Annotated in this window: 43 protein-coding genes (2 of these 43 cut by a window edge); 22 read left to right on the forward strand and 21 right to left on the reverse strand. The window is 54.0% G+C overall.

Going from position 1 to position 57,671, the window contains the following annotated elements; all coding sequences use genetic code 11:
* On the forward strand, nt 1–1,041 hold the 3' portion of the coding sequence (locus IEY39_RS05405; protein ID WP_229688780.1) for a family 8 glycosyl hydrolase. 183 nt of this gene lie to the left of the window's left edge; 1,041 of the gene's 1,224 nt are visible here — the last part of the coding sequence; the start codon falls outside the window, past its left edge; the stop codon is at nt 1,039–1,041.
* Here IEY39_RS05405 and IEY39_RS05410 read toward each other — a convergent pair.
* From IEY39_RS05410 to IEY39_RS05435, 6 genes are all read right to left on the reverse strand, one after another.
* Nucleotides 1,038–2,162: an efflux RND transporter periplasmic adaptor subunit gene (locus tag IEY39_RS05410; protein WP_188929272.1), complete on the reverse strand. Its 1,125-nt coding sequence runs from the start codon at nt 2,160–2,162 to the stop codon at nt 1,038–1,040. The genes IEY39_RS05405 and IEY39_RS05410 overlap by 4 nt on opposite strands.
* On the reverse strand, nt 2,143–5,424 hold the full coding sequence (locus IEY39_RS05415; protein WP_188929274.1) for an efflux RND transporter permease subunit: 3,282 nt from the start codon (nt 5,422–5,424) through the stop codon (nt 2,143–2,145). The genes IEY39_RS05410 and IEY39_RS05415 overlap by 20 nt, the downstream gene beginning before the upstream one ends.
* Nucleotides 5,425–5,440: 16 nt before the next feature.
* The gene (locus tag IEY39_RS05420) at nt 5,441–6,841 is read right to left on the reverse strand and encodes a TolC family protein (protein ID WP_188929276.1); all 1,401 of its coding nucleotides are present in this window, start codon (nt 6,839–6,841) and stop codon (nt 5,441–5,443) included.
* Nucleotides 6,842–6,929: 88 nt separating this feature from the next.
* Nucleotides 6,930–8,390 carry a sensor histidine kinase gene (locus tag IEY39_RS05425; protein ID WP_188929278.1) on the reverse strand — a complete coding sequence of 487 codons (1,461 nt, stop codon included), beginning with the start codon at nt 8,388–8,390 and terminating at the stop codon, nt 6,930–6,932.
* Nucleotides 8,387–9,073: a response regulator transcription factor gene (locus IEY39_RS05430; protein ID WP_188929280.1), complete on the reverse strand. Its 687-nt coding sequence runs from the start codon at nt 9,071–9,073 to the stop codon at nt 8,387–8,389. The genes IEY39_RS05425 and IEY39_RS05430 overlap by 4 nt, the downstream gene beginning before the upstream one ends.
* Before the next feature lie 87 nt (nt 9,074–9,160).
* Nucleotides 9,161–11,017 carry an ABC transporter ATP-binding protein gene (locus tag IEY39_RS05435; protein WP_188929282.1) on the reverse strand — a complete coding sequence of 619 codons (1,857 nt, stop codon included), beginning with the start codon at nt 11,015–11,017 and terminating at the stop codon, nt 9,161–9,163.
* 38 nt (nt 11,018–11,055) lie between these two features.
* On the opposite strand from IEY39_RS05435, the gene IEY39_RS05440 reads away from it, so the two are divergent.
* Together IEY39_RS05440 and IEY39_RS05445 are read left to right on the forward strand one after the other, a co-directional pair.
* Nucleotides 11,056–11,877, forward strand: coding sequence for a cupin domain-containing protein (locus IEY39_RS05440; protein WP_188929284.1), 822 nt, complete (start codon nt 11,056–11,058; stop codon nt 11,875–11,877).
* 22 nt (nt 11,878–11,899) lie between these two features.
* Entirely contained in the window at nt 11,900–12,769 is an 870-nt protein-coding gene (locus IEY39_RS05445; protein WP_188929286.1) for an AraC family transcriptional regulator, read from the forward strand.
* A gap of 108 nt (nt 12,770–12,877) precedes the next feature.
* Here the strand turns inward: IEY39_RS05445 and IEY39_RS05450 are convergent, their stop codons facing one another.
* The 4 genes from IEY39_RS05450 to IEY39_RS05465 form a co-directional block, all read right to left on the reverse strand.
* Nucleotides 12,878–13,687 carry a M48 family metallopeptidase gene (locus IEY39_RS05450; protein WP_188929288.1) on the reverse strand — a complete coding sequence of 270 codons (810 nt, stop codon included), beginning with the start codon at nt 13,685–13,687 and terminating at the stop codon, nt 12,878–12,880.
* A gap of 64 nt (nt 13,688–13,751) precedes the next feature.
* Nucleotides 13,752–14,039 carry a helix-turn-helix domain-containing protein gene (locus IEY39_RS05455; protein WP_188929289.1) on the reverse strand — a complete coding sequence of 96 codons (288 nt, stop codon included), beginning with the start codon at nt 14,037–14,039 and terminating at the stop codon, nt 13,752–13,754.
* A gap of 12 nt (nt 14,040–14,051) precedes the next feature.
* Nucleotides 14,052–14,579: a hypothetical protein gene (locus IEY39_RS05460; protein ID WP_188929290.1), complete on the reverse strand. Its 528-nt coding sequence runs from the start codon at nt 14,577–14,579 to the stop codon at nt 14,052–14,054.
* Nucleotides 14,580–14,646: 67 nt separating this feature from the next.
* Nucleotides 14,647–15,153, reverse strand: a complete 507-nt coding sequence (locus IEY39_RS05465) for a hypothetical protein (RefSeq protein ID WP_188929292.1) — start codon at nt 15,151–15,153, stop codon at nt 14,647–14,649.
* Between the two features lie 151 nt (nt 15,154–15,304).
* Between IEY39_RS05465 and IEY39_RS05470 the strand changes: the two genes are divergently transcribed.
* The gene (locus IEY39_RS05470) at nt 15,305–16,513 is read left to right on the forward strand and encodes a DUF2130 domain-containing protein (protein ID WP_188929294.1); all 1,209 of its coding nucleotides are present in this window, start codon (nt 15,305–15,307) and stop codon (nt 16,511–16,513) included.
* A gap of 61 nt (nt 16,514–16,574) precedes the next feature.
* On the opposite strand, the gene IEY39_RS05475 is transcribed toward IEY39_RS05470, so the two are convergent.
* Nucleotides 16,575–17,240: a 4'-phosphopantetheinyl transferase family protein gene (locus IEY39_RS05475; protein WP_188929296.1), complete on the reverse strand. Its 666-nt coding sequence runs from the start codon at nt 17,238–17,240 to the stop codon at nt 16,575–16,577.
* A 67-nt stretch (nt 17,241–17,307) separates the two neighbouring features.
* On the opposite strand from IEY39_RS05475, the gene dcd reads away from it, so the two are divergent.
* Nucleotides 17,308–17,844 (forward strand): dCTP deaminase, encoded by a 537-nt coding sequence (gene dcd / locus IEY39_RS05480; RefSeq protein ID WP_188929298.1) that lies wholly within the window; start codon nt 17,308–17,310, stop codon nt 17,842–17,844.
* On the opposite strand, the gene IEY39_RS05485 is transcribed toward dcd, so the two are convergent.
* Nucleotides 17,841–18,923, reverse strand: coding sequence for a DUF3810 domain-containing protein (locus IEY39_RS05485; protein ID WP_188929300.1), 1,083 nt, complete (start codon nt 18,921–18,923; stop codon nt 17,841–17,843). The two genes, dcd and IEY39_RS05485, sit on opposite strands and share 4 nt — an antisense overlap.
* A 64-nt stretch (nt 18,924–18,987) precedes the next feature.
* Between IEY39_RS05485 and IEY39_RS05490 the strand changes: the two genes are divergently transcribed.
* Both IEY39_RS05490 and rnhA read left to right on the forward strand, forming a co-directional pair.
* Nucleotides 18,988–20,625, forward strand: coding sequence for an acyl-CoA carboxylase subunit beta (locus IEY39_RS05490; RefSeq protein ID WP_188929301.1), 1,638 nt, complete (start codon nt 18,988–18,990; stop codon nt 20,623–20,625).
* 95 nt (nt 20,626–20,720) lie between these two features.
* Nucleotides 20,721–21,194 carry a ribonuclease HI gene (rnhA, locus tag IEY39_RS05495; protein WP_188929302.1) on the forward strand — a complete coding sequence of 158 codons (474 nt, stop codon included), beginning with the start codon at nt 20,721–20,723 and terminating at the stop codon, nt 21,192–21,194.
* Here the strand turns inward: rnhA and manA are convergent.
* On the reverse strand, nt 21,189–22,403 hold the full coding sequence (gene manA / locus IEY39_RS05500; RefSeq protein ID WP_188929303.1) for a mannose-6-phosphate isomerase, class I: 1,215 nt from the start codon (nt 22,401–22,403) through the stop codon (nt 21,189–21,191). The two genes, rnhA and manA, sit on opposite strands and share 6 nt — an antisense overlap.
* 29 nt (nt 22,404–22,432) lie before the next feature.
* On the opposite strand from manA, the gene IEY39_RS05505 reads away from it, so the two are divergent.
* A complete protein-coding gene (locus tag IEY39_RS05505; protein ID WP_188929304.1) occupies nt 22,433–22,789 on the forward strand; it encodes a YraN family protein in 357 nt (118 codons plus the stop codon).
* Here the strand turns inward: IEY39_RS05505 and IEY39_RS05510 are convergent.
* Nucleotides 22,780–23,232, reverse strand: coding sequence for a YkgJ family cysteine cluster protein (locus IEY39_RS05510; protein WP_188929306.1), 453 nt, complete (start codon nt 23,230–23,232; stop codon nt 22,780–22,782). The two genes, IEY39_RS05505 and IEY39_RS05510, sit on opposite strands and share 10 nt — an antisense overlap.
* Nucleotides 23,233–23,422: 190 nt before the next feature.
* On the opposite strand from IEY39_RS05510, the gene xerD reads away from it, so the two are divergent.
* The 6 genes from xerD to IEY39_RS05540 all read left to right on the forward strand — a co-directional run bounded on the left by xerD (nt 23,423) and on the right by IEY39_RS05540 (nt 31,901).
* A complete protein-coding gene (gene xerD / locus IEY39_RS05515) occupies nt 23,423–24,325 on the forward strand; it encodes a site-specific tyrosine recombinase XerD (protein ID WP_188929307.1) in 903 nt (300 codons plus the stop codon).
* Between the two features lie 66 nt (nt 24,326–24,391).
* A complete protein-coding gene (locus tag IEY39_RS05520) occupies nt 24,392–25,024 on the forward strand; it encodes an RNA polymerase sigma factor (protein ID WP_229688781.1) in 633 nt (210 codons plus the stop codon).
* A 10-nt stretch (nt 25,025–25,034) separates the two neighbouring features.
* Nucleotides 25,035–26,315, forward strand: a complete 1,281-nt coding sequence (locus IEY39_RS05525) for a carboxypeptidase-like regulatory domain-containing protein (RefSeq protein WP_188929308.1) — start codon at nt 25,035–25,037, stop codon at nt 26,313–26,315.
* A gap of 58 nt (nt 26,316–26,373) precedes the next feature.
* A complete protein-coding gene (locus IEY39_RS05530) occupies nt 26,374–27,213 on the forward strand; it encodes a DUF2911 domain-containing protein (RefSeq protein WP_188929309.1) in 840 nt (279 codons plus the stop codon).
* Between the two features lie 82 nt (nt 27,214–27,295).
* Nucleotides 27,296–30,334 carry a SusC/RagA family TonB-linked outer membrane protein gene (locus IEY39_RS05535; RefSeq protein WP_188929310.1) on the forward strand — a complete coding sequence of 1,013 codons (3,039 nt, stop codon included), beginning with the start codon at nt 27,296–27,298 and terminating at the stop codon, nt 30,332–30,334.
* Nucleotides 30,335–30,353: 19 nt separating this feature from the next.
* A complete protein-coding gene (locus tag IEY39_RS05540) occupies nt 30,354–31,901 on the forward strand; it encodes a RagB/SusD family nutrient uptake outer membrane protein (RefSeq protein WP_188929311.1) in 1,548 nt (515 codons plus the stop codon).
* Here IEY39_RS05540 and IEY39_RS05545 read toward each other — a convergent pair.
* From IEY39_RS05545 to IEY39_RS05560, 4 genes are all read right to left on the reverse strand, one after another.
* On the reverse strand, nt 31,898–33,613 hold the full coding sequence (locus IEY39_RS05545) for a sodium:solute symporter family protein (RefSeq protein ID WP_188929312.1): 1,716 nt from the start codon (nt 33,611–33,613) through the stop codon (nt 31,898–31,900). The genes IEY39_RS05540 and IEY39_RS05545 overlap by 4 nt on opposite strands.
* A gap of 115 nt (nt 33,614–33,728) precedes the next feature.
* Complete coding sequence (locus tag IEY39_RS05550; protein ID WP_188929314.1) at nt 33,729–33,881, reverse strand: hypothetical protein; 153 nt, start codon at nt 33,879–33,881, stop codon at nt 33,729–33,731.
* A gap of 5 nt (nt 33,882–33,886) precedes the next feature.
* A complete protein-coding gene (locus IEY39_RS05555) occupies nt 33,887–36,349 on the reverse strand; it encodes a PIG-L family deacetylase (RefSeq protein ID WP_188929315.1) in 2,463 nt (820 codons plus the stop codon).
* Nucleotides 36,350–36,358: 9 nt separating this feature from the next.
* Complete coding sequence (locus IEY39_RS05560) at nt 36,359–38,908, reverse strand: M14 metallopeptidase family protein (protein ID WP_188929317.1); 2,550 nt, start codon at nt 38,906–38,908, stop codon at nt 36,359–36,361.
* A 122-nt stretch (nt 38,909–39,030) separates the two neighbouring features.
* Between IEY39_RS05560 and ggt the strand changes: the two genes are divergently transcribed.
* From ggt to IEY39_RS05575, 3 genes are all read left to right on the forward strand, one after another.
* Nucleotides 39,031–40,749: a gamma-glutamyltransferase gene (gene ggt, locus IEY39_RS05565; protein WP_188929320.1), complete on the forward strand. Its 1,719-nt coding sequence runs from the start codon at nt 39,031–39,033 to the stop codon at nt 40,747–40,749.
* Between the two features lie 18 nt (nt 40,750–40,767).
* Nucleotides 40,768–41,307 (forward strand): DUF1572 family protein, encoded by a 540-nt coding sequence (locus IEY39_RS05570; RefSeq protein ID WP_188929322.1) that lies wholly within the window; start codon nt 40,768–40,770, stop codon nt 41,305–41,307.
* Between the two features lie 340 nt (nt 41,308–41,647).
* Nucleotides 41,648–46,279, forward strand: coding sequence for a translocation/assembly module TamB domain-containing protein (locus tag IEY39_RS05575; protein ID WP_188929323.1), 4,632 nt, complete (start codon nt 41,648–41,650; stop codon nt 46,277–46,279).
* Nucleotides 46,280–46,307: 28 nt separating this feature from the next.
* Here IEY39_RS05575 and IEY39_RS05580 read toward each other — a convergent pair whose 3' ends face one another.
* Nucleotides 46,308–47,507 (reverse strand): bifunctional 3,4-dihydroxy-2-butanone-4-phosphate synthase/GTP cyclohydrolase II, encoded by a 1,200-nt coding sequence (locus tag IEY39_RS05580; protein WP_188929326.1) that lies wholly within the window; start codon nt 47,505–47,507, stop codon nt 46,308–46,310.
* A 266-nt stretch (nt 47,508–47,773) separates the two neighbouring features.
* On the opposite strand from IEY39_RS05580, the gene IEY39_RS05585 reads away from it, so the two are divergent.
* Nucleotides 47,774–51,046, forward strand: coding sequence for a TonB-dependent receptor (locus IEY39_RS05585; RefSeq protein WP_188929328.1), 3,273 nt, complete (start codon nt 47,774–47,776; stop codon nt 51,044–51,046).
* Nucleotides 51,047–51,098: 52 nt separating this feature from the next.
* Here IEY39_RS05585 and IEY39_RS05590 read toward each other — a convergent pair whose 3' ends face one another.
* Nucleotides 51,099–51,911, reverse strand: a complete 813-nt coding sequence (locus IEY39_RS05590; protein WP_188929329.1) for an alpha/beta hydrolase — start codon at nt 51,909–51,911, stop codon at nt 51,099–51,101.
* A gap of 29 nt (nt 51,912–51,940) precedes the next feature.
* On the opposite strand from IEY39_RS05590, the gene IEY39_RS05595 reads away from it, so the two are divergent.
* From IEY39_RS05595 to IEY39_RS05610, 4 genes are all read left to right on the forward strand, one after another.
* A complete protein-coding gene (locus IEY39_RS05595; RefSeq protein ID WP_188929330.1) occupies nt 51,941–52,666 on the forward strand; it encodes an esterase family protein in 726 nt (241 codons plus the stop codon).
* A gap of 33 nt (nt 52,667–52,699) precedes the next feature.
* A complete protein-coding gene (locus IEY39_RS05600; protein WP_188929331.1) occupies nt 52,700–53,668 on the forward strand; it encodes an ATP-grasp domain-containing protein in 969 nt (322 codons plus the stop codon).
* 66 nt (nt 53,669–53,734) lie between these two features.
* Nucleotides 53,735–54,352, forward strand: coding sequence for a Uma2 family endonuclease (locus IEY39_RS05605; protein ID WP_188929332.1), 618 nt, complete (start codon nt 53,735–53,737; stop codon nt 54,350–54,352).
* 11 nt (nt 54,353–54,363) lie between these two features.
* Entirely contained in the window at nt 54,364–55,479 is a 1,116-nt protein-coding gene (locus IEY39_RS05610; RefSeq protein ID WP_188929334.1) for a carboxylate-amine ligase, read from the forward strand.
* Here the strand turns inward: IEY39_RS05610 and IEY39_RS05615 are convergent, their stop codons facing one another.
* A protein-coding gene (locus IEY39_RS05615; protein ID WP_188929336.1) for a M1 family metallopeptidase crosses the window boundary here: on the reverse strand, nt 55,480–57,671 show its 3' portion. 394 nt of this gene lie beyond the right edge of the window; 2,192 of the gene's 2,586 nt are visible here — the last part of the coding sequence; its start codon lies off the right edge, out of view; it ends in the stop codon at nt 55,480–55,482. It lies immediately after the preceding gene.

The raw sequence follows: 57,671 nt of genomic DNA on the forward strand, positions 1-57,671 counted from the left end.
AGCGGCTGCACCCCGGGCGAAAAATACGTCTGGTTCGAGGGAACAAAGAGCTCCAGCATCTGTGTATCGGAGGGACAGGGATATGGAATGATGATCACTGCGCTCATGGCCGGATCCGATTCCACCGCACAGGAGACCTTTGACGCGCTCTTCCGCTTTTACCGGTCGCATCCCGGCACCACCAGTCCCCACCTGATGGCATGGACCCAAAGCAGGGATTGCCAGAGCCTGGATGGCAGCACTGCCACCGACGGCGACATGGATATCGCCTACTCCCTCCTGCTGGCAGATGCCCAATGGGGGCAACACAGCGCTATCCCCTACCGGCAGGAAGCGCTGGAAATGATAGCCGCCATCCGCCGCGAAGAGATCAATCCCCGCACCTACACAGTGATGGAATCAAATCACGAAACGCCGCGCAGCGAGGATTTTTATGATATGCGGTCGAGCGATTTCATGCCCGAACATATCCGGGCCTTCCGCAGGGCAACGGGCGATGCCGTATGGGACACCGTACTGGACAATAACTACCGGGTCTTTCACTATCTCCAGAACACCTATAGCCCGGATGCAGGACTGATACCCGACTTCATAAAAAATATCTCTTTGGCCGAAACTATCACCGCCGTTCCGGCCCAGCCCCATTACCTGGAGTCGAAATACGACGGCCTGTACAACTTCAACGCCTGCCGGGTACCCTGGCGCATCGCCGCGGACTTCCTCGTCTCCGGTGACCAAAGGGCTGCCGACTTCCTGGCGCCTATCAATTCCTGGATCCGCAGCACCACCAAAGACAACCCGGATAATATCTCCGCTGGCTATGATCTCTCCGGGGCAGACCTCCCCCACCGGTATTTTGAAGCGCTGTGCTTTATCTGCCCTTTCGCCGTCTCTGCGATGGCCAGCCCCGAAAACCAGGTCTGGCTCAACAAATTGTGGGATTATATCGTAGATTTCAAATTAAAGGACTTCGACTACTATGACAACAGCATCAAGATGATCGATATGATCATCCTCTCCGGCAACTACTGGGCTCCTTAACGAATAGCCGTACCATCCCTCACCTCTTCACTTGCCACCTTCACTAGCTGATCCCCTTCCTGCAATTTGTTGCTATAGACTTCCGTCTTTCCTCCCTGCGACCTGCCAGTCTTCACATCGATCCACTCGGCCTTCCGGTCAGGGGTGACCCGGATAACAAAGACCCGCTCCGTCGAATTCACTACAGCAGAAGCCGGCACGATAAAAGTGCTGTCCCTGGCAGGAAGCGGCAGGTCCACCTCGGCCACCATCCCCGGCAGCAATTCCCGGTGCTTGGGATAAACATCCATTTCCGTGCGCTCCGCCCGGAGGTGATTGTCAAGCGCACCGGCCAGCCGTCGAACCGTGGCCGAGAATTTGTGGTCCGGCATAGACTTGACGGTAAATTTCACCTCATCCTTGTCCCGTAAATACCCCGTTAACGCTTCGGGTACGGAAACGACCAGCCGAAGATGATCCTGCTCCTGCAAGGTGAACATCGGCAGATCGGAGCCTTTCCCTGAAGGGCCTACATAGGCGCCTGGGTTGACATTACGATTGCTGATGACCCCGCTGAACGGCGCCCTCACCTCGAGATATTTCAGCGTCTCGGCAATTTCTTTATAGGAGGACTTTGCGGCATCCCACTGCGCCAGATCGGACTTCTGCCGGGCATCAGCCTGATCGACGTCATTCTGGGAAATGGTACCCGGTGTCTTGCTGGTCTCCACGATGCGGTCATAATTGGCCTTGCTCGCAATGTAGATAGCTTCCTGGGCCTTTACCCTTGACTCGGCGCTGGCCAGCTGACTCTGTAATTCGGGCGCTTCCATCACCGCCAGCAACTGCCCCTCCTTCACCTCCGAGCCGACATCAACATATAACTTTTTAACAAAGCTGTTCACCTTGGCATAGAGGTCTACCTGCTGGAAAGCGATCAGCTCCCCAGGCACAAAGAGGTCGGTGGACAACTGCCCCTTCTGCAGTTGAAAGGTGGCCGCAGGCGCAGCCGCGCTATCCTTTTTCGGCGTGTCATTCTTCTTTTCCTCTCCATCGGAAGAAGAGCAGCTGTTCAACGCCAGCACCAGACCGCAGGCTGCCAGCAACCCGGCTCCTATTCTTTTATTTCTCATTTGCTTCATACAATGATGATATATAATGTTTACTTTCTTTATCGGAAGGATCAAGGGATACGGATTGCGTAGTCGTCTTGCGCTGCACCCAGGCAAAGATCAAGGGTAGAAAGAACAAGGCCGCAAAAGTGGAGGCGATAAGACCACCGATGACAGCTCTACCCAAAGGAGCCGCCTGCTCCCCACCTTCACCAAGTCCCGAAGCCATGGGGATCATACCGACGACCATGGCCACGCTGGTCATCAGTATCGGTCGGAGCCGGGTTGCCGCCGCTTCCCGGGCCGCCCGCATCGCGTCCCCTGATGTCCGGCGCAATTCTTCGGCATTGGTCACCAGTAACACGGAGTTGGAGATCGACACGCCCACAGACATGATCATCCCCATATACGATTGCAGGTTCAGCGTCGAGCCGGTCAGCATGAGCAAGGCCAGCGAACCCAGCAACACCGCCGGTACGGTACACAGCGCGACAAGCGAAACTTTAAAAGACTGGAAATTGGCGGCCAGCATCAGGAAGATGACGACAACGGCAGTGATGAGGCCGGCCTGCAGGCTGTCCAGCGTTTCGGTCAACACCTGGGAAAGCCCACGGGTCTCGATGTTAAGGCCACGCGGCAGTTTCCCAAGACCGGCGATAGCTTTATCGACATCCTTCGTTGCCCGCCCAAGATCAACCTTGTTAAGGTTAGCCGTCACCGACAACACCGGGATAGCACCGAGGTCATCGTCCTCGCCATAGACGGAATCGATCTTCAGGGTGGCCACGTCACCAAGTAGCGGCCTCGGCGTGTTCGGGACAACCGGCGTTTCGGCAATGTCATGAACGCTGGTCATCTTGTTCTCCGGAATTTGAACCTGTACAAAATAGGAAAGATTGGATTTATGATCCAGCCATACATTCCGCTCCGTATACCGGGAAGAAGATGTCGCGGCGATCAGGCTGCGGGTGATGTCAGCAGTATTGGCGCCCAGCTGCGCAGCCCGGATACGATCTATATCGATATCTATGGCCGGATAGTGAATGGCCTGGCCGAGTTGAACGTCCCGCAAATAAGGTATCTTCTGCAATTGCTCTATCACTTTATAGGCATATTCCTCATTGAGCTTCTTACTCTTCCCACTCAGCTTGACCTCGATAGGCGTCGGCGAACCCTGGCTGAGTATCTTGTCGGTCAGTTCGATGGGCTCAAAAGAAACCTTCAGCTCGGGCAGATCCGCTGACAGCCGCTGGCGGAATTCGTCTTTCAGATCGTCCATCTTTACCTTATAATCTTCCTTGAGACTCACCTGCAAGACTCCTTCCTGCGGACCGGCCATGAACAGGTAGATCGGGTTAGTCGAAAATTGACCGCCGTGCATCCCTACCATCGCCGAGGTCACCCCGATATTGTTATGTCCAACCATCGTGTCGAGGATGTGCAGGGTCTTGATCATATATTCCTCCGAGCGTTCGATCCTCGTACCATCAGGGGCGCGAAGCCGCACCTGGAATTGACCGACATTGGTTTTTGGCAATACATCCCGGCCAATGCTATTGAGCAGCAGCCAGGCGCCCCCAAGACCCAGTACAATATAACCGATGGCTATCGGCGTACGATACGGCAGTAGCCGGTCGGTGAACCGGAGGAAACGCTTCCGAAAGCGGTCGAAACGCGTCTCCTGGCCATGCTTGCCGCTGCCATGCTCCATCATCTTCATCTTCTCTTCGGCTACATGCTTCTCATCGTCGGCAGACAACCCCGAAGCCCTGAACTCTTCTTCGTCGGAAGCAAAAGTCCCTCCCCCCGCCTTGCGATGCCCCTTCATGATCCAGTTGGCCATCACCGGCACAAAGGTCTGGGCCATCAGGTAGGACACGATCATCGAGAAAGCAATGGCCAGGGCCAGAGGCAGGAACAGCGCCCCGGGGATACCACCCATCGTAAAGGCCGGAGCAAACACCGCCAGGATACAAAAGAGGATCAGTAGTTTCGAAAAGGCGATCTCCTTACAGGCATCCCAAATGGCCAGCGACTTGGGTTTGCCCATCGCAAGGTGCTGGTGGATATTTTCTATCGTCACCGTGGACTCATCCACCAGTATCCCGATGGCCAGCGAAAGCCCGCTCAGCGTCATGATATTGATGGTCTGGTGAAACAGGTTGAGAAAGAGCACCCCGGATATGATACTGATCGGGATGGTGAGGATCACGATAGTGGCGCCACGCAGGTCACCGAGGAAAAGTACCACCATCAACCCCGTCAGAATGGCGCCGATAGCCCCTTCGGACAAGAGGTTCTTCACCGAATTGATCACATATACCGACTGGTCAAACTCATAAGAAAGCTTCACATCCTCCGGTAGCTGCGCCTGGAATCGGGGAAGGGCCTTCTTGAGGTCCTGCACCACCTCCCAGGTAGAGGCCGCAGCCGACTTCGTTATCGGCAGGTACACGCTTCGCTTGCCGTTGATCAGCGCATAACCGGCAGTGATATCCGCAGCATCTTCTACCGTCGCTACATCTTTCACGTATACATTCTGCACCCCATTGGTATAGATCGGGATATCGCCAAAGTCCTTCACCTTCTCGATGGTCGTGTTCGCAGGAGTAAAATAGTTGAGGTTGCCGATACGGACATTGCCGGCAGGCGTTGCCTGGTTATTGTTGTGCAACGCCTCTACCAATTGATCGGGGGTAATATTATGGCTGCGCAATAATTCCGGATCGGCCTTGATAACCACCGTACGGGCATTCCCGCCAAAGGGAGCAGGAGCCACCAGACCCGGCACGCTGCTGAACTGGCTCCGGACATAGATATTCGCCAGGTCCTGTAACTCATTGTTGTCGCGGATGGGACTGCTCAGCACCAGCTGTCCCACCGGCAGCGTCGAAGCGTCAAACCGCAGGATAAAAGGCGGCTGCGACCCGGGTGGGAAGCTCGCCTGCGCCCGGTTGGTATACCCCGTTACCTCCGCGGCCGCCTGCGCCATATTCGTCCCCTCATAAAAGGTTAGCTTTATCAGCGTCAACCCCTGGATGTTCCGGGTCTCGATACTCTTCACCCCGCTGACGAACAACAACAGGTTGACATAGTTCTTGCCGAAATAGGTCTCCATCTGGTCGGGCGTAAAACCACCATAAGGATGCGAAATATAGATCACCGGCAGGTTGAGGTCGGGAAAGATGTCGATCTTGATGGTCCTGACGGCGCCGATGCCAAAGAAAAGAAGTCCCGCCACCAATACTAAGATGGTGATCGGTTTCCTAAGCGCGGTTCTGATTAATCCCATGGTCTGAACGATTCAGTTAAAATTCATTAAAAAACAATCCAAAATCCCCACTGGACGCCGCCTTGAAGAGCAGCGCCTGCCATACGTTGTTATTGGCAATATCCCGCTCCGTTTCCGCCTGGTTAAGGATAAAGGCAGCCGTCGTCACATCGACGATGGTAGCCAGTCCGTTGCGGTATAAAGTCTCTTTCTGGAGATAGGCATCCGATGCGGCTTTCACCTGTATCGGCGCTTCCCGGTAATTGTCCAAAGCATTTTTGATGCGCGTAGCCGATAGCACCAGCTGCGCCTGCAGCTCCTGGTTGATCAACCCATATTCTTCCTGGAGTCCCTGCGAAATAAATTTTTGCGACGCCACCTGTTGATGAACCCGCAGCGGATTGGTTAAATTCCACACAAAACCTACTCCTAAAAGATAGTTGCCCCGGTCAAAGCTCACCCCCTTGAAATAATTGGCCGTATACGCATCCGGATACTGGCCATAGTTGGAGGAAAAGCCGCTGCCCCGGTCCTGCAGGACGCCAAAGAGTGAAAAGGTGGGATAGTTAAAGGTCTTCAGGTATTTCGCTTGTTCATTGCTGACATTGATACGTTGCTGGAAGAACTGCAATACGGGATGCCGACTAAGCGGCTGCGCCGGCGTGTCGGTAAGCGATGCCGGTATCTTCGAGAGAAAGAGGGTATCGAGCGTCCAGTCCACAGGCGGCGGCACCTGCATCAGCTGCGCTAATTGGTTGGCCTGCTCCTGTTCGAATTCAATGGCATTGGTAAGCGCGATCCGGGCATTGGAGACTTCGGCATTGGCAAGGGATGAATCCACACCGGGATTGAGCCCCGTCTTGGCCCGGGCGGCCGCCACCGTCTGAAACGCCACCGCACGTTCCAGATTTCGTTGCTGGCTGACGATGAGCTTTTGCGCAGCCAGCACATTGAGATAGGCGGCCGATACCTTGACTCCTTGCTGAAAACGCTCCTGGTCGAGATCACTCTGGCTCTCATTCAACGCGGTCTGCGCCACTTTTGTCCGCTCCTTGGCCCGGCCGAATTGAAAGAAATCCCAATTCACATTAGTAAGATAAAGTGCGCCAAACGCAGCATTCCAGTTTTGAGTGGCGAATACCGGACCCGAGGAGGCCGTTCCAGCCACCTTATAAGCACCCAGCGGGCCATACTGGCTGTTGACCGTCCCATAAACGTGCTGGGCCGAAATATTCAGGTCGGGCAGGTATTCCATCTTCGATTCTTTCACACTTACCTGTGAAGCCTTCACGTAATTGGTTTTCGCACGGATGGTTCCGTAGTTGTTGAGCGCCGTCTGAACGGCCTGCTTCAACGTCAGAACCTGGGCGCTTGCCGCCCCCGGCAGACTGCCCAGTAAGAGGATGCCGAGCAGGCCGGTCAAATGCTGTTTTGACATGAGTAATGAGCTGTTTTATTATAATTCGTCTAGTGGATGGAACCGGATCCCATCCGGTTTAAGCCAATCTATGGCAGCAAAGCGAACGCTAAAGTCTGACCTGTCGGTCGGGGCGGCCCCCGGCCGCATCCAAGTGTAAAGGGAGCGAAAGATTTTGAAGTAATTTTGAAGCCGCAGTCCGCGGTAAGAAACTGACAGCCAATAGGTGCAGGCCGTTCTTATATTCGTAGACGATATCGAAGCGACTTAATTCACAGATCTGGCGCACAATAGCAAGGCCGATGCCGATGGAGTCGCTACCGGCATTCCCTTTCTTAAACCGTTCGAATAATTCCGACGTGGCCACCTGCGGCTCGGCCCCGGTGTTGATGACCACAAGGCCCTCGCGTGTCAGCGTGACGCTTATCCACCCGCACCCCCCGCCCGCTGGCGCCACTGCGTCGCCCATCGCAACCGTCCCCCCACCCGCATCGCGCCCCCCCGCCCCCGCCGCCGGGACGGCCCCGCTACGCATCGCTATCGGCGTATTATGGCGGATGGCATTGCCGATCAGATTGGTGATCAGCAGATCGGCCAAGGCCAGGTGAAGCGGAATATGTACACCTTTTTCAATATGCGACTCCAGGGTCAGCGACTTCAGCTGGATCAGCTCGTCAAAAGAATCCAGCGTTTCCCGCACCAGGTTGCTGATACACACCGGCTCCTTGGCTTCATATTCCTTGTTCTCCAGCTTGGTCAGCAGGGTTAGCGAACTGTGGATACGCGACAGCCGCTCGAGAGCATTCTGCATCTCGGCAATAAGTATCGCCTGCTCATCCCGGATGTCCGACTCCATCAGCAGGTCCAGCTTTCCCCTTATGACCGCCGTTGGCGTCTGCAGCTCATGGGAGGCATTCTCCGTAAATTCCTTTAAGGATTGGTAGTCTTCACGGGCCTTGTCCGTCATCTTACGGAGGAACTCGTTTAATTCCATAAATTCCGCTGTCCGCGTCAGCGGCAGCCGTATCGCCTCCTGCTGTTTGAGGTCAAAAGATTGTATCACCCGCATCGTCCGCTTAAAGGGCGCCAGAATATATTTTGATATCAGTCCCCCGGAGACGATGACCACCACCAACAGCACCAACAGTATCCATTTGAATGAATCGACCACCCCGGGCAACAACTGGTAAAAGGAAGGAATGAAAGAGTAGGTCGTTACCCGGTAGTGCAACCCGTTGATGACATAAAAAGAAGTGACGACCAGCTTGAACTCGTTGGCCTGGAATTCCGGGTTCCACGCGAGACCACGGGTGTAATAGGTAGAGGTATTCTTTGGCACGGAGTCAGCAGGTATCACCGTCACCGTGGCCCTTTTACGTGTGGGATGGTCGGTATAATCGCCACCCTGGCGTATCTGGTCTGCGATAAGGTCGTTAAGCCGTTCATGCCTGACTACCTCTACCCGGCTGATCTTCCATTGTATCTCGTAATAGACGATGGCGCCCCCGATGAGCAGCACCACCAGCATAATGCCGAAATACCAAAGCGTGAATTTTGTTGTTAACCTCACTCTTGTTTATGTGAATTGAACTTATATCCCAACCCATACACCGTGCTGATATAATCCATCCCCCCGGCATTGCTGATCTTGCGACGCAGGTTCTTTACGTGCTGATATACAAAATCAAAATTAGCCAGGTTATCGGTATAATCCCCCCACAAATGCGCCGCAATGGCCTGACGGGAAAGCACCCGGTTCTTGTTAACGATGAAATATAGCAGCAGATCGAACTCCTTTGGCGTCGTATCCACAAGCGCATCATTGATGCGCGCCTCGAACGTATCGGTGTTGAGGCTGATCTCGTTAAACTCCACAATACTCGCCCCACCCAGATTTTTTCTCCGATATACCGCCCGTATCCGCGCATGCAATTCGGCCAGGTGGAAAGGCTTGGTAATATAATCATCAGCCCCCTTTTCCAACCCGATGATCTTGTCATCGACAGCATTCCTTGCCGAGATGATCAACACATTACTGTCTTTATATTCGTTGCGGATAACGTTCAATAACCCGATGCCGCTGCCATCCGGCAGTCCGATGTCGAGCAAAATACAATCATACTGGAAAAGCGCGAGCTTTTCCCGGGCTCCTTCTACCGTCTCACAGGACTCGCAGATATACCCCTCCCTCCCGAGAAAGTCGCGGATATTGCGGGCCAGCTCCTGGTTGTCTTCGATGATCAGCACCTTCATGGAAACGAATTTCGTACAAAAATTTGAAGCAACCTTGAAGCCACCGGTTCATCGGTACCCGCGGCGTCACAGCCATGCTGCGCCCGCTCATCGATACCCCTGCGCCTGCAAATGGAACAGCTCCGCATATCGTCCATCTTTCTCCAGCAGCTCTTCATGACTGCCCATCTCCACCATTTCCCCCTTGTCCAACACCAGTATCCGGTCAGCCATCCGCACCGTGCTAAACCGGTGAGAGATCAACACGGCCGTCCGCCCCTTGGTCAGCTCGGAAAATCGCTGAAACACTTCGTACTCCGCCCTTGCGTCGAGCGCGGCTGTAGGCTCATCCAGTATCAGCAGCTGGGCATCCCGCATGTACGCCCGCGCCAGCGCGATCTTCTGCCATTCTCCACCGGATAATTCCACACCCTGGCGAAACCGCCGCCCCAACTCCTGGTCATACCGGCCGGGCAATCGCTCCGCCAGCAGGTTGGCAAGGCTCTTCTCCGCCGATGTCTCGATCAGCTGCCGGTCTTCTTTGTGCAGGATATTACCGACAGCAATATTTTGCGCCATCGTCATCTGATAACGCAGGTAATCCTGGAAAATAACCCCTACCTGCCGCCGCACTTCATCGGGATCATACTCCCGCAGATCGACCCCATCGAGCAGTATACGACCCTCCGTAGGATCATACAGCCGCGTCAGCAATTTGATAAGAGTGGTCTTGCCTGCGCCGTTCTCGCCTACCAGCGCCAGCCGCTCACCGGGCCGGAGGGTAAAGCTTAGATGGCGGTTGGCCCACCGTTCGGAATGAAGATAACGGAAACCGACATCCTCAAAAGTAAAGCCCTCACGGATAGGCTTCGGAAAAGGTCGGGGATGAGCCACCCGGGTGATCCGCGGCTTGATCTCAAAAAACTCGAAAAGGTCCTGCAAATAGATAGCACCCTGCGAGACACTGGTAAACCGCGTGAGGATACCCTCCAGCAACGACCGCAGTTGCCGGAAAGACCCCGCTAAAAAGGTCAGATCGCCGATGGACAACTGGCCATGAACGGCCCGTAGAATGATCACCACATAAGCGCTGTAATACCCCAGACTGCCCAGCAGGGAGAACACCGTTCCCCAGGTGCTGCGCTGTATGGCCAGGCTTCGCGAGTCTATATAAAATTTATCCGACAAGGCCTGGAACCGGTCGATCAGAAAACGCGAAAGGCTAAACAGCTTCACTTCTTTGGCCGTCTCGTCACTGGCGCCGAGATAGCGAAGATAGTCCAGTTCCCGCCGTTCGGCCGTCTGCGCCCGCATAAGGGTATAGCTCCGGTCGTTGAAATAGGACTCGCCAAGAAACGCCGGCACCACCGCTACCAGCAGCAACAGGATCAGCCAGGGATTGAAGGTCATCAGCCCCACCGCAAGAAAACCCATGCTGATTAGATCCTGCACCTGCCCCAACACCTGGGAGAGTAAAACGGTACGACCGGTGGTCTGCTGCCTGGCCCTTTCCAGCTTATCATAGAAGGTCGTATCCTCGAATTGATCGAGATCGAGGCTGGCTGCATGTTCCATGATCTTAACGGAAGTAAAATTTGCGAACTTCTCCCCTAATAGGCTGTCCATCAGGTTAATAACCCTCATCAACCCGTCCGAAAATAGTGCTAATCCAAATTCAATGGCCACCAGTTCCCACAGCCAGGTCATCGCGCTCGTACTCCCGCCGGCCGTTGCGCCGCCGCCATTACGCAGTAGTAGCACCACCTGGTCGATGATCAGCTTTCCGACATATAGTGTTGAGACAGGAATGGCCGAACGGGCAATCCGCAATATTCCATTGGCAAGCATGATGCCCGGGCTGGTCTGCCACACCAGGCCAAAGAAGCGGGGCAGGTTACGGAGGGCATTTAGCCGCTGTTTCCACGTAAGGGGCGCGTCAGTAGAAGGAGTCCTTGCATTCTTCATAGGACAATTTAACAAAATCCCTTACATTTAGTTTCATCATGAAAAGAGGGTTTCTATTCATCGCTATCCTGTTCCTGACGCTTTGCGATCAGCAGGGGGTCGCGCAGATCACTGTAAGCGATACCGTCACCGCGCAGGTCGGCCCCCCCGACACCCTCACCGCCGGAGTCTCGGAATGGGACCATGCCAAGGCCCATCCGACAAAATATGGTGAGACCCGCGACCTGCTCACCGGCGCCACACGCGATCTGTCGCTACTCGATGTACAGGCAGAAAGTCTCAATGCAGGCGGGTCGTTCTCCCCACCCACGGGCGAGTCGGCCGACCACCTGCTCATCATCCGGGAAGGAAACATCACCGTCACCATCGGCGCTATCCGCAAGGTATTGGGACCGGGAGGCATCGGGCTCTTTGCCGCCGGCGACAAACCGATCTTCCTCAATACCGGTACCTCCACCGCCACCTGCTACCTGCTCTCCTTCCGGTCGAAAGGCCGGCTTGACCATGATAGGGCAAAACAAGGTGGCGGCCCCATTCTTCTGGACTGGTCTGAATTGCCGGTAAAAACAACCGAAAAAGGCGAAAGCCGCGCCATCTTTAGCCGGCCCGTAGCCTGGCTGGGGAAGATCGATATGCATGCAACGACGCTTAATTCTGGCCAGATCAGCCATCCCCAGCATGTCCACAGGGCCGAAGAGATCATCCTGCTGCGTAGCGGACATGTCCGGATGCATATTGGCGACGGCTATCAAAAAGCCGCGGGCGGCGACCTCGTCTTCCTGCCTTCCGGCGTGCCACACAACCTCGAGAACGGGGAAGAAGGCAGGTGTGAATATTTTGCCCTCCAGTGGCAACTGTAACATTTACCTTTGCAGGGAAGTCATGAAGCCGAAATTATTAAAGGTACCGCGGACCGCCACCCATTCCTTCAGCGTAAGGGAAGACCGGGACCCCTTCATCAACAACCGCTGGCATTATCATGCAGAAGTGGAGTTGATCGTTTTTCACCAGGGCAGCGGCACCCAGTTTGTCGGCGATCATATCAAACGCTTTCAACCCGGTGACATCATCCTGGTAGGCTCCAACCTGCCGCATTACTGGCGCTATGACGATATCCATTTCAAAGAAGCGGGTAGCCAGCCCGTGCATTCGACCGTCATCCATTTCTCCGAAAATTTCTGGGGTGATGCCTTTCTCGAACTGCCGGAGACAAAACCCATCCGCAGCCTCCTGGACAAAGCCCGGCGGGGAATTTTGGTAAGCGCACGCGACGAAGAGAAGATCCCCGCCCTCGTCCGCAAGATCAATTCTTCGGAAGGCGTCGGCCGCATCATCGCCCTCATCGAATGCCTCTCGGCTTTTGCAGGCTCCGACCGGCTGCAATTGCTTTCCTCCATCGGCTTCCGGCCAGATTATGCCGAGTCGGAGAACGACCGCATCAACGCTATCTACGATTATACCTTCCGCCATTTCACCGGCAAGATATATCTGGGAGAAGTAGCCGCCGTCGCCGGACTCGTACCCAACTCCTTCTGCCGCTATTTCAAATCCCGCACTGGTAAGACTTATACGCAATTCCTGACGGAGATCCGCATCGGCCACGCGTGCAAACTGCTTCTCGACAACCGTGTCAGCATCAAACAGCTCTGCTACGAGAGCGGTTTCAACAACTTCACCTGCTTCCACAAGAATTTCCGCCTCATCACCGGCAAGAGCCCGCAGTCATATCAGCGGGAGCATGGCATCGCTTGACCCCGCAGCCGGCTAAGGCCGCCCGGCCCGTGGCCACCCCACGGCCAGCAACGATCGCGGTGCTCCCGCGCCCCACCGCCCTTCGCCGAGCCCGATGCGAACGGCGTACTACTGCCCGGGGTGATAATACGTCAGCGCTTCCGGCATCAAGGCCTCCAGTTTCGCGATGCGGTCTGCATCCGCCGGGTGATCGCTTAAAAGGACAGGCGGCTTTTCCCCGCCCATCGACGCCATACGCTTCCAGAAGGGAATGGCCTCCCGCGGATCGTAACCCGCCATGGCTGCAAAGATGAGCCCGTAATGGTCGGCCTCGTATTCAAATTTGCGCGAATAGGGCAGCAACACACCTACCTGCGCCGTCGGAGCATACACCTGGTCGAAGATACCCACCGTGGTAGGATCGCTGCCCAACGCCACATCCCCGGCCACCTGGATGCCCTGGGCAAGCAGCTGTTCGCTCATCCTTTCCCGGCCATGACCGGCCACCGCATGAGTGATCTCATGACCCAGAACAATGGCCAGAGCAGTCTCGTTCTGCGTGAGCGGCAACAGTCCGGTATAGACGACCACTTTTCCACCAGGCATACACCAGGCATTCACCTCCTTGCTTACCACCAGGTTGAATTCCCAACTGTAACCTTTCAACGCATCGGGGGAGCCATGCGCACTATAATACCTCCCGATAGCATCGGCGATCCGCTGGCCTACCCTTTTCACCATAATGGTATTGGGGTCCGAAGGAGCAGCGACCGGGTTGGAGGTAAGAAATTTCTGGTATTCGGTCAGCGCCATGCCTTGCACCTGGCCTTCCGAAACCAGGGACAATTGCCTGCGACCGGTGATGGGATTGCGGGCACAGGAAAAACCCGCCGACAGAAGGGCGCCGGCCAGCACCATTGATAGGAGATGTTTGTTCATAAGTTTTCTGTTGTAGCGGCGAAGTTACAAGGCATTGAGCAAACTTGGACCAATGATTATTTGATTATGCACGCGTCCGCCTCGGAGGAACTTTGGGTGTGGAGATAATAGGCTCGCCCAATTCTGCTTCCAGTTTGGCCAAGGTTCGTAAGGTTAGATTGTGAGGGCGTTTCAACCATTTATTAATTTCGGAAGGCTTCTTTTTCAATTTATCAGCAAGCTCCTTTTGCGTGTATCCTTTTAATTGCAGTAATTCATTTATCCTAATAACAATATCTGTGTATTGGCGGACAAAAATCCTCACTTCATCCGGTGTTTCATCCTGTATTCGCTTGGCGATTTTACTTCTCATTCTCAATTTTTTTTACAAGAGAATATCTTGATCTCCATTTGTAGCCCTAATCCTTCGTTTTTTATCAATAGTAATCTCTCCGTTTCTTAATGCTTCCTCGATACGCTTAGCAAACTGACATGCTTCTCTCCATTTAAGACTCAAATCATCACTTTCCTGGTTGGTTTGCGCAGACTTTACACCTCCATTAAAAAGTACAACCAGATCCGATCGATTCTTGATCCGCAACGCATACAATCTTAAAGGGAAATTGGGAAATAGAAAGACGATCTGGCTAACAACCACTCTCCCTTTGTTTGGCAATCCTACAACTTCATTTTCAAATCGATTGAACAAGGCATCGATAGCTCCATGGTCCTCCCCGATACTGTCCAAAACAAAACTCAGCAGTTCCTGCGTGGGCTCTTTCAAATTCTCGATCGCATAATACTTTTCGAAGAATTTATCGGTCTCACTCATTACAGAACCATCCCACCGAACAGTATAAAAGGTGCATTTCCTTCCCTCATCATCCCACAATTCCAAAACAAAGGTATTCATTTATAAGTGAATTTACAAATGTTAAAAATTACGCAACTGTCTATCAATATTTTACATAAAAAGACGATTACATATCAGTTCGGAAGGTTGCTGGAAAACAGGCTGGATCGGGCTTTCCATCATCCCTAAAATGTTTTGAAGCCTCCCCAAAAAAGTACGGGCCGGTTTCATTCTTGAACTTTCCAATTTTGCCTTCGGAGACAAGGCTAACTAAAGAAGAACTTATACATTTTATAGCATAACGTCTATCCTTTATCTGGTGCGGATGGTAAATTCTTGCTTTCTCATAGATCATTACACTGGTGAGAAACCTATCTGATCTTTTTACTATCTCATATGTCAATTTCTTCCACTCAATGCTCAATTTATCTCCTATTATCGCCTCCTTTATCATTAGGAACTCCTCCGGTAAAATAATTGTCGAATGAAGATTTCTTTTGTTGTTTAATATTTGGCTCAACTCACGAATAGTGTTTTCTACAGAATGAGTTTCCTTCCTCAATTCCTTAAGATAATTTTCTATCGAGGACTTGACAGTCCTAAGTTCGTCAAGTGTATACTCTACCATTTTCATAACATAAAACTACGGTTAACTCCACAAAAGACAAATTTATAATACAATATTTTGATATTCAATTACTAAAAATTCAATAAAGACATTATCTGTCTTTTCAAAGACAGTAAATTTACTGGAAAACAACCTATATTTGTTACAACTAACCGATATGCCCACAGAAATTAAATGTCCAAATTGCGGTCATCTGTTTCCGATAGAAGAAGCCATGGCCGAAGAGTATAAGAAAGACCTGCGTGACAAGATGCAGAAATTCATGCAGGACAAGGAAAAGGAATTTCAGAAGAAACAGGAAGAATTCGTCCGCCGGGAAAAGGAATTCCGGACAACGATGGAAGAGAGCCTGCGTAAATCCATCGGCACCGACTTCGAGAACCAGCTGCGGCTGTTGGAAAATGCTAACCGGGAAAACGAAGAAAAACTAAAAGTTTCCCGGCAACGTGAGCTGGAATTTCTGAAAAAAGAACAGGCGTTGGCCAATAAGGAAGTCGAACTCGAACTGTCCCTTCAAAAGCATCTGCAAGAGGCAAGGAATGTGCTGTCAAAAGATATCCACGAGCAAGAACAGCAAAAGTTCGCAGTAAAAGAAACAGATTACGAGCTTCGTCTGAAAGAGCTTCAAAAACAGCTCGACGATCAGAAGAAATTAGCCGAAGAAATGAAACGCAAGGCCGAACAGGGGTCCATGCAATTGCAGGGAGAAGTACAGGAACTGGCTCTCGAAGAACTCCTGCGCACCACCTTTCCCTTCGATCAGATCGCCGAAGTGGGGAAAGGCGTCCGCGGAGCCGATTGCATCCAGACCGTCCGCAACAAATTCGGCCAGGAATGTGGCAAGATCATTTACGAGAGCAAACGTACCCAGTCCTTCTCCCAGGATTGGGTGGAAAAGCTGAAAGCCGACATGCGCAGCCAGGGAGCGATGGTCGCCGTTATCGTCACGCAGACCATGCCGAAAGACCTCGAACGTTTTGGCGAGATCAACGGCGTATGGGTCTGTTCGTTCGCCGAGGTAAAAGCGCTTGCTTATATCCTGCGCGACCGCATTATCCGTGTCTTCGATGCCGCAAAGTCCCAGGAGAATAAAGGCGACAAAATGCAGCTGCTGTATGATTATCTCACCGGCACGGAATTCAGCGAACAATGGAAGGCCATCCGCGAAGGATTCCTGGCCATGAAACACTCCATTCAGAAAGAAAGGGACACTATGGAAAGGCTCTGGAAAGCCCGGGAAAAACAGCTGGAAAAGGTGCTCCTCAATGCCGCCCACGTCCGGGGCTCCATCGAAGGTATCGCCGGCAAAGACGCCATCGATGTCCCGCTGCTGGAGGATTCGGATGACGATCTGCTGGAGGAATAACACGCTCGGACCCATCGCCCGACCCGCACCCACGACCCCAGCACCCGCCCGGCATCCGCCGCTAGGTCAACAACCACGCCAGTGTAAGCGATTGCTCTTCGAATATCCGCCCTTCCACGCTCAGATGGATGCTCTTGCTCTTTTGAAAGACGAACGGCAGTTTGATCCAGTCGCCATCGAGATGGATATTTCCTTCGAGCTTCATATGTTTGCGGAAATCCAGCTCCCCCCGGCCATACCATTTGAAGATGGCTTCTTTTGCATTCCAGATCAGCGTCAGGAATTCCTGGAAGACACGACCCCGCAACCCCCACTGCTCGAGGAAAAGGCCATAATCCTCGTTGAAAAAGTGCACTTCTTCCTCATTGAGGAATTTGGGTGCCAGCCGCTCGATGCGGGGGGTGATAAGTTCTATATCCACCCCTACCCTGCTATTGGTGCTGACGATTGCAGCGGCATAATTCCCGCAATGCGAAATGGAAAAATGAAACTTCTCGCTTGCCAGGAAAGGCTGCCGGGTATCGGCAACCCTGATCTCTTCCACCGGGAATTCAGGGAAAAGATAGCACAGGAGATAACGACCGGCAAGATGCTGCAATCGTTTAAAAGGGTGCGTGACATCCCTCTTTAGGGGCACTTTCTGCAGGAAAAAGGATTCTGGCTCTTCGATATGCCAAATCCCTAATTTTGTCTCTTGGTTGATATTATGTTGATAAAACAGGGGCATCTCTAAAATTATATTCACATATTCGCAAACCTAAACAGTTTCGCAAGCAAAATAACCAAATTTCAACATGATCCTATCCGATACTCGTATTCTGGAAGAAATCGAAAAGGGAACGATAAAGATCGAACCCTATGACAGGGCTTGCCTGGGAAGCAACTCCTACGATGTGCACCTGGGGAAGTGGCTGGCCACCTACCGGGAACATATCCTGGATGCCAAAAAACACAATGAGATCGAATATTTCGAGATACCGGAGGAAGGGTTTGTGTTATACCCACATATCTTTTATCTCGGAGTCACCGATGAATATACCGAAACCCACGCACATGTCCCCTTCCTGGAAGGGAAATCTTCCACTGGACGGCTGGGCATCGACATCCACGCTACGGCCGGCAAAGGCGATGTCGGCTTCTGCGGCAACTGGACCCTCGAGATCTCGGTCAAACAACCGGTAAAGGTCTATAAGGGTATGCCAGTAGGGCAACTCATCTATTTCCCTGTGGAAGGGGAGATCCTGGTGAAGTATAATCAGAAAAAGAACGCCAAATACAATGGCCAGCCCAATAAGCCCATCGAGAGCATGATGTGGAAGAATAGCTTTTAAATATTATCCCAGCCTACCTTCTCGGCATAAGCGATAAGCCAGGCCGTCACCTCTGTATAGGTGACGATACCCTTCGGCTGGCGGTTGGCGCGCAGATAACCGCCATATATCTGCCAGACGCGGCTCTCCAGCGGATTGGCATATTTCCGTAAAAATGCCCGCAGATCGCGGAAGTCCTGGCGCACCTGTGGATGCAATTGCTTTACAAGCCCCTTTACAAACACCGAATCCCTGTTATACAGCTCCCCTGTAGCATACATCCAGAAATCGAAATAAGTGGAATACCGGAAACCAGGGTCGGGGCAATCATGGCCAGACAAATACCCTGCAAAATTCGCTTCGTTCTCCCGGGCATAGCCCAACTGATGCCCCATCTCGTGGCAGGTGGTATAGGGCTGTGTAAACCCCAGCTGACAGGTGTTTACCTGGGCCTCCCCGGTAAATGGGTTATAATAGCCACTATAGCCAATATAAAGCCCGATATAGCTGAAGAGGGACGGCTTGATGGAGGAATAGGGATAGCTGAACCGGCTGTCCCTGGCGCTAAGACTGTCATAAGCGGCAACGGCGCCCGCGAACAGGTACCGGTGACGATCGAGCTTCGGTCTGTCTGTCCGGCCTATGCTATCGAGCTCGTTCAGTTTTAAAACAAGTCTCGTCGTCAGTTCTTTGAGTTCGTCCGTCGAATAGGGATGCACCTTCAGCTGCAGTTGATAGGCGAGGCCCTTGCGATCGTAGTTCAACCCCCAGAGGCCATTGAACAGCACATAGACCCACAGACAGACAAAAAGGGTCTTCCGGGCAAACGAAACAAACCAGGCCCAGCCGGCTTCCCGCCGGATAAATGTCCTGATCGTTCGCACCAGCGCAACAAATAACCAAACGATCACCGCCAGGTATAAAAGATCGCCAAAGCTAAAAGGCAGCCAGCCGAAAAGGATGCGTTGCAGCCTGGACAGGAGCAGATAGACCCCCGTGGAATAATATTTTTCCACAGCCGCAGGGAAGAACGACAACACTTTGATGACGGCTGCAAGCAGCAGCAGGACGATCCAGGTTATTTTGTGCCGGACGGACATATGGGCTAAAAATAGGCTAAATATTTACTTCATCCATGTTAAATTGCAAACCAAAGCAAGCCAAATGAAAGCGGAAACCCTGGATTTTAACAAGAACGAAGACGCGATGCATCAGGCCTTAAGCCAACTCAAGCAACGACTGGAAAAAATAGCGCTCGGCGGCGGCAAGAAGGCAATAGAGAAACAAAGAGAAAAAAATAAGCTCACCCCGCGGGAGCGTATCCGGCATCTGGTGGATGAAGGCTCTTCTTTCATCGAACTGGGCGCTTTTGCCGGCTACGAGCTTTACGAAGACCAGGGTGGCTGTCCCGCAGGCGGCACGGTAGCCGGCATCGGCTATATCAGCAACCGGCAATGTGTCATCATCGCCAACGACCAGACGGTAAAGGCCGGCGCCTGGTTCCCCATCACAGGAAAAAAGAACCTGCGCCTGCAGGAGATTGCGATGGAAAATCACTTGCCGGTGGTCTACCTCGTGGACAGCGCCGGCGTATTCCTTCCCATGCAGGATGAGATCTTCCCCGACAAAGAGCATTTTGGCCGCATCTTTCGCAACAATGCCCGGATGAGCGCCATGGGCATCACTCAGATAGCCGTCGTCCTGGGGCCATGCGTGGCCGGTGGCGCCTACCTGCCCATCATGAGCGACGAGACGTTGATGGTCGAAGGCAACGGCTCCATCTACCTGGCCGGCCCCTATCTGGTAAAAGCGGCCATCGGCGAAGACGTCGACGCCGAGACGCTGGGCGGCGCCGTTACCCATACGGAGATCTCGGGCATCGCCGACTATAAATTCAAGACGGAGCAGGAATGCCTCGACGAGGTGAAAAAGATCATGAGCCGCCTGGGGTCGCCCGCGGCCCCCATCTTCGATCGGGTAAAACCTGTCCCTCCCTCCCGGTCGGCCAAAGAACTCTATGGCATCCTCCCCGCCGACGCGACAAAGTCATACGATATGGTCGAGATCATCACCCGCATCGTCGACGAGGGCTCCTTCCTTCAGTTCAAAGAAGATTACGGCAAGACCATCCTCTGCGGTTATGCCCGCATCGAAGGCTGGGCGGTGGGCATCGTGGCCAACCAGCGTAAGATGGTAAAGACCAGGAAAGGCGAAATGCAGATGGGCGGTGTCATCTATAACGATAGTGCCGACAAGGCCGCCCGTTTTATCATGAACTGCAACCAGAAAAAAATACCCCTCGTGTTCTTGCAGGACGTCACCGGCTTTATGGTAGGCTCCCGCAGCGAACAGGCCGGCATCATCAAGGACGGCGCCAAAATGGTCAACGCCGTTGCCAACTCGGTCGTCCCCAAGATCACCATCATCATCGGCAATTCCTATGGTGCGGGCAACTACGCCATGTGTGGCAAGGCCTACGATCCCCGTTTTATTTATGCCTGGCCGACAGCCCGGATTGCCGTCATGGGCGGCGAACAGGCCGCAAAAACATTACTGCAGATACAGGTGAGTGCGCTGAAAGCAAAAGGCCAGGAGATCGACCCGGCGGAAGAAAAGCGGCTGCTGGACGAGATCAAGGGACGCTACGACCGCCAGACCTCCCCCTACTACGCTGCCGCACGGCTATGGGTGGACGCTATCATCGACCCTGCCGACACCCGCCGCGTCATCGCAGAAGGCCTGAATGCGGCCGCCCACAACACCCAGCTTCCCGAATTCAAAACAGGCGTCATCCAGGTCTGATGTCCCGGCCGCCAAACCTTCACCCGCAAGTCCGATCTCGCCCCACGCCTACCCGCGGTCTCCCAAGCTCGCCTGTATACCCTATATTTGTTCCCATGAATAACCAGCTGATCATGTATACGGATGGCTCATCACGGGGCAACCCTGGCCCCGGCGGCTATGGCACCATTCTCTTCTGGGGCGATCACCGGAAAGAGCTCTCCCACGGCTACCGTTATACTACCAACAACCGGATGGAACTGATGGCCGTCATCGCCGGCCTGGAAGCGCTGAAAAGAGAAGGACTCACCATCACCATCTATTCGGACAGCCAGTATGTCGTCAAAGCATGGGAGCAAGGCTGGCTCAAAAACTGGATCGCCACCGATTTCAAAGGCGGCAAAAAGAACAAGGACCTCTGGCTGCACTTCCACGAACTGGCAAAAAAGAATACCCTTCGCTTCGTATGGGTAAGAGGCCACGCCGACAACCCCCACAACAACCGCTGCGATGAATTAGCTACGGCTGCAGCTGACGGTAAGTCTCTCGATGTGGATAAAGTTTTCGAAGCCGAATCCGACCGGTCATAACGCCCCCGCCGGCACGGCCGCCCGATAGACAACCGCATCTTCCTGCGCATTGAGCTCGAACTTCGCCTGGTGAAAAGCAACAAACGCCTCCCCGGCCTTCCGGCTGTAAGGCTCCATGCCCGGCTCGACAACCCCCACCTTCCCTTCCAGCACGATAAAGATCTCCGCCGAATGCGTCCTGATCGTCAGCAATTCCCCCTTCAACAGGCTGATCTTGCTAAGCTCGAAATCCGGCGCCGGCGTCCGAAATACGGCAATCCGCCCTGCGCCATAGTCCTCCGGCACAATACGCGGACGAGTCGCCTCGAACCGGACATGCTTCAGCAGTTCGGGGACATCCACATGCTTTGGCGTCAGCCCGCCCCTCAGCACATTGTCCGAATTGGCCATCAGCTCGACATTCTGCCCCTCCAGGTAGGCATGCGGCACGCCCGCATCCTGGAAGATCGCTTCCCCGGGATGGAGATTCAGCAGATTGAAAAAATAAATGGAAAATATGCCCCGGTCTATCTTCCCCGGTTGATTATAGGTCAACGCGGCCCGCGCGGCCCAGAAATGCTCTTCATGTTTCTTCGATTGCCCTTCCTTATAAGGCGGGAGTATGCGATGAAGTACGGGCTCCAGCACCCGGTTCACCTCCGCCTGCGGCATCTCCATCACCTCCTTATACAATCCCTGGTAACCCTTTTGCTCGAACACCGGCGCCAGAAAACTCAATTCAGGCGTGCCTTCGAGCGTTTCTATCAGGTCATCTTCCGGCTTGAACCCATGCAAAAGCCAAAATTCACTCAGGGCCACCATCAGCTCCGGCTTATGATTATCATCTTTATAATTACGCTCCGGTGCATTCAGCGCAACGCCTTTTTCATTTTCAGCGGCGAATTCCAGCTCCGCATTCCGCTTTGTCGGATGCACCTGGATGGACAGCATATCCTTTACATCCAATATCTTCAACAGATAGGGCAATCTGCCAAAACGCCCTGCCGTATAGGCGCCAAGGGTGCCCTGCGGGTCCTTCCGGATATAGTCGTTCAACGCCATTCCCTCCAGCTCCGCAGGTGCATTATCGTGAGCCCCCATCCAGTACTCGGCAAAAGGCTGGCCCTCCGGATTGGGTATACGCAACAACTGCGGCAAATAAGCAGTGCCCCCCCACGCATAGTGCTGAATTTTCCCCTGTAACTTGAAAACTTTCTGATCCTGTTTCATGTTGTAAACATAAATAAAAAACCCGCACAATGCCGTCGAATACCGAAATTGGCTCGAGAGGGGAAATGCTGGCGGCCCAATGGCTGACCAAACAGGGTTTCGACATTTTAAAACGAAATTTCCGCCATGGCCGTTATGAAGTGGATATCATCGCCGGCCGCAACGCTATCCTTCATTTCATCGAAGTCAAATCTCGCCGTTCGATAACATACGGTCATCCCGAAGAAAGCATAAGCCGGAAAAAACTGGAACACATCCTGCAGGGCGCCGCAGGCTGGCTTTGCCAATGGCCGGGATACCGGCGGGTGCAATACGATGTTCTTGCTATCACTATCCGCAACGGCGCGCCGCCGGAATATGCATTTTTCGAAGACGTCTATTTATGACCATTGAGCTTCTCCATCACGGTCTCCACCAACCGGTAGGTCGCCGGACAATATTCAATATTCTGTTTATACATGTGCATATAGTCGGAATTCATCCGCTTTTTGACATGATGCGGGAAGCCCGCGCAGTCACGGGGCCTGACGGCATAGATGGAGCACATATTGGTCTTAAGATCGAGAAACTGGCAGGGCTGTTTTACATTCATCCAATCCCCGGTCTTGTCCTTATATAGCCATTTCTCCCGGAAAGCCTTAGGCGTCATCCCTAGATGCGCGGATATCCGGCGGATATCTTCCGGTGTATAGGTAGGGGACATTGTCTTACAGCAATTGGCACAATCCAGGCAGTCGGTGCGCTCCCAAACTTCCTTGTTCGCCTCGACCTCGAGGGCATGAAAACCCTTCGGCCTCTTCTTCTCCAACTTGCTCAGGAAATTCTTCATACGTCTCTTGTTATGAAGAACGATCTGTCGAAAACTACGCAAATTAACTGTCGCCATAGGACACAAATATAGGATTCTCCTAACAAAAACGGACCGGAGGTCCGTTGGCCGAAGGCCCGACATTAGCTCTTTGCGGGAGATGCGCTATTTTTCCGGCAGCGCATCTCCCGCAATTCTTTATCTTCGACACATGTGGGAGCCCTATAAAAAAGGCTATAAAGCCTGGCTGCAGCTCGAACGATCGCTGTCGGACAACTCCGTCGAAGCCTATCTCCGCGATATCGACCGGCTCACCCAGTACCTCCAGTCCACCGGCGCCCTGAAGACCCCGGATGCGGTGGAATTGAGCGACCTCCAGCAGTTTGTCCAATGGATAGCCGATCTGGGGCTCAATGCCGCCTCCCAGGCCCGCATTCTCTCCGGCATCCGCTCCTTTTATAAATATTGTTTCATCGAGCAGATCGTCCGCAAAGATCCTACCGCCCTGCTGGAATCGCCCAAACTAAAAAGAGCCCTCCCGGACGTCCTCAGCTTCGACGAGATAGAGTCCATCATCAGCCGCATCGATCTCAGCAAACCGGAAGGCGGTCGCAACAAAGCCATCCTGGAGACGATGTACAGCTGCGGACTTCGCGTCAGTGAAGTGGTCAATCTCCGCATCTCCTGCCTCTATCTCGATGCAGGCTACATCCGCGTCATCGGAAAAGGAGATAAAGAACGACTGGTTCCCATCGGGGAAGCGGCGGTAAAATATATCCGCATCTACCAACAAGAGATCCGCACCCACATCGCGGTAAAACCTGGCAACGAAGACATCCTCTTCCTCAACCGCCGGGGCAGCAAACTTACGCGTGTCATGATCTTCCTTTTCCTTCGTGACCTCGCCCACCAGGCCGGGATCACCAAGAACATCTCCCCCCATACTTTCCGTCATTCTTTCGCCACCCACCTCGTTGAAGGAGGTGCCGACCTGCGCGCAGTCCAGGAAATGCTGGGTCACGAAAGCATTACTACAACCGAGATCTATACCCACCTCGACCGCGAATACCTCCGGGAGACCCTCCATCGTTACCATCCCGCCTTCCGCCACTGATCGCACCCCCAACCCGCGCCAGGATCGCCCCTACGTTCCCGAAATTTTTCTTACTTTGTCCGGGCATTGGCCTCCTTCAAGGACATACCATCCCCTGCAGGCGCTTCTGACCCGGACGGCGACCTCGAACTGATCGCCGCTTACCGTCAATCTTCCGACCTGAAAATGGTAGCGCAACTTTATCATCGCTACCTGCAGTTGCTTTACGGCGTCTGCCTGAAATACCTCGGAGAACCCGAGACAGCAAAGGACGCAGTCATGGATATCTTCGAAGAGCTGGCCCAAAAACTGCTCAAACACGAGGTCGGGAATTTCAGGGGCTGGCTATACACTTTAGCTAAGAACCACTGCCTGATGAAGTTACGTTCCGCCGGCAAGGCAAAGTTCCAATCCTTCGACCCGGAACATATGCAAACGGCCGAAGATTTGCATCTGAAGGACAAGATGGAGCAGGAAGAACAGTTCGAACGCCTCTCGAAATGTATCGAGACCCTGGTTGCCGACCAGAAGACGGTGATCGAACTCTTCTATCTGCAAAACAAATGTTATAAGGAGATCGAAACAGCCACCGGAATGGAATGGAATAAAGTTCGTAGCCACATCCAGAACGGCCGCCGGAATCTAAAAAATTGTATGCAACGCCAGGAAACGGGGAAAGACCCTGCCGTGGCCAAGCCGCCGGAGGCGGCTCGTCCGTAAGGACAGACAAATGAATAATACAGACAACCATACCAACTCCTGGTCCGATGCGGACATCCGGAAATACGGGAAAGGGGAGCTCTCTGCCCGGGAAATGCACGAGCTGGAGAAAGCCGCCCTCGAAGATCCCTTCCTGTCGGATGCCCTGGAAGGCCTGGCCGCCACCCCGCACCCTGGCGAAGACCTAGACGAGCTGCGTGCCCGGCTGGCCACCCGCGTCGAAGAGAAAAAACAACGCTCCCGAATCGGCTGGTTCAGCCGTCCAGCCTTCCGCGTGGCGGCCGCCATCATTTTGCTGGCAGGACTTTGTTTCACCGCTTATAACCTCCTGCTCAACAGAAAAGAGCCCAGCCCCGCAGCCTCCACAGTAGCAAAAGCAACAGAAAAGCCGGCCACCGTCCCGCTCCCCCTGCAACCCGCACCCCAACAACAGCCGGCAGCAGTAGCCGACAGCACCAAAGCGCAGGACTTCGTCGCCGTTGAATCCCATCGACAGGTAAATCACACCAGGAAACCAGCACCCATCACCGTCACCCTCCGATCGACCCCCGCAGCAGACACCGAATTCCTTGCTAAGGAAGCCGCCGATGCCCAGGAAGCCCCCAAACCCGCCCCGACCATCGCCGCACAGCAGGGCTATTTAAAAAATATGGCTTACAAACAAGCCTACCCCCGTCTCCTCTTCTCCGGCCGCGTCGTCGACGCCAACGACAAGCCCCTGGCACACGCCTACCTGAATCTAAATGGCAACACCAACACCTTCACAACAACCGATAACCGGGGACAATTCAATTTTAAAGTAGTGGCGCGGGACACCACGCAACCGATGACGGTCAGCCTGGAGGGCTACCAGCCAACATCCTTCTCCCTCAGCACAAGTACCCTAACCAACAATGTTATCCGGCTGCAGGAAGCTAAAAGCTCGATGGACGAAGTGCTGGTCACCGGCTATGGCGCAAAACGAAGGGAAACCCTTACGGCAGCGCCTTCCGATAGTGATGAGCGGCTGGACTCCGCATGGCTGAAAGTTTTCCCCGTCATCGGCAGACTCGCCTATGAGCAATACCTCGCCACAGCCAAAAAAACGCTCTCCGTCGACTCGACCATCCGGGGGACAGAACGCATTTCTTTCCAGGTGGATCAAAAAGGACAGCTGACAGAATTTAAAATAGAACAATCACTCTCCCCCGCCCACGATGCCGGCCTCATCCAGCTGATCTCGGGCGGACCCGCCTGGCGATTGCTCCGGGGCAAAAAAGCCCGCGCCATAGTGAGCCTCTCATTCCCATGAGCGGTAAGGATCACCCTTACTTTTTGCCGTATCTTCACCCCCTCAAAACCACCACTTCATGAACAAGTTATTCGTTTGTCTTGTCCTGACGGCCTGCCTGTACCTTCCATCCCTGGCACAACAGTCCATCAAAACGCCGCCGCCTTCAGCGCCCCATTATGAGAAACAGGATTTCGGCCTCTCTTCCATCGAACTCTCCTATTCCCGGCCGGGAATGAAAGGTCGCAAGATCTTTGGCGATCTCGTACCCTATGGACAGATCTGGCGCACCGGCGCCAACCAGGCTACCACCCTCACCTTTGGCGACCCGGTGACCATCGGCGGAACAAAAATACCCGCCGGAAAATATGGCCTGCTCACCATCCCCGGCGCCGATGAATGGACCCTCATCATCACGCATCAGCTGGACGTTACCAGCCCGGCCGCCTACAAGCAAGACCAGGACATCGTCCGCGTACAAGCCAAACCCATCCAGCTGCCTTTCTCCATGGAAACCTTTACCATGCTCTTCGCCAACATCACACCCAGCACCTGCGACCTTCAGCTCCTCTGGGAGAACACGATGGTCACAGTGCCTATTACAACAGACATCGATAGCAGGGTCATGACACAGATAGATAATGTCATGAACAAGGACAGCCGTCCTTACTTCACTGCCGCCTTCTATTACCTCGAGAACGGAAAAGACCTTAACAAAGCCCTTGAATGGTTTGACAAAGCCCTCGCACAAGACCCGACCGCCTTTTTTGTTGCCTATCAGAAGGCACGCTGTCTCGCCAAAATGGGCCGTAAAGCCGAAGCCAAAACCACCGCACAGAAAGGCATCGAACTCGCAAAACAAGCCAACAACAGCGATTACGTGACCCTCAATCAGAAACTGATCGCCTCGTTGCAGTGACAAAATAGTTTACTATTATGCCAACCGGAGGAGGGAGGCGCATAAGCAAAATGATCTTACTTGCGTAAGTAAACGATTGCTTATGAAACTTTGCCTCCTCCTTTGCCTTCTTCTTCAGTTGGCTGCCATTACTGTCGTCCGGGCACAGTCCATCAGGATCAGTGGCTTCGTAAAAGACGAGAATGGCCTCCCCATGAAAGGCGCTACGATCAGCGTCAAAGGCGCCAATACCAGTGCCCTCACCGATAGTGCAGGAAATTATGTCATCACCGCGCCGGGTGAACAAAGCGTATTGATCTTCTCCTATTCCGGCTATGAGAAGATAGAGGCCAGGGTAGATCATCGAAGCCGCGTCGATATCCGCATGCAGATCAGCAGGACCAGCCTGGATGACGTCGTCGTGGTTGGATATGGTACACAAAAGAAAGCAGACCTGACGGGAGCAATTGCCACGGTCAGCGGGGCCGATCTCAATAAAAGAGTCGCAACAGACCCCACCCAATTGCTGCAGGGCAAGCTGCCGGGATTATCATTAACCCAGGCCTCCGGCGAGGCCGGCAATGAGAGCCCCACGCTGCTGGTGAGAGGTTATGGTTCCTATGGCTCCTCCAATAGTCCCCTGGTAATTGTCGACGGACTTCCAGGCAGCCTCACCGCCCTCGATCCGCAAAACATAGCATCGGTGACCCTGCTGAAAGATGCCGCTTCCGCTGCCATCTATGGTTCTCGTGCAGCCAATGGCGTCATACTGGTCACGACCAAACAAGGGGCAGGCGGGAAATTCCAGCTCTCCTACGACTATAACATCGGTATCACAAAAGCAACCGCCCTGCCCAATCTCGATTACAATTCACTCGACTACATGACCATGTATAACCAGGCGGCTACCAACTCCGGCTCCCCCACCCTTTTCACCGCACCACAGATAGCCGCTTACACCAACCCTACCGACAAACATTTATACCCCAGCTACAACTGGCTGAAGGCGGTGATGCAGACCGTCGATGTCCAGACCCATCACCTCGGACTGACGGGCGGCCACAACGGTACGACATATAACGTCGGACTTGGATTCGTCGACCAGCCGGACGTTATGATCGGTTTCGCTTACAAGAAATACAATCTTCAATTTAACCTCACCTCCAAAATAAACGATAAGATCACCTTTGGTTCTAGCCTCACCCTCAACTATAGCATCCGGTCTTACCCGGAAGATGGCAGCCAGGACCTGTTCCTATCCACCTTATCCCAATCGCCCCTGTATGGACCCGTACTTCCGGACGGCTCCGGCAGATATACCGCAGAAACCTATCCCAATATAACACCCAACAAGAACCCCGTCGCCGTAGCCCGGACCGCCAATTCCAGCGTCAACGATTTCTTCGAACAGGGTAACGTCTACCTTAATGTGAAATTGGCAAAAGGATTGGAATGGAAGACCAGCGGCGGCTTCAACTTCGATTTCCAGAAAACCTATGTCTACAAGCCCGTCGTCAACCTCTATTATTGGCAGGCAGCTCCCAATGATGTCCCTGTTCGAACGTTGGATGTAGGCGGCCAGGGGCTCTCCGTCAATGAGACTAATTACATTTATCCCGTGGGCTATACCCAACTAACGTATGACACCCGGTGGAAAGACCATCATTTCAAACTCCTGGGTGGCACACAAACGGAATATTACAAGAACCAGTCCCTGGGCGCCGCCCGGGTCGTATACCCGGACAACAGCCTGCAGGAAATAAATGCAGGAAGCACAGGCGCGCAATCCAATTCAGGCTCCGCCTACGAATGGTCACTCCTCTCTTATTATGGACGGTTCAACTATGACTTCGAGAACAAATACTTACTGGAAGCCAATGCCCGCTATGACGCCTCTTCCCGCTTCCCACCTGCCAACCGGTGGGCCTTCTTCCCCTCCGTTTCCCTAGGATGGGTAGCCTCGCGCGAGCACTTCCTGGAAAATATAGACTTTCTAAGCAATTTGAAACTCCGCGGGTCATGGGGTACGCTGGGCAACCAGAACATCGGCAACTACCCCTATCAGAATGTGTATGTAACCGGCTCTTCTTATCCCTACACCTCCACCGGCCTCACCTCCGGCGCCGTCCAGACGGCCCTGACAGATCAAACGATAAAATGGGAGACCACCCGCGTATTCGATTTTGGCGCCGATCTGTCCGTATTCAAGAACAGACTCAGCCTCACCTTCGATTGGTATAATAAACTCACCTATGGTATCCTTGCCCAACAGGTGCTGCCGGCTTACATCGGGCTGACCCCGCCGACAGTCAACAACGGCAAGATGCGAAACACCGGCATCGAGGTTTCCGCACAATACTCCGATCACGTAGGGGAATTCAGCTATTCCGTCGGAGGTACCCTCCAGGCCAACAAAAATGTATTGGTCAAATACGGTCCACCCAACATCGGCAGTACGACGATAGATCGGGAAGGCCAGCCCTACGGCAGCTTCTACCTGTATGAATATGCAGGCATCTTCCAATCCACCGACGAGATCGCCAAATCTCCCTACCAACCTTATAAACCCGTTCCCGGCACATTCAAATTCAAAGACCTGGATGGCAACGATTCCATTACCGCAAACGACCGCGCCGTCGTATCGGGTATTTTCCCGAAGTATGAATATTCCTTCAACGTAAACGCAGGCTGGAAAAATTTTGATCTCACCGTCTTCTTCTACGGCAGCCAGGGACAAAAACAGTATGTCACCGGTTGGGGGATACAACCCTTCGACCAGGGCTCGGTTCCTACAAAGGACTGGCTGAATGCCTGGACCCCACAGCACCCGAGCACAACCCTGCCCCTGCTCTATATCACCGGCACCGGCAACGTCAGCAGCAACATCAGTACCCCCTCTACGTATTACCTGAAGGATGCATCCTTCTTACGGATCAAGAACGTACAGCTAGGCTACAACCTGCCATCTCGAATGGCCCGCCGGGCAGCCATGAGCGCTTTACGGCTATACTTCGCCGCAGACAACCTGCTCACCTTTACCAAATTCCCCGGCCTGGACCCCGAGCGGGTCGTCACCAACGGACGTTATGTCGCCCATCCCCAAAACAAAGTATTCTCCTTTGGAGTAAGAGCCGTCTTCTAAAATTAAAACAGCTACCAATATGCGACTTCATATAAAATACCTGCCTGTAGTAGCCTGCCTGATAGCGCTATCGGCCTGCAGTAAGAACTACCTCGATAAAAACCCGCTCGATCAGATACCCGCCAGCTCCTTCTGGAAGACCCAGTCCGATGCCGACCTGGCCCTCGCAGGCATCTATAATTTCCTGGTCATCGGCAACGACGCCACCAGTGTTAGCTCGGCCGGAGCAGGCTGGGGCGGTGGCTCTATGTTCTGGGAGGCCATCGCCGACAACGGCTACACCCAATCCAGCGGTGGCTCCTTCGGCAGCATCTCCACCGGCGTCATCGAAGCTACGACGGGCGGCATGCAGTCCCAGGCCTATACCGTCTCCTACCAGGTGATCGCCGCCTGTAACAACCTTCTCGACAATATCGGCCGCATCCCCATGGACACAACCACCATGAACCAATATAAGGCAGAAGCAAAATTCTTTCGCGCTTATTATTATTTTCTGCTGACACAATTGTACGGCGATTGCGTGCTCACCCTTCATACGTTGAACAACAGCAATGCCAGCGCCACCTTGCCCAGGGTCGCCAAGGCCATCGTGGTCGACACCATCTTATCCGACCTCTCCTTCGCAGCGGCGCACCTCCCAAATACCACGTATAACGGACACGTCGTCAGAGCAACGGCATTGGGGTACGAGGCTAAAGTTTTGCTGGCCAACGACGCCTGGCAACAGTCCGCCACCATTGCACAAACGATCATCACCGAACACCGGTTCAGCCTGTTCACCGGTGGATACCGCAACCTCTTCTTCAGATCCGGCCAGACCGGCAATCCCGAGATCATGTTCTCGGCCAACTATCTTCCGCCAAACCTGTACAGCCCCTCCGATTGGTTGTACTCCTATCTCAACGTCATTCAGGTGCTGCAACCGCTGGTTAATGATTATGAATGCTCCGACGGTCTGCCCATAACGCAATCTCCCTTGTACAACTCCGCCAAACCCTATGTAAACAGGGACCCACGCCTGGCGGCCACCATCCTCGTACCCGGCGTATGGCGCGGCACGACGCCAAACACGGCTTTCAACCCCGCAACTGTGCCGGTGCCCAGCGGATTCCTGCCCAAAAAGGGCGTGGATTCCACGCGCTTTCCTACCACCTACGCCACTCAAAGCGACCAGAGCTGGGTATTCATGCGGTATGCAGAAGTCCTGCTGATGTATGCAGAGGCGCAAAACGAAGCCATCGGCCCCGACGCAACCGTCTATGCCGCCATAGACTCCGTACGGCAGCGGGTGGGGATGCCCGTACTACCCGCGGGCCTGTCGCAATCGGCAATGCGGACACGCATCCAGCATGAGAGAAGGATAGAGCTGGCGATGGAAGGACAACGGTATTTCGATCTGAAACGTTGGCGGCTGGACAGGGTCCTGATGCCCCTGGTAAAAGACCCTACAAACGCCTACAGGTCCTTTCCCCTGCGGGATACCCTCTGGCCCGTTCCCCAGTCGGAGGTGGATATCGCCAATGGCTATGGCAACAAAGGATTCTATCAAACCCCTGGCTGGAACTAAAAAAAGAATTCCAGCACTTCACTCAACAACACAACACCGATGGCGCCAACTACATTGAACCATAAAAAACTCAATGGAACAATACCTTTCCGGCTCAGAATGTTCAATACGATGACCCCGATCTCCACGATGACGGCACTGATAAACACCGCCGATCCCCTTACCCGGGGCCGGTAGAAAGCAACAAGGAAGATGCCCAGGATAACGCCATAAAAAAGAGACCCCAGTACATTCACCGCCTCGATAAGACTATTGCCCAGGTTGTAGGCGAGCTGCGCTCCCACCACGCAGAAGATACCCCAGAAAAGGGTATACAGCTGCGAAAGTCGGTACAGCCGGTACTCGGGGATCGGATTACGTGCAAATCGCTTGTGAAAGTCGACAATGGTACACGAAGCCAGGGAATTGAGCGTAGCGGCAATAGAGCCCCAGGCAGCAAGGAAAATAACGGCTATCAGGAGTCCGACCAATCCCTTGGGAAGATAGTCGGTGACGAATCGCAGGAAAATATAATTGGTGTCATTGGCATCCCCACTCACGGCAGGATCATTGAGCCACCGGCGTATCGTCGCTTTATAACCCGCCTTCTCCTGCTCGAGGGCCGCCAGCCGGCCCGCCCCTCCACTCCCCATCGCGACCCCGTCACCGCCGCCCCCCGACCCACCATCGCCGATCACGGCCAGTCGCTGGCTCTCCACCGCCTCATAGCGGCTGGTCACCATCGCCAGTGAATCCTTGTATTTCGAATGCGCCAGCAACTGCAGCTGTGATTTATTGAAAAACACCGGCTCGGGGTTGTATTGGTAAAAAGCAAAGACCATCACCCCCAGCAACAGGATCAGGAATTGCATCGGAACCTTCACAAACCCATTCATCAGTAGCCCCAGGCGACTCTCGCTCAGACTCCGCGCAGTAAGATAACGGCCCACCTGCGACTGGTCGGTGCCGAAATACGACAGCGCCAGGAAAAATCCGCCAATGATGCCACTCAGCAGGTTGTAGCGGTCGTTCCAGTCGAATCCACCGCCCTTTCGGCCAAAACCCGTGGTAATGATATTGAGCTTCCCCGCCTTGCCTCCGATGTGTAATATCTGGGAGAGGCCTATCCCCTCCGGCAGCCGGTGAACGACAAGATAGCCCGCAATGGTCATCCCCGCAAAGATGATGATCATCTGCAGCTGCTGCGTATAGGCCACGGCCTTTGCACCACCGCTCACGGTGTAGATGATGAGCAGGCCGCCCATAAAGATATTCGTCCAGAGGATGTCCCATCCCAGCAGGGAAGAAAGAATAATGGAAGGCGCGGAAATGCTGATACCGGTGCTGAGCCCGCGTTGCACCAGGAAAAGAAAGGACGTCAGCGTACGGGTCTTCAGATCGAACCGCTGTTCGAGAAATTCATAGGCGGTATAGACCTTCAACCGGTGAAACACCGGTACAAAAGTGATACAAAGAACCACCATCGCCAGCGGCAGCCCGAAATAATATTGGACAAACCGCATCCCATCCGTATATGCCTGACCGGGAGCAGACAGAAAAGTGACTGCACTGGCCTGGGTCCCCATGATACCCAGCAACACCATATACCAGGGCACCGTTCGGTTGGATAGAAAATATCCATCCAGGTCCTTGGTAGTACGGCTTTTGTACAATCCATAGGCAATGATCCCAAGCAATGTCAGGGCCAGTACTATCCAGTCGGGCCGGCTCATGAAAAGTGTTTGGTCAGCAAATAAAAAATGACGATACAAAACACCAGGAAGCCGATCACCAGCCAATACCACGTGGACCATTTTGAAAAAAGCGGCGCTCTTTCCTCTTCCATGATTATTTCTTATTACGATTTGCGATCAACATGGCTACCACGAGCCCGATAAAAAGCCCCACCAGCAGCCCAAACGTCGCCCGTTTGATAAACCGTCCAACCACAAGACCTATTACGATAGCTGTTACAATTGCGATATCCCTTCTTCGATGCATACGGATTAAAAACCCTTTTTCTGATTTAGTGCAATAATATTCGCCATCAGCCGGTAGGCCCCTGGTACACCGGCAGGCAGCTCCCGAAAGAAGACGAGACCTGTATAAACAAACGTCCCTTTGCCATAATGCGCGACGATCAGGCTGCCCTTCTGCTCCTGTTCGCCTGGATCGCTCATCGACAACACCTCCTGGTAGGCAGGATCGGTCTGTCCGGCAAAATAGATGCCCCGCTCTTGTATCCATCCCTCGAAATCGGTGGAGCTTATCTTATTGGGATAATTCAGCACGGCATGGTCAGGCAGCAGGAAATGCACGGGCGCATGCTCATCCGTCACCCGGATATTGGCGATAGCGAAGTTGTACGGACCTATCGCAGTCGTCATCCGGCCCAGGTTGCCACGGTTATATTGAACGATAAGGTTACCACCCTCATTGACATATTGCATCAACACCTCGTGCCTGGCGCTCAGCCAGTCATGAACGTCATAGGCCCGGACACCGGCGATGACGGCGTCGAACTGTTTTAAAAAGGCAGGGGTACAGTCCTTCTCGTTCAAAAGCACCACTTCATACCCCATCTCTTGCAGCGCTTCCGGAACCTTGTCACCGGCGCCTTCGATATACCCAATGCGATGACCCGCAATCCTGACATCCGCGAGCACGAATTTCTCCCTCACCATCTTAAAATAATCGATGCGGGGAATATGATCGTAGGCTATGGTCCTTAATTGCAGCGCGGTATCCTGCCGGCCGTTCCGCTCAAAAAGAAGGCTGGATATCACCGTTCCGGTTGCGTCGGAAGGCGACGGCTTCGCCGTCCAGGCAAGCCCCGCAGACGACCCTATCGTAAGACCCGGCGTCGGAGTCAGCACCATCTTCGGCAGACCCGCATGACCCGTACGATCCATCGCCTCTACCCGGAAGCCCTTCTGCTCCCCATCGGTGAAGAGCACCAGGTCGGGATTGAATCGCGCCGTGGCCGGCGGCAATACGGTCAGCGGCTCATATAACTCCCCTTTTACGGCGTCGGTATATTTATACTGCACCGGCCGCGTCAACACCATCTCCTGGCCACTAACCTCCAGCCGGAAGCTGACGGAATAAGCAGGCGCGCCCACCGGATCACCGATCAGCCGCTGGTCTTTTACGTTAAAAGAACCCGGCGACATGTCTTCCATCAGCCAATAAGGCTGCGTCAACGGCTTGTCGAGCGAGACATAGAGGTTCCGTGTGAATGAATAGTTTTTATCTCCATCCAGGTTCATCTGTAATACGGTATCGAAACGATCGAGCGTCACCTCCCGGAGAGCAATAGGCGCATCCAGCCGGTTGTTCAGCACAATCTGCACCGGTAGGGAATCACCCTGCACGGCATAAGGACTACGCGTCACCGCCTCCAGCCACAACCCGCTGCAGTCGGTGATGAGCGCCGCCACCTCCTTGAGCTTTTGCGTCTTCCAGTAGCCGTCTTTCAGGTCTCCTATCGCCTTATAGACCGCTGCAAGACCCGCCACCGACTTTTCCGGGTGCGCCAGGGAAAAATCCCGGATAAGCTGGTTCACCATCCGCTCTATCTTTTCCCCGCCTTCGACCCGGCGCCAGGTGGTCTCCACCCCCTCCATCGGATCGCTGTGCGCACCATCCCCGGCCACCAACTTGAAATATTCCATCGATTGCCCACGCGCCGGCGTCAGCGCAGCACCCTGACTTTTATGATTGGTACGGCTTATCGCCGCCAGCTCTCCATAGCTTTTGCCCAGGATAGGATTGAACCCACCGACATCGATCTTGAGCTGATCTTCACTGGTGGTATTCGCCCCGCCAAAATTGAACGTGTTCCAGAAAATTCGCCTCGCCTGCCAGGGTTTTACTCCATATTTGAGCTGCTCCGGAAACCGGCTGGGGTCCGCCGCCGCAACAAACGCCTCCTGTGCGATCACCGCCGATGCGGAGTGATGACCATGACCCGCCCGGCTATCGGGCGGAAACCGGGTGATGATCACATCCGGCTGGAATCTCCGGATCACCCATACGGCATCGCTGAGAACCTTCTCCTTGTCCCAGGTCTTCAGAGCTTCCTCCGTCGATTTGGTGAACCCAAAGTCAAAAGCACGCGAAAAGAATTGCTCCGCCCCATCCACGCGCCGGGCAGCGAGCATCTCCTGTGTCCTGATCAACCCCAGCTCAACCCCCTGCTCGTCACCGATGAGATTCTGCCCCCCGTCACCCCTTGTCATCGACAGGTAAGCCGTCCGGTACAGCCGGTCCTTGGCCATATAGGCGATCAACCGCGAGTTCTCGTCATCTGGATGGGCAGCCATATACAGCACCGTGCCCAGCACATTCAATTTATTCAACCTCAAATAGATCTCTGCAGAAGTCACCGTCTCCGGTGCCTGAGCAGATGCTGCCAAACCCAACCCACAAAAACCTGCCGCCAGCAAAAAAGCAGATACCCGTTTCATGTAAAAAATTTATTGTCCAACTAAAAACACCGCATTACAGAATAATAGTTTCCCATTTTCCCAGAAGCTGCGAAACAGCGGGTCGTCAGCCATATAAACGACCGATCCCCTTCCCATCTGCTCCGCACCAAAGACCAGCACATCCTTTAGCCTCTCCTTTGCCTTGTTTCCGGTGAACCCGCTCACATAACCATCCTTCCGGATAACACCGACATTCCAGCCACCACCCTTTAAAAATTCATATTCCTTATCATCTTCCTTCAGCGTATAATAATGGTCCGGGTATCCAAAGGCAAGCGGATGGCTATTGTCCAGCTCGACTTTATAGATAGACCCGGGTACGCTGCTGGCCACTTCTTCCCGTTGACGGTTACCATACTGGTGCAGATCCGCATAGTCGTCCCCCTTCTTGTCCTTATCCTCGTCTTTTTTATCTCCATCCTCGCCCTTCAACCTGATCCCCCATTCCATCTTCGCCAGCTGCTCTACCGCATTCTGCATCGCAATAAGCCGGCCGCCCTCCCGCACCCAGCTACGCAGTGCCTCGGCCACATTCTTCTCCTGCAGACTCTGGTAATTGCCGTTCGGCAATATGACAACATCAAAATCTTTCCAGGCGATCCTCCCCGCCGACGCGGCGTTGATCAGGGTAACGGGATAGCCTATCTCCTGTTCGAAAAGATGCCAAACCTCCCCGGCGTTGAGGCTGCTTACTTCATCCCCCGTCAACAGCGCCACCCGGGGCCGATGGATAAGATGGACGAGCCCGCTGCCAAAGTCGGCGCCCTTTTCCACAAATCCGGAAGCGATCGCCACCGGCATGACACCGGCATGATGGGCTGCTTCCATGAGAACAGGCCACAGTTGGTCACCGGCCGCCCTGTTGCCCGTCGCCGTAACAAGCAGGGTGCCCTTGTCGAAGGAGATCCCACCGGATTGGAAGGCCCTCTCCGCATACCTGACTTTTATCCCTTTCTGCAACAATTGGGTCAGGAAGCGAACACTCCCCATCCCCGTCCAGCGGATGGCATAAGCATAGCTGGTGTCAGCGTGGGCCTGGTCAGGCACCAACCGGTCATGATCAAAAGTCATCGTACTCGCACCCGCCCCATTCACATATCCATTCAACCCATAGGCCTGTACTCCATAAACATAGGGTACTGACCATGCCGTAATATCATAAGTGATCGAGTCGCTGATGCGCGACTTCGGCTCGAAGAGTACCCGCACGAGATTGGATTTCGGCTGATTGGCATTGACGACGATATCACCCGCCGCCGCCTTGAAAGTAGCCGGCCGGCCCGACTCATAATCGACGCCCGTGAACATCCCGCCGCCAGCCCGGACATATCGGATACCATTCCGCTCGAGGAAAGCCTTCAGCCGCTCGAGCCGGTCGCCAAAACTATCGTTGCGGAGATAATAAGCCTTGTATTCCCCACCGGGATGATTCACCGCGTCGATAAAATATTTATGGTATTCTTTTATCAGCCGTTCGGCATTGGCCGAAGCTATTTCGATGGTAGAGATGCCCGTCGTAAAATGATGCTCCAACCGCTGCGCCAGTGTCAGGGTATCGCCGTCAGCCGTCAGCACCGCTAGCCCGGCGCCGATGCCGCCCTGCTCAAAGGTCATCCCGATAGCGCCATTATAAATAGGATAGGTGTCCCCGTAACTGGGATAGAACAGGTCGAATTCCTCCTTTGTAAAATAGAGCCACCCGTTGCGATCAAAATAATGGGCATTGTTCTTCCCGATCATCGTCTGAAACTCCCGCTGCCACGGTGTAATTACATCGTGGTAAGGCTCCGCCGCCGGCGCGAAATAATAGGGATTGTTATACCCCTGTTCATGATAGTCCACATGCACCTGCGGAAGCCACGCGTTGTATTTCTTCAACCGCTGCTGTGTCTCCACCTGCGTCTGCCAGGCCCAGTCACGGTTGAGATCGAAGTTGTAATGATTCGTTCTGCCCCTGGGCCAGGGTTCCTGGTGTTCGCGCGACTGGGGGTCAGGATTGGCCTCAACGCCAACAACATCATTATACCAGTGGACATACCGGTCGCGGCCATCGGGATTGATACAAGGGTCGATGATGATCACCACATGCTGAAGCCATTCCTTTGCCCGCGCCGACGCTGGACTCACCAGTTGATAGAGGGTCTTCATGGCCGCTTCAGAGGAAGCCGGCTCATTGCCATGCACATTATAGCTGAGCCAAACGATCACAGGGCCATGTTCGTCGGGTGCAACATTGTCATGAAGCACACCCGCAAGTCGCAGATTGTTCTGCCGGATATCTTCCAACCGCCGCAGATTCTCCGGGCTGGCAATATACGCCAGCAGCAACGGACGCCCCTCATAAGTTGTTCCATACTGCTCTAGCTTCACTTCGTCCGGCACAGCACGCGCCACAGCCTGGAAATAGCCGGCTATTTTATCATGCGGCGTGAAGTGCGCACCGAGCGGATAACCCAGCACAATGTCCGGCGAAGGTGGGTTCTGGGCGCAACAACAGCAGGCAGATAGCAGCAGACCAAAGAAGAGGCTAGACTTCATAACCGACGAATGTAAGTAAACAATGAAAGATAAAAAAATGCTAACTTAGGGGGTTCAACACGAGACCGGCCGGAGGCCGGTCGCCCGAAGGGCAATTATTAACGAAAAACATTCTTCTCCACATGCGGCGACCGTTCATCCGCCTTTGGCTCCTTTGCACACTTATTTTTTCGTCAGAAGATCTCTTGCTGGCACAGGATCCGGCTACTCCTTATCACTACGCTATCCGGAAGACAGCCGCCGTCACGCATGGCGCCGTCGTCTCCGCCCACCCGCTGGCAAGCAATGCAGGCCTGAACATTCTCCGGCAGGGCGGCAACGCCTTCGACGCAGCCATCACAACCCAGCTGGCACTAGCCGTCGTATTTCCCGGCGCAGGCAACATCGGCGGCGGCGGATTCATGGTCGCCCATACATCCAAAGGGAAGAACATCACACTCGACTACCGCGAGAAAGCCCCCGCAGCGGCTACCCGTGACATGTATCTCGACGCGGCAGGCAATGCCCGCACCGATCTCAGTCAGAATGGTCATCTCGCCTCGGGCGTCCCGGGCTCCGTCGCCGGCATCTTCGCTGAATACAAGTATGCCCGCCTGCCTTTCGCCCGGCTGATCCAGCCGGCCATCGATCTGGCCGGGAACGGCTTCGTCATCACCGAAGCAGAAGCCCGCGGCCTCAACGGCGCACAGACAGCATTTAAAAAATACAATACGGTGACATCCGCTTTCATAAAGGAAGGCGGCTGGAAGGCCGGCGATACGCTCGTACAAAAAGATCTGGCAAAGACGCTTCGCCTCATTCGCGACCAGGGCGCCAAAGGTTTCTACGAAGGCGAAACCGCCCGGCTCATCCTCGCTGAAATGCAGCGTGGTCAAGGCATCATCAGCAACGCAGATCTCAAAGAGTACACTGCGAAAGAAAGAGTACCTTCCGTATTCCCCTATAAGCAATATACCATCGTCACCATGCCCCTGCCCAGCAGCGGCGGCGTCGTCCTGCAGCAAATGCTGAAGATGGTGGAAGACCAGCCGCTCGCAAGCTATGGCTTCGAGTCGGTGAAAGCCGTACACCTGATGACGGAAGTCGAACGGCTGGCCTATGCCGATCGCGCCCAATACCTCGGCGACCGTGACTACTACGCGGTTCCCGTCGATACGCTTACCAGCAAAGCCTACCTACGGCGCCGCATGGCGTCTTTCCAGCAGGATAAGGCCGGTAACAGCAAAGACATCAGCGCCGGCATTCTGGAAGCAAAATCCGAAGAGACGACCCACTTCGACGTCATGGACAACGAAGGCAATGCCGTCTCCATCACCACTACCCTCAATGGGTGGTATGGCAGCAAAGTCGTGGTTGGCGGAGCCGGGTTCTTACTCAATAACGAAATGGATGACTTCAGCGTCAAACCGGGCGTCCCCAATATGTATGGCGCCGTCGGCACGGAAGCCAACGCCATCGCTCCCGGCAAGCGCATGCTAAGCTCCATGACCCCCACCCTCGTCCTGGATAAAGGGAAGGTCTGCCTCGTCGTGGGAACCCCCGGCGGCACTACCATAACAACGTCCGTTTTCCAAACGCTCGTAGACATACTCGACTTCGGCCTCAGCCCCGAAGACGCCGTCAACAAGCCGAAATTCCACCACCAATGGCTGCCCGATCAGCTCTTCGTGGAAGCCGGCTTCCCCGCCGGTGTCCGCGAACAATTACAAGCCATGGGTTATACCATCACCCAACGCGGCAGCATCGGCCGCACAGAGGTGATTGAAATACAACCCAGACCCGACCACAAAATAATAGCCGTAGGTGATAATCGCGGCGACGACACCGCGGCAGGTTACTAACAACTAAAATACATTACTATGAATACGCTCGGCGCTACCTATCTCGATTCAGCGATCAAACGCTTCCTCACCTATAAGGTCTTAGGCGACATGACCTTCGCCCAGTTGGAAGAAAAAGACTTCTTCTACACTCCCGGCGAATCCAGCAACAGCATCGGGGTCATCATCCAGCACATGCATGGCAATATGATCAGCCGCTGGACAAATTTCCTGACAGAAGACGGCGAAAAGCCGGGCCGCAACCGGGATGAAGAATTCAGCCCGCCCAGCTGCACAAAGACGGAGTTGCTGGCCATGTGGGAGGAAGGCTGGCGCTGCCTCATCGATACCCTCCGGTCGCTTACAGCAGGCGACCTGCTCAAAACGATCACCATCCGCCACGAACCCCTGCTGGTGGTAGACGCCATCAACCGCCAATTGGCGCACTATCCCCATCATGTCGGCCAGATCGTTTACATCGGCAAGATGATCCTGGACAACAGCTGGACAAGCCTGTCGATCGCCAAAGGCTCATCCCAGGACTTTAACAAAGCAATGACAGAGAAGTACAAAAAGTAAGGGATCCAGGGGTCCGCCCGGCAAGCTCCGCTTGCCGGACATAATGAAAAACGAGGCCGTCTAGTTTTCGCTTGAGATGGCCTCGTTTTTGGTATCTAATTTGCACTTACCCCTGTAAGTCGTAATTTTACCACCCAGAAAAGGATAGCCCCTGAGAAAGATTTGGAAAATACTCCGTAATACATTACTGGTTTTACTACTATTACTGCTCTCAGTATGGGGTCTTATCCACCTGCCATCCGTTCAGACCTGGCTGGTTGCGCGCGTAACAAAACGGCTCTCCCACGACCTGCACACCCGCATCAGCGTTAAACACGTCAACTTCTCCCTTTTTAACAAAATGTTGCTGGACAGCACGATGGTCGAAGACAACAAGGGCGACACCCTGCTTTTCGCAGGCACCGTAAAAGTCAACATCACCGACTGGTGGTTCTTCAAAGACAAAGCCCAGCTGCAATACATCGGCCTGGAAGACGCCACCATCAAGCTTCAACGCACCACCGACTCGGTCTGGAACTACCAGTTCATCGTCAACTATTTCACCGATACCGACACCACCCTCAAAAAAGTGAAGGATACGGCCAAAGGACTACAGCTCGATCTCAAAGAGATCGAACTGGCCCGTATCCACTTTCTCAAACACGACGCCTGGCGCGGCGAGGACATGGACGTCCATCTGAAAGCCCTTAGCCTCGACGCCGACACCATCAACCTCACCGACAAAAGAGCGCGCATCCGAAGCCTCGAATTCACACAGCCCGACTTTGTTCTCGCCAATTACACCGCCAAACGGCCGCAGCAGCCCATCGATACCACCGTCCCGGTCAACGACCCGCTGCACCTGCGGCTCAACCCTGGCGGATGGGATGTCATCGCCGGCCGCGTCTCGATAAAGGATGGGTCCTTCCGCCATGAAAAGACAGAAGATACCGTCATCAACAAACACTTTGACGGCGACCATCTCTATTTCTATGAAGTAAACACGCGCTTTTCCAACCTGCGCCTCAACCGCGACACCCTCACCGCACAACTACAGCTAAGCACAAAAGAGCGCTGCGGACTGGACGTAAAAAAGCTCAATGCCCACATCAAATGGTTCCCCGAAGCCATGGAATTCGGCCGGCTCGACCTGGTGACGAACAAGAGCCACCTGCGCAACTTCTTCGCCATGCGCTTCAAGACCCTCGACGACATGGATGACTTCGTCACCAAGATCAGGATGGAAGCCCATTTCACCGACTCCGACATAGACACTGACGACATCGGCTGGTTTGCCCCCGAACTAAAGACCTGGAACAAACGAATCCGGCTTTCGGGTGATATCCAGGGGACGGTATCCGATCTCCGCGGCCGGAAAGTGGTTCTGGAAGCCGGTAAGAATACCCTTCTCAATGGAGATATCCATTTGAAGGGATTACCCAACGCCGAAAAGACCTATATCGAATTCAAGTCGAACGACTTCCGCACCACCTACGAGGATATGGCTGCCCTCGTGCCCTCCCTGCGTCATGTCGAACAGCCGCGTATCGACCACATCGCCTGGCTCCGCTTCCGGGGCGACTTCACCGGCACGTTCAGGGACTTCGTCACAAAAGGCACCGTCGAGACAAGCCTGGGCACCCTCGAAACCAACCTGGACATGAAACTACCGGCCGTGGGGCCTTCCATTTACCAAGGCACCATCACCACGGATAGCTTCCAATTAGGGTCCTTCCTCGACAATGACAACCTGGGTCGCATCGCCTTCCAGGGAAAGATCAACGGCACCGGCCTCAAGACCGGCACCCTCAGCGCCAGCCTCGATGGAATGGTCAACAGCCTCGAATTCAACGGGTATACCTACCAGCATATCCAGGTCAACGGCGCCGTCGCCAAAAAGAAGTTCAACGGCGAACTCATAGCCAGCGACCCTAATCTGGACGCTCACCTGAATGGACTCGTCGACTTCAGCCAGCAACTGCCCGTATTCAACTTTGAAGCCGAGGTTGCAAAAGCCAATCTCACCAAACTGCATTTTGTCAACCAGGAAGTGGAATTCGACGGGAAGTTCAAATGCAATTTCACCGGGAATGACATCGACAACTTCCTCGGCCACGCCAGCATTTACGACGCCTCCCTGTTCAAGAACGGCAACCGTGTCTCCTTCGACTCGCTGACGCTCGAATCCAGCATCGAAGCCAACAATAAAAAGATCGTCGTGGTCAGCAACGAATTCGACGGAGCCATCGCCGGTGAATTCTCTATCAAAGACCTCCCCGCTTCCTTCCAGACCTTTCTCAACAAATATTACCCGAGTTATATCAAACCCGCAAAGACGGAACCGGCCAACCAAAACTTCACCTTCGTCATCTCCACAAAAAAAGTGGATGAATACATAGACCTGTTTGATAAAGACCTGAAAGGCTTCAACAATTCCGTCATCGCCGGTCGTATCGATACCCGGGACAAACACCTGCTCGATCTCAATGCCGACATCCCCGCCTTCGACTACAAGAGCATCGCCTTTAACAACCTGAACCTGAAAGCAACGGGTAACCTCGACAGCCTTTCCCTGGAGACCACCATCGGCGACGTATCCATCAACGACAGCCTGCACTTTCCCAGCACGCTGATCCACCTCCGTTCGTCCAACGACCTCTCCAGCGTCCAGGTAAAGACCAGCGCCAACCAGACGCTCAACTCCGCCAACATCTCGGCACAGGTGCGCACCCAGCCCAGCGGAGTAAAGCTAACCTTCGATCCCTCTTCTTTCGATATCAACAGCAAGACCTGGATCATCGATAAAAACGGCGAACTGGCTTATTATAATAACATTCTCTATGCCGACGGGCTCAACATCCACAGCGGCGACCAGGCCATCGCCATCACTACCCATCCCTCGGGGGAAGGCAACTGGAACGATATTCATATCGATCTGAAAAAAGTGAACATCGGCGACTTTACACCTTATGTCGTCCGATCGGAAAGGCTGGAGGGATTACTGACAGGCAGCACCGACATCACCAACCCATTCGGCGATCATACGGTCCACTTCCAGGGACAGGCCGAACAGTTTCGTTTCGATAATGACTCCATCGGCCGGCTCGACCTCTCGGCAAACTACCAGAAGTCCACCGGCGTGGTTCAGACCACCCTGCACTCCGACAACAAAGACTACCATTTTGACGCAAAAGGTTTGATCAACCTCTCGGACAGCGCCGCAGGCCCCGCCGTCAACATCACGACCGATGTTGCTACGGTGAAGGTCGATATGCTGGAAAAATACCTGGGTGGCATTTTCACCAATCTCACCGGCAATGCCAGCGGAACCCTCCAGATCACCGGCGCACCCTCCCATCTCTACTACCTGGGCACCGTTCAATTAAAAGATGCTTCCCTGAAAGTAGCCTATACCCAATGCACCTATAAGATCCCGGTGGCCACCATCCGCTTTAAAAAAGATACTATCGACTTCGGTACCCTGCAGTTAAAGGACAGGCTCGGGCATACGGCCGACCTCACCCATGGCCGGCTCTTCCATCACGCCTTCGACGACCTGGGCTTCGATTTCGAAATGAATACCAACCGCCTGCTCCTGCTGGATACCAAGGCCACCGATAACAACCAGTTCTACGGCACCGTCGTCGGCAAGGCAAGAATGACCCTCACCGGCCCTGAGAACAACATGATCATGAACATCAAAGGCGAACCCACCGACAGCTCGAGCATCTATCTCCCGCCTTCCATCAGCCGGGAGAATGGGGAGGCCGATTTCATCGAGTGGCGGGTATACGGAAAAGAGATGAAGAAGGGCCTGGCAGATAAAAAAAGCTCCAACCTCCTGGTCACCCTGGACATGTACGCCAACAACTACGCTAACGTCTACATGATCCTCGACCCCCTCAGCGGGGACATCATCAAGGCCAATGGCCATGGCAACCTGGTCATGCGGGTAGGGACAACGGAAGACCTCACCCTCAACGGACGGTATGAGATCGATCGGGGGAATTACAATTTCACCTTCCAGTCTTTTATTCATAAGCCTTTTACCCTCAGTGAAGGGGTGGGCAATTATATCCAGTGGAACGGTAATCCCTACGATGCGAACATCGGCATCGCCGCCACTTTCAGGGCCGAAAACGTCCGGTTCAGCGATCTGGGCCTCAACAACGCCTCCGGCATCCAGGACGAGAATGTCAAGCGCTACCGGGGCGATATCATCGTGACAGCCAACCTGACGGGAAAACTGATGGCGCCAAACATCGCCTTCCAGATCGACCTCCCGCCCGGCAGCCCGCTCCGGAACGACCAGGATGCCTATACCCTGCTCCAGCGCATCCAGAACGACCCCAACGAACTCAACAAACAGGTGTCCTGCCTGGTCGTCCTCAATAGTTTTGTCCCCCTGTCCAACAGCACCACCACCTTCGACCCCACCTCCGCCGTAGGTAACGCGGTGGTCAACAGCATCTCCGGCGCCATTTCCAATGCCTTCTCCAAACAGGTGTCCAGCCAGCTGCAGCGCATTTTCAAGGACAAGAGCATCCGGGTGAATTTCAACACCACGTTGTACAATGGAGACTACCTTGTCATCAACAATCCCGATTTCAATAACATGAACTACAACCGCACCAACCTCAACCTCTCCGTCAGCAAGAACGTGCTCAACGAGAAGCTGACGATGACGGTCGGTAGCGCCCTGGATTGGGGGTTGACGGCACAGCAGACCCAGAATGCTTCCTTCCAGTTTCTCCCCGATATCAATGCGGAATACAAGGTCACCCCCGACGGTCGGGTTGTCCTCACCTTCTTCTACCGCGATTCGTACAACTATCTGTCCACGGGCAACCATACACAGAACAGCACCGGCACCAGTATCTCCTACCGGCGGGAATTCGATCGCATCGATGAGTTGTTTAAAAAGAAAAAGAAAAGATCCCCCATACCCGCGCCCCCAACGCCTCCCCCCACCGTCAAAAACGACACCAACTAAAAAACCCCGCGGCCGCGGGGTTTGTAATTTATTTCAATATCTCATGCCCTAATTTATCCCTCTTAGTCTGGAGATACTTCTCATTATGCGGGTTAGGGTGGATCTCTATCGGCACGGTATCGACGATCTCGAGCCCATAACCCAACAACCCGGCCCGCTTGCGCGGATTATTGCTGATCAGCCGCAGCTTGGTGATCCCCAGGTAACGCAGGATTTGCGCCCCTACCCCATAATCCCGCTTGTCCATCGGGAAACCCAGGTGAAGGTTGGCCTCCACCGTATCCATCCCCTCTTCCTGGAGCTTATAGGCCTTCAATTTGTTCAAAAGACCGATGCCCCGCCCCTCCTGGTTCATATAAAGGATAGCCCCCTGGCCCGCCGCTTCCACCAGCCGCATGGCTTCGTGCAGCTGCTCGCCACAGTCACACCGGAAGGAACCCAGGATATCCCCTGTAAAACAGGAGGAATGCACCCGAACCAGCACCGGCTCACCCGGTTGCCAGCTACCCTTGATCAGGGCCAGATGTTCATTATTCGTATTCTTTTCCCGGAAGGCAATCAGTTTAAAATGCCCGTATTTGGTAGGCATGTCCACCCTGACTATCTCTTCGATCAGCGAATCGGTCTTCAACCGGTATTCAATGAGGTCGGCTATCGAGATCACCTTCAGATCGAATTTCCGCGCAATCTCCAGCAGCTGAGGCAGCCGGGCCATCGTCCCATCTTCGTTCATGATCTCTACCAGTACACCCGCCGGCTCGAACCCGGCAAGCCGGGCCAGGTCTATCGTGGCTTCAGTATGCCCCGCCCGGCGCAGGACTCCACCGCGCTTTGCCCGCAGCGGGAAGATATGGCCGGGACGGCCGAGATCATCTTGTGTCGTTGCCGGATCGACAAGCGCCTTCACCGTTTTGGCCCGGTCGTGGGCCGAGATCCCCGTAGTACAACCATGTCCCAGCAGGTCAACACTCACCGTAAACGGAGTCTCATGAAGCGCCGTATTCTTGTGGACCATCAATTCCAGGCCAAGTTCGTCACACCGGTCTTCCACCAGCGGGGCACAGATGAGGCCCCGGCCTTCCTTGCTCATAAAATTGATGATCTCTGGGGTAACATTACGGGCTGCAGTAATGAAATCTCCTTCATTCTCACGGTCTTCATCGTCAACGACAATAACCAGCTTCCCATTTTTTACGTCTTCGATTGCGCTCTCTATACTGGACAACATCAAAAAAGGTTTAAGTACAAAATTAACAATAAAAACGGCTGAAAGTTAGAAAAGGATGCCTAAAGCCTACCCAAACACCACAGGCTACCCAGTCACCCCGGCCGGCCAACCCCAGGAAAAGCGCTCCCCCAGCGAATATTAACAAATAGTGATCGCGCAGCCTTTTCAGCCTTTCCCCTTTCTTTAGCTGTTAATGATTTCTTAATGTTGTTGTGAATACAGTCATACAAATTCTGTATTCCTTTGCACCCGCAAAACCACTTTATATGATAAGACGACTGCTATTATCAACAATCACCATTCTGTCCATGCTGTACTCCTTTGGTCAGGAAACGACTTCGGAGATCGCCGGCCTGGTTACGGATGGAAAAGCAGGCCTTGGAGGGGCTACCGTCACAGCCATCCACGGGCCTACGGGTACAGTATATACTACCACCTCCCGAAAGGACGGACGCTACAACCTACCAAATATGCGCATCGGGGGCCCTTACACGGTCACCGTCAGCTATGTCGGGTTTAAGGAGGAAAAACAGGAAAATATCTCCCTGTTGTTGGGGGAAGTCTTCAAATCGGATTTTTCCCTCGTCGCGGAGTCCAAACAACTGACGGAAGTGGTGATCACCGCCTCCCGCCAGGATAAGGTCTTCAACAACGGCCATACGGGAAGCCAGGAAGTCATCAGCCGCGCCCAGATGGACCGGCTCCCGACCCTTAGCAGGTCGTTGCAGGACTTTACCCGGCTCGACCCCAGCGCCAACGGACTCAGCTTCGGTGGCCGCAGCAGCTCCTATAACAACCTCACGGTGGACGGAGCCAATTTCAACAACGCCTTCGGCCTCTCCGGCACGCTCGGCGGACAAACCAACTCCCAGCCCATCAGCCTGGATGCCCTCGAGCAGATCCAGGTCAACGTTTCTCCCTATGACGTTCGGCAGGGCGGATTTTCCGGCGCAGGCATCAACTCCGTCACTCGCAGCGGAACCAACCAGTTCAAAGGTTCAGTTTACACGTATATAAAGAGCTCCGGCCTTCAGGGCTATAACGTGGATGGCTACCAGCTGCCCCACCAGACCTTCGATTACAATCTCTGGGGCGCTTACCTGGGTGGCGCCTTTGTTCCCAACAAGGTATTCTTCTTCGTCAGTTACGAGCAAGAGCGCAGAAAAGACCCCGCAACTACTTTCGTAGCTTCCACGGCTGGCACCCCGGCCGGCGGCAACGTTTCGGCCGCGAATTACGATACGCTCACCGCGTTGAAGAATTTTTTGGTTAAAAACTTCAACTACAATCCGGGATTCTTCCAGGGCTATTCCTACAGGACCCAAAGCGATAAGCTCACGGCAAAGATCGACTGGAACATCGGCAAGCGCAACACGTTCACGATCAAATACAACTACCTCAACTCATTAAGGGATATCGCCGCGAGCAACAGCGGTTCACCCAGCGGTGGCCGCCAGGCCAGCTCGACCGGCCTGCCCTTCAGCGGCGCTGGCTATGTCATTCATAATAATTTCAACATCTTCATCGCCGAACTCAATACCCGCTTCGGCAACGGCATTTCCAACAAGCTGCAGGTTGGCTACACCGCCCTGCGCGACTTCCGGGAAAGCCAGGGAGGATCCGATTTCCCGCTGGTGGACATCATGAACGGGTCGAACCAGTCTTATACCGCTTTCGGTTATGAGCCTTTCACCTATCACAACGTCCTGAACACAGATATCTATCAATTGTCCGACATCTTCACCCTGTATAAGGGCACCCATGAGATCACGTTCGGCACACAGGATTATTATAAGAAGTTCAAGAACGGTTTTGCCCCCAACTATGAAGGGGTCTATCGCTTCAAGACCCTGGACGATTTCTACAACAGCGTCAACACCGGCGCGGCAACCGCCATCCGCTACAACCTGCAATATTCTGCCCTTCCGGACGGCTCCTTCCCCTATGCGAAGATCGGCGTATACGAACTGGGTTTCTTTGTACAGGACAAATGGCGGGTCACCAACAACTTCACCCTCACCTATGGGTTACGCGTCGATGCCCCCATCTTCGAGAACAAATTCCAGGATAACCCCTATGCCGATGCGCTTACCTTCAGGGATGGCAAACATTACAGCACGGGACAAAAACCCAATACCAACCCCTTATTCTCGCCCCGTGTAGGCTTCAACTGGGACGTCAAAGGCGACCAGCAAACACAGGTCCGTGGCGGCGCCGGCTTCTTCTCCGGTCCTCCTCCCTTTGTATGGGTCAGCAACCAGGCCAGCAACAACGGGGTACAGTTCGGCTCCTTCGTCAAGGGTCCCCTGGGTTCTCCTGCTACCGCACCCGTCGCATTCAGCGCCGATATCAACCACTACCGGCCTACCGCAGGTGCTGCCAATACCTCGTATAACCTGGTATTCACCGATCCCGGCTTCAAATATCCCCAGGTGCTGAAGGCCAACATTGCCATCGACCAGAAGCTGCCCTGGGGCATCATCGGTACCCTGGAGTTCATGTACTCCAAGGACATCAATGCCGTCAACTTCGAGAACGTCAACCTTCCGGATACCGGCATCACCCCTTTCAAAGGAGCTGACCCCCGTTGGAGGTACAGCGCCAACCAGATCAACCGCGGACAGGGAGGTGCTACCCAAAGCAACCCCATTATCACCAACGCTATCCTGATGAAGAACTACAGCAAGGGATATGCATACACCGCTACCCTGCAATTGCAGAAGAGCTTCAGGAATGTGTATCTCAACGTCGCCTATACGTTCAGCCAGTCCCAGACCCTCAACGATGGCGGCTCCATCGCCCAATCCAACTGGAACGGCCGCCCCACCATCGGCGACCCCAATTCTCCCGAGCTGGGTTATGCCAACTTCTATCAGCCCCATCGTATCATCGCCTCGGCCTTCTATCGTAAAGAATATGCGAAGTTCTTTGCCACTTCGGCAGGCCTCATCTACGAGGCTGCACCCGCAGGCGTAGGTTCTTATACCTACAACGGCGATCCGATGAACACCAACACCGGCACCAGCAATTTCATGCTGATGTATATTCCGAACAACTCCTCGGAGATCACCCTGGTTCCCGTCGGCAACAACCCGGCCAAGGACCCCCGCACGGCCGCCCAGATCTGGTCACAGCTGGATGCTTTCATCAATTCCGACCACTACCTGAGCCAGCACCGTGGCCAGTTCGCCCAGCGTAATGCCGCCGTACTGCCCTGGTTTTCAAGAATGGACTTCAACATCACCCAGGAGATATTCTATTACACGGGCCGCACGAACAAGACCAAACATACGCTGAAGGTCAGCTTCGATATCCTCAACGTGGGCAACATGATCAGCAACAAGTGGGGCGTCTACAAGACCTTCACCCAGCTGTCACCGCTCAATTTCGAGGGAATGGCCAACGGTACTCCGACTTACTCGTTCCCCTTCCAGGTGTCTTCCAGCCAGACTCCTTACACCAATGCTTACAAGGATGATACCGGCAATCCACTGTCGCACTGGCAAGGACAGATCGGTATAAGATACTTGTTCAACTAATACTACCCGCACAAAAAACCCCGCTCACCGGCGGGGTTTTTTTTTATATCATTTATTTCCCAAATCCCCATAACAAAAATTCCGGTATCGCTCTCCTCCAGGTATCCACATCATGCCGGCCGCCGGCAATCTCATAATACCGGATATCCCGCTCCCTGTCATACCCTTTCGCCACCAGTTCCCCGATCAAATCCTGCGTATCGTCGATGGAATCGATGATCCCATTGCCATTGCGGTCTTCCTGTTCATCCTCCGTCCCGCATTCAAAAAAGAACTTCAGCCAGGGATAGTAGCTGCCTCTGCGCACTTCCGCCTGCATGATCCTGTTGGTATGCTCATCATAGGTCGCGTCAGTCGCATCCTTTGTCCGCCACCAGAAACTGCCGGAGAACAGTCCCGCCCGCGTAAATTCCTGCGGATGGCTCCAGACAATATCCATCGCACTAAGCGCTCCCAGCGAAAACCCCGCAAATGCCTTCTCCCGGAAATCAGGCGCCCTATACCTCCGGCGGATGGCCGGTATCAGTTCGTCAAAGACAAACCGCGTATACGCATCCGCCCTTGCACCCCTACCCTTGTAATCGGGAATCCCCGCCGTCCCATATTCCATTTTCCTTTCCTCGCCTGCATGGATGCCCACGCACAATAGCGGTCTCAACAACCCGCGGCCATAAAGATCGTCCAGTATCCCCGCCAGCCCAAGCCGGCCCAGGTCCTGCCCGTCATTGATCAGCAGCAGACCGGTCTGGCGCATCTCACAGGCTTCACCCGGCAAATAAAAATCCACCATCACATTTCGGTTCAGCTGCCCCGATCGCAACAACAAGCTCTCCTGCCTGATATTCGTGCTCTTTTCTATCGACATAGCGCCAAAAATAGTATATTTAATCATAAATGGACCTTGACGAAGAATATCACAAATGGCATTCACCGGTCATCGGCCGGGATTTCGAAATGCTCGTTTTCGGGAAGGGAGGTTATCCCATCATCATCTTCCCAACTTCCCGTGGCAGTTATTATCAGAACAAAGACCAGGGCCTCATCGAGACCGCCCGCTGGTTCCTCGAGAACGGGAAAGTAAAGATCTACTGCCCCGATAGCCTCGATGCAGAGACCTGGTATGACAAGTCCGTGTCCCCGGCCGAAAGGGCTCGGCGGCATACCTTCTACGACCGCCTCATACTGGAAGAAATTGTATCCCGCGCTATGCACGAGACCGGACACACTCGCATCGCCGTAGCCGGTTGCAGCTTTGGCGGCTATCATTCCGCCAACTTCGCCTTCCGCCACCCCGGTATCACCGGCTATTGCTTTTCCATGAGCGGCGTTTTCGACATCCGATCCTTCACGGATGGCTATTACGATGACAACGTCTATTTCAACAACCCCGTCGACTTTATCCCGGGCGCATCCGATGCCGCCCTCTGGCAAATGGGCATCGTGCTTGGAACAGCCGAGCATGACATCTGCCGGGGACAAAATGAATGGATGAGCCGCCTGCTCGCCGCCAAATCTATACCCCACTGGCTGGACATCCGCGCCGGCCGCGACCACGACTGGCCCGTATGGAAAGAAATGTTCCCGCATTACCTGTCCATGCTGCCGGGAGCCACACCCTAAACCCCATCATCACCGCACAAAAAATTGAATTGTATGAACTCCTACAAAAAAATCGGCATCCTTTACGGTCGCGAAAGAAGCTTTCCGATGGCATTCATCGAGGCCGTCAACAGAAAAAATATCGCGGGAATCACCGCGGAGCCCGTTCGCATCGACAAGGTCATCCAGGGCGAGAACAGCGGCTATGCCGTCATCATCGACCGCATCTCCCAGGACGTCCCTTTCTACCGGGCCTATCTGAAAAATGCAGCTCTCTGTGGGACAGCTGTCATCAACAACCCCTTCTGGTGGAGCGCCGATGAGAAGTTCTTCAACAACTGTCTCGCCACCCGCATCGGCATCCCGGTACCCAAAACCGTCATCCTCCCTTCCCGTGAACTGCCCCCGGACACCAGCGACCAGTCTTTCTCCAATCTCGCCTTCCCGCTGGACTGGCAAAGCATATTCGATTACGTCGGCTTTCCAGCCTATATGAAACCCTTTGCCGGCGGTGGCTGGAAGAATGTTTACAAACTCCACAACGCCGAGGAGTTTTACCAGAAGCATGGTGAAACAGGCCAACTCGTTATGCTGCTACAAGAAGAGATCGTTTTTTCCGAATACTACCGCTGTTATTGCATCGGCGGGAAATACGTCCGCATCATGCCTTACGAACCACGCAACCCCCATCACCTCCGCTACAACGCCGACTTCAACCCCTCCGCGGAAAGATTGCAGGAAATGGAAGAGATCGTCCTGCGCATCAACGCCTGGCTGGGTTATGATTTCAATACGGTAGAGCTGGCCGTCCGCGACGGCATCCCCTATGCCATCGACTTCTGCAACCCGGCGCCGGACGCCGAGAAGACCAGCGTAGGCGAGGACAACTTCAATTGGGTAGTGGATACCGCTGCCGACTACGCCATCGAACGGGCGCTTAACCACCAGGATGACGGCGACAACCTCACCTGGGGAAAATACCTCCAGCAGGCGACAGCACACAGATCACTGGCCGTCCTATAAATTTTTTTTTCATAATCCTTTTTCAACTAATTTTATTAGCATAACAATAATTCAAACCTTACTTCTATGTTGACGATCTATAACCATGAAGAAGACCGCTACCAGCAGGTAGAGGAGCCGGACCCTTCACTAACCTATACCTATGCCGACTACTACCGGTGGAGATTCCTCGAAAGGCTCGAACTGCTGCGGGGCAAGATATTCAAGCTCGCCGCCGCCAACACCATCCACCAGCGCCTCGCCCTTAAATTGGCGGTCAGTCTATATGGTCACCTCAAGGGATGCCCCTGCGAAGCCTTCATCGCGCCCTTCGATGTCCGGCTGCCGGTAAAGAATCGCAAGAGAGACGATCAGGTCACCACCGTCGTACAACCGGATGTCTGCGTCGTCTGCGACCCCCAAAAGGTCGACAGCCGCGGCGTTTGCGGAGCCCCCGATCTCATTATCGAGATACTCTCCCCCAGCAATTCTCAATATGACGTTTGCGATAAGTACGACGTTTACCAGGAATCCGGCGTCAGGGAATACTGGGTCGTCAGCCCCATGCAGGAAAACGTCATGGTGTCCCTGCTCCAGGCCGATGGGAAATATGACGCCTCTACCATCCATAAACCTGGTGATACCTTGCACGCCACGGCCGTGCCCGGCTTCTCGCTCGACATCCGGCAACTCTTTACTCAATAACCCCCTTACAAATGGCTGAGATCAACTACCGCAACTTCACATTAGGCATCGAAGAAGAATATATGGTCATCGATCCGTCGACCCGTGAACTCAAAAGCCACGAACAAAAGATCGTAACCGAAGGACAGAAGGTCATCCGTGACAAGGTAAAGGCGGAAATGCACCAGGCCGTAGTGGAAGTAGGCACCGACATCTGCCAGGATATCAGCGAAGCACGCAAAGACGTCTCCACCCTGCGCAGGACCATCGCCCGCATTGCCGGCGACCTCGGACTTTGTGTCGGCGCTGCCGGGACTCATCCTTTTAGTCATTGGGAAGGTCAACTGATCACTGAACATGCTCGCTACAGCGAAATTGTGAACGAACTCCAGGAGGCAGCGCGAAGCAATCTCATCTTTGGCCTCCACGTCCACGTCGGCATGGAAAGCCGCGAAATGGCCAACCACATCGCCAATTCCACCCGCTACTTCCTCCCTCACATCTATGCTCTCAGCACAAATTCCCCCTTCTGGGAAGGAAGACAGACAGGATATAAATCCTACCGGACAAAAGTATTCGATAAATTCCCCCGCACCGGCATTCCCGAATACTTTGAAAGCATCGAGGCCTATGACAACTTTGTAAAGCTGCTGGTAAAGACGAATTGCATCGACAACGCAAAAAAGATCTGGTGGGATCTGCGCGTCCACCCTTTCTTCAACACGGTGGAATTCCGCATCTGTGACGTACCGATGACCGTGGACGAGACCATCTGCATTGCAGCTCTCTTCCAGGCCGTATGTGTAAAGATATACAAGCTGCGCTTGGCCAACATGAACTATATCCAGTATTCCCGCGCCCTCATCAACGAGAATAAATGGCGGGCCAGCCGCTATGGCATCGACGGCTACCTCATCGACTTCGGAAAAGAAGAGGAAGTGAATACCCGTGCACTGATCTATGAATTGCTGAACTTCGTCGACGACGTCGTCGACCACCTCGGAAGCCGCCAGGCTACGCATTTTGCCGAGACGATCCTGAATACAGGCACCGGCGCCGACCGGCAGCTCAAGGTCTACCAGGAATCGGGCGGGCAATTAGTCCCCGTCGTAGACTATATCCGCGACCAGTTCCTCGCCGGGATATAACTACTTCATATCCGTAGCCGTCAACCCCGAATTCACCTTCACCGACTGCACGGTCATATTGAGCTCGACCTCGCCCTGGTTGTCATCTATATGCCAGGGAAATTTGATCCCGTCCACCTCCCGGTAGTCGCCATAGTCGGTAGTAGTTGACCCCTGGCCCGTACTCCTCACTTCCCTGATACGCAATCCGCTCTCGACGGCATAATAAAACAGGTTGACATGACCGGAAGGCGTCGTCACCTTCAATTCATATGCCTCCGTACCTTCGAGATTCTTGATGCTCGTCAGTTCGGTCTTAAAACCTTCCTTTGAAAAATTCAGTTCAGGAAAAGCGCCGGCATTTTCCCTGATATCCTTCTTTGTGGCCTCATCGAGCGGCGGAACCTGACCCATCTGCGAAAGCGTGACGCTGTCCTTGCTCACCACCAGGTGCACCGCATGCATCTTCATATCCGGCAGCTCGATATCGAGTACTTCGCCATCCGGCTGCAGGTATTTCCTGGTCTCGATCACCTGCTGTCCCTGCACATTCGCCTTGGCGATGACAAGCAGGTCTTTCACCCCCATCACCTTGTCCTTACCGCCGATGGCGGCAAAATACTTGTCGATCACCGTAGTAGCCGATACCCCGGGCGGTACGGGCTTTTCCGCAGCCTCACCCGTCCAGGTATTATTGTTGGGGTTGATATCCGGGAAATCGTGCGCCGCATCGATAACAATACTCTTTATCTTCGAAGTGCTCGGATAGGCAAAAGCCTTCGTCGGGCCATGTTGCCAGATCTCCACCGGCAGGGTCAGCGTATCGGTCTTCCCATTCTCCTGCTGGATGACCATCACCACCGGCATGGCCATCTCTTCCAGGTTCTCGATCGTAATAATAGCCCCCTTGGAAGCGTCGCTTTCTACATACTTCACCTCTTTGACACCCTGATCCAGCTTCCAGTTGTGCAGGATCCATCCCCGCCAGAACCAGCCCAGGTCTTCACCGCCTGCATTCTCCATGCAACGGAAGAAATCCCATGGGGTGGGATGTTTAAAAGCCCAGCGCCGGATATAGGTACGGAAAGCATAATCAAAGCGCTTCTCCCCCAGGACATACTTCCGCAGCAGATTGAGCGCCATGGCAGGCTTGGCATAGGCCGCCGACCCCAGGTTATAGGCTTGTATGACATCGGGGATCGTGAAAATGGCCTCGCTCCGATCGTTGAACATATACTGCCCCATCTTTTGCGCATCCTGCTTATGATAGAACTCTCCCTTGTTGAAGACCCTGGTGTCTACATCATTGATAAAGGTGTTGAAGCCTTCATCCATCCAGGCATACTTGCGTTCGTTGGAGCCGACGATCATCGGGAACCAGTTGTGGCCAAACTCGTGGTTGGTCACATCCCATAACCCGCTGCCGCGTTCGCCCCTCCCACAGAAGACGATGCCCGGATATTCCATCCCCGCAACATTGCCGGCCACGTTGGTGGCGACAGGATAAGTGAAGGGATACCATTCTGTCGAATACAGCTCGATACAGCCTTTTACAAATTCCGTGCTCCGGCCCCAGGCAGCCTCACCCGCAGACTCTGCCGGATAGACAGATTGGGCCAACGCCTTCTTCCCCTCGGGGAGATTGATCCGCGCCGCATCCCAGATAAAGGCCTTGGAAGCACCCCAGGCCACATCCCGCGTCCGGTCACACCGGAAATGCCAGGTCAGCGAAGCCTTTGACAACCGGGTCTTCCCTTCCGCCACCTCTTCGGCAGTACGAATAAATACTGCTTTATCGCTGGTCCTGGCCTTCGCCAGCCGGCTTTGCTCAGTCGGGGTAAGCACTTCGGCAGGATTCAACAATTCCCCGGACCCCACCACCACAAGATTGGAAGGCGCCGTCACCGTATAATCGATATTGCCATATTCCAGGTAAAATTCTCCCTGGCCAAGATAAGGTAGCACATTCCAGCCGGTGACATCGTCATACACTTCCATCCGGGGATACCATTGCGCTATTTCGTAGATCCAGCCGTTTTTCGTCAACTGCCGGCCCATCCTGTCCGTACCATATTCCGGGATGTCAAAGGAATAGTCGATCCTCAACCGGATGACCCCACCCGCTGCCTTCACCGCCTGCGGCAGCCTTATCTGCATCCGGGTATCACTGACAAGCCAGTCGGCTTTTTCTTCCCGCCCGTCTATGAGCACCA

This window comes from Puia dinghuensis (genome assembly GCF_014642875.1).
Lineage (GTDB): Bacteria > Bacteroidota > Bacteroidia > Chitinophagales > Chitinophagaceae > Puia > Puia dinghuensis.

Coding starts and splice junctions, on each gene's coding strand:
- IEY39_RS05415 (WP_188929274.1), bottom strand. CDS start 5,424: ATGGGATTAATCAGAACCGCGCTTAGGAAACCGATCACCATCTTAGTA.
- dcd (WP_188929298.1), top strand. CDS start 17,308: ATGATCCTATCCGATACTCGTATTCTGGAAGAAATCGAAAAGGGAACG.
- IEY39_RS05600 (WP_188929331.1), top strand. CDS start 52,700: ATGAACTCCTACAAAAAAATCGGCATCCTTTACGGTCGCGAAAGAAGC.
- rnhA (WP_188929302.1), top strand. CDS start 20,721: ATGAATAACCAGCTGATCATGTATACGGATGGCTCATCACGGGGCAAC.
- IEY39_RS05475 (WP_188929296.1), bottom strand. CDS start 17,240: ATGCCCCTGTTTTATCAACATAATATCAACCAAGAGACAAAATTAGGG.
- IEY39_RS05530 (WP_188929309.1), top strand. CDS start 26,374: ATGAACAAGTTATTCGTTTGTCTTGTCCTGACGGCCTGCCTGTACCTT.
- xerD (WP_188929307.1), top strand. CDS start 23,423: ATGTGGGAGCCCTATAAAAAAGGCTATAAAGCCTGGCTGCAGCTCGAA.
- ggt (WP_188929320.1), top strand. CDS start 39,031: ATGCGGCGACCGTTCATCCGCCTTTGGCTCCTTTGCACACTTATTTTT.
- IEY39_RS05610 (WP_188929334.1), top strand. CDS start 54,364: ATGGCTGAGATCAACTACCGCAACTTCACATTAGGCATCGAAGAAGAA.
- IEY39_RS05575 (WP_188929323.1), top strand. CDS start 41,648: ATGTTGCTGGACAGCACGATGGTCGAAGACAACAAGGGCGACACCCTG.
- IEY39_RS05590 (WP_188929329.1), bottom strand. CDS start 51,911: ATGTCGATAGAAAAGAGCACGAATATCAGGCAGGAGAGCTTGTTGTTG.
- IEY39_RS05535 (WP_188929310.1), top strand. CDS start 27,296: ATGAAACTTTGCCTCCTCCTTTGCCTTCTTCTTCAGTTGGCTGCCATT.
- IEY39_RS05545 (WP_188929312.1), bottom strand. CDS start 33,613: ATGAGCCGGCCCGACTGGATAGTACTGGCCCTGACATTGCTTGGGATC.
- IEY39_RS05450 (WP_188929288.1), bottom strand. CDS start 13,687: ATGAACAAACATCTCCTATCAATGGTGCTGGCCGGCGCCCTTCTGTCG.
- IEY39_RS05455 (WP_188929289.1), bottom strand. CDS start 14,039: ATGAGAAGTAAAATCGCCAAGCGAATACAGGATGAAACACCGGATGAA.
- IEY39_RS05525 (WP_188929308.1), top strand. CDS start 25,035: ATGAATAATACAGACAACCATACCAACTCCTGGTCCGATGCGGACATC.
- IEY39_RS05540 (WP_188929311.1), top strand. CDS start 30,354: ATGCGACTTCATATAAAATACCTGCCTGTAGTAGCCTGCCTGATAGCG.
- IEY39_RS05555 (WP_188929315.1), bottom strand. CDS start 36,349: ATGAAACGGGTATCTGCTTTTTTGCTGGCGGCAGGTTTTTGTGGGTTG.
- IEY39_RS05440 (WP_188929284.1), top strand. CDS start 11,056: ATGAAAAGAGGGTTTCTATTCATCGCTATCCTGTTCCTGACGCTTTGC.
- IEY39_RS05445 (WP_188929286.1), top strand. CDS start 11,900: ATGAAGCCGAAATTATTAAAGGTACCGCGGACCGCCACCCATTCCTTC.
- IEY39_RS05570 (WP_188929322.1), top strand. CDS start 40,768: ATGAATACGCTCGGCGCTACCTATCTCGATTCAGCGATCAAACGCTTC.
- IEY39_RS05490 (WP_188929301.1), top strand. CDS start 18,988: ATGAAAGCGGAAACCCTGGATTTTAACAAGAACGAAGACGCGATGCAT.
- IEY39_RS05595 (WP_188929330.1), top strand. CDS start 51,941: ATGGACCTTGACGAAGAATATCACAAATGGCATTCACCGGTCATCGGC.
- IEY39_RS05560 (WP_188929317.1), bottom strand. CDS start 38,908: ATGAAGTCTAGCCTCTTCTTTGGTCTGCTGCTATCTGCCTGCTGTTGT.
- IEY39_RS05420 (WP_188929276.1), bottom strand. CDS start 6,841: ATGTCAAAACAGCATTTGACCGGCCTGCTCGGCATCCTCTTACTGGGC.
- IEY39_RS05505 (WP_188929304.1), top strand. CDS start 22,433: ATGCCGTCGAATACCGAAATTGGCTCGAGAGGGGAAATGCTGGCGGCC.
- IEY39_RS05510 (WP_188929306.1), bottom strand. CDS start 23,232: ATGAAGAATTTCCTGAGCAAGTTGGAGAAGAAGAGGCCGAAGGGTTTT.
- manA (WP_188929303.1), bottom strand. CDS start 22,403: ATGAAACAGGATCAGAAAGTTTTCAAGTTACAGGGGAAAATTCAGCAC.
- IEY39_RS05470 (WP_188929294.1), top strand. CDS start 15,305: ATGCCCACAGAAATTAAATGTCCAAATTGCGGTCATCTGTTTCCGATA.
- IEY39_RS05430 (WP_188929280.1), bottom strand. CDS start 9,073: ATGAAGGTGCTGATCATCGAAGACAACCAGGAGCTGGCCCGCAATATC.
- IEY39_RS05605 (WP_188929332.1), top strand. CDS start 53,735: ATGTTGACGATCTATAACCATGAAGAAGACCGCTACCAGCAGGTAGAG.
- IEY39_RS05465 (WP_188929292.1), bottom strand. CDS start 15,153: ATGAAAATGGTAGAGTATACACTTGACGAACTTAGGACTGTCAAGTCC.
- IEY39_RS05550 (WP_188929314.1), bottom strand. CDS start 33,881: ATGCATCGAAGAAGGGATATCGCAATTGTAACAGCTATCGTAATAGGT.
- IEY39_RS05580 (WP_188929326.1), bottom strand. CDS start 47,507: ATGTTGTCCAGTATAGAGAGCGCAATCGAAGACGTAAAAAATGGGAAG.
- IEY39_RS05410 (WP_188929272.1), bottom strand. CDS start 2,162: ATGAAGCAAATGAGAAATAAAAGAATAGGAGCCGGGTTGCTGGCAGCC.
- IEY39_RS05485 (WP_188929300.1), bottom strand. CDS start 18,923: ATGTCCGTCCGGCACAAAATAACCTGGATCGTCCTGCTGCTGCTTGCA.
- IEY39_RS05435 (WP_188929282.1), bottom strand. CDS start 11,017: ATGAAGAATGCAAGGACTCCTTCTACTGACGCGCCCCTTACGTGGAAA.
- IEY39_RS05585 (WP_188929328.1), top strand. CDS start 47,774: ATGATAAGACGACTGCTATTATCAACAATCACCATTCTGTCCATGCTG.
- IEY39_RS05460 (WP_188929290.1), bottom strand. CDS start 14,579: ATGAATACCTTTGTTTTGGAATTGTGGGATGATGAGGGAAGGAAATGC.